The sequence below is a fragment of the Streptomyces olivochromogenes genome (genome assembly GCF_021538895.1).
GTDB lineage: Bacteria > Actinomycetota > Actinomycetes > Streptomycetales > Streptomycetaceae > Streptomyces > Streptomyces olivochromogenes_A.
Genome location: NZ_JADDRL010000025.1, coordinates 57672 through 98651, shown reverse-complemented (window position 1 = coordinate 98651; position 40980 = coordinate 57672). Strand labels below are relative to the sequence as shown.

Annotated in this window: 28 protein-coding genes and 12 pseudogenes; 23 read left to right on the top strand and 17 right to left on the bottom strand. The window is 67.8% G+C overall.

Annotated elements, in window-relative coordinates:
• Positions 1–100: 100 nt before the first annotated feature.
• From IPZ69_RS47775 to IPZ69_RS15555, 3 genes and pseudogenes are all read left to right on the top strand, one after another.
• A pseudogene (locus tag IPZ69_RS47775) lies at positions 101–313 on the top strand (FAD-dependent monooxygenase); the annotation flags it as partial.
• 56 nt (positions 314–369) lie between these two features.
• Positions 370–1239, top strand: a complete 870-nt coding sequence (locus tag IPZ69_RS15560) for an FAD-dependent monooxygenase (RefSeq protein WP_374293275.1) — start codon at positions 370–372, stop codon at positions 1237–1239.
• Between the two features lie 319 nt (positions 1240–1558).
• Positions 1559–2038 carry a hypothetical protein gene (locus IPZ69_RS15555; RefSeq protein ID WP_235454704.1) on the top strand — a complete coding sequence of 160 codons (480 nt, stop codon included), beginning with the start codon at positions 1559–1561 and terminating at the stop codon, positions 2036–2038.
• 56 nt (positions 2039–2094) lie between these two features.
• Here the strand turns inward: IPZ69_RS15555 and IPZ69_RS15550 are convergent, their stop codons facing one another.
• A complete protein-coding gene (locus tag IPZ69_RS15550; RefSeq protein ID WP_235454703.1) occupies positions 2095–2250 on the bottom strand; it encodes a hypothetical protein in 156 nt (51 codons plus the stop codon).
• A 540-nt stretch (positions 2251–2790) separates the two neighbouring features.
• Between IPZ69_RS15550 and IPZ69_RS15545 the strand changes: the two genes are divergently transcribed.
• The 3 genes from IPZ69_RS15545 to IPZ69_RS15535 all read left to right on the top strand — a co-directional run bounded on the left by IPZ69_RS15545 (position 2791) and on the right by IPZ69_RS15535 (position 5663).
• The gene (locus IPZ69_RS15545; RefSeq protein ID WP_235454702.1) at positions 2791–3333 is read left to right on the top strand and encodes an FABP family protein; all 543 of its coding nucleotides are present in this window, start codon (positions 2791–2793) and stop codon (positions 3331–3333) included.
• A 208-nt stretch (positions 3334–3541) separates the two neighbouring features.
• Entirely contained in the window at positions 3542–4495 is a 954-nt protein-coding gene (locus tag IPZ69_RS15540) for a hypothetical protein (protein ID WP_268834607.1), read from the top strand.
• A 652-nt stretch (positions 4496–5147) separates the two neighbouring features.
• Positions 5148–5663, top strand: a complete 516-nt coding sequence (locus IPZ69_RS15535; protein ID WP_235454701.1) for a hypothetical protein — start codon at positions 5148–5150, stop codon at positions 5661–5663.
• 236 nt (positions 5664–5899) lie between these two features.
• Here the strand turns inward: IPZ69_RS15535 and IPZ69_RS15530 are convergent, their stop codons facing one another.
• Complete coding sequence (locus IPZ69_RS15530) at positions 5900–6076, bottom strand: hypothetical protein (RefSeq protein ID WP_235454700.1); 177 nt, start codon at positions 6074–6076, stop codon at positions 5900–5902.
• 232 nt (positions 6077–6308) lie between these two features.
• A complete protein-coding gene (locus IPZ69_RS15525) occupies positions 6309–7775 on the bottom strand; it encodes a hypothetical protein (RefSeq protein ID WP_235454699.1) in 1467 nt (488 codons plus the stop codon).
• A gap of 743 nt (positions 7776–8518) precedes the next feature.
• Here IPZ69_RS15525 and melC1 point away from each other — a divergent pair.
• Positions 8519–9025: an apotyrosinase chaperone MelC1 gene (gene melC1, locus IPZ69_RS15520; protein ID WP_445330172.1), complete on the top strand. Its 507-nt coding sequence runs from the start codon at positions 8519–8521 to the stop codon at positions 9023–9025.
• Positions 9026–9038: 13 nt separating this feature from the next.
• A complete protein-coding gene (melC2, locus tag IPZ69_RS15515; RefSeq protein ID WP_235454697.1) occupies positions 9039–9857 on the top strand; it encodes a tyrosinase MelC2 in 819 nt (272 codons plus the stop codon).
• Positions 9858–10224: 367 nt separating this feature from the next.
• Here the strand turns inward: melC2 and IPZ69_RS15505 are convergent.
• Both IPZ69_RS15505 and IPZ69_RS15500 read right to left on the bottom strand, forming a co-directional pair.
• A pseudogene (locus tag IPZ69_RS15505) lies at positions 10225–10484 on the bottom strand (transposase); the annotation flags it as partial.
• A gap of 155 nt (positions 10485–10639) precedes the next feature.
• Positions 10640–14866 carry a glycoside hydrolase family 6 protein gene (locus IPZ69_RS15500; RefSeq protein ID WP_235454695.1) on the bottom strand — a complete coding sequence of 1409 codons (4227 nt, stop codon included), beginning with the start codon at positions 14864–14866 and terminating at the stop codon, positions 10640–10642.
• A 500-nt stretch (positions 14867–15366) separates the two neighbouring features.
• Here IPZ69_RS15500 and IPZ69_RS15495 point away from each other — a divergent pair.
• The 4 genes and pseudogenes from IPZ69_RS15495 to IPZ69_RS15480 all read left to right on the top strand — a co-directional run.
• Positions 15367–16056: pseudogene (locus IPZ69_RS15495) on the top strand (IS5 family transposase); the annotation flags it as partial.
• A 218-nt stretch (positions 16057–16274) separates the two neighbouring features.
• Positions 16275–17351 (top strand): hypothetical protein, encoded by a 1077-nt coding sequence (locus IPZ69_RS15490; protein ID WP_235454707.1) that lies wholly within the window; start codon positions 16275–16277, stop codon positions 17349–17351.
• 1187 nt (positions 17352–18538) lie between these two features.
• A complete protein-coding gene (locus tag IPZ69_RS15485; RefSeq protein ID WP_235454694.1) occupies positions 18539–18976 on the top strand; it encodes a peptidoglycan-binding domain-containing protein in 438 nt (145 codons plus the stop codon).
• Positions 18973–20529, top strand: coding sequence for a S1 family peptidase (locus tag IPZ69_RS15480; RefSeq protein WP_235454693.1), 1557 nt, complete (start codon positions 18973–18975; stop codon positions 20527–20529). The genes IPZ69_RS15485 and IPZ69_RS15480 overlap by 4 nt, the downstream gene beginning before the upstream one ends.
• Here the strand turns inward: IPZ69_RS15480 and IPZ69_RS15475 are convergent.
• Positions 20499–21554 carry a helix-turn-helix domain-containing protein gene (locus IPZ69_RS15475; RefSeq protein ID WP_235454692.1) on the bottom strand — a complete coding sequence of 352 codons (1056 nt, stop codon included), beginning with the start codon at positions 21552–21554 and terminating at the stop codon, positions 20499–20501. The genes IPZ69_RS15480 and IPZ69_RS15475 overlap by 31 nt on opposite strands.
• 541 nt (positions 21555–22095) lie before the next feature.
• Between IPZ69_RS15475 and IPZ69_RS15470 the strand changes: the two genes are divergently transcribed.
• Positions 22096–23718, top strand: coding sequence for an MDR family MFS transporter (locus IPZ69_RS15470; RefSeq protein WP_235454691.1), 1623 nt, complete (start codon positions 22096–22098; stop codon positions 23716–23718).
• 179 nt (positions 23719–23897) lie between these two features.
• Here the strand turns inward: IPZ69_RS15470 and IPZ69_RS15465 are convergent.
• Positions 23898–24181: pseudogene (locus tag IPZ69_RS15465) on the bottom strand (transposase); the annotation flags it as partial.
• A gap of 33 nt (positions 24182–24214) precedes the next feature.
• Between IPZ69_RS15465 and IPZ69_RS15460 the strand changes: the two are divergent.
• The 4 genes and pseudogenes from IPZ69_RS15460 to IPZ69_RS15445 form a co-directional block, all read left to right on the top strand.
• Positions 24215–24336: pseudogene (locus IPZ69_RS15460) on the top strand (IS21-like element helper ATPase IstB); the annotation flags it as partial.
• A gap of 664 nt (positions 24337–25000) precedes the next feature.
• A complete protein-coding gene (locus tag IPZ69_RS15455; protein ID WP_235454690.1) occupies positions 25001–26323 on the top strand; it encodes an aldehyde dehydrogenase family protein in 1323 nt (440 codons plus the stop codon).
• 106 nt (positions 26324–26429) lie between these two features.
• Positions 26430–26578, top strand: a pseudogene (locus IPZ69_RS15450) (transposase); the annotation flags it as partial.
• A gap of 560 nt (positions 26579–27138) precedes the next feature.
• Complete coding sequence (locus IPZ69_RS15445) at positions 27139–28236, top strand: NAD(P)-dependent alcohol dehydrogenase (RefSeq protein WP_235454689.1); 1098 nt, start codon at positions 27139–27141, stop codon at positions 28234–28236.
• Between the two features lie 582 nt (positions 28237–28818).
• On the opposite strand, the gene IPZ69_RS15440 is transcribed toward IPZ69_RS15445, so the two are convergent.
• Positions 28819–29670 carry a LysR family transcriptional regulator gene (locus IPZ69_RS15440; protein WP_235454688.1) on the bottom strand — a complete coding sequence of 284 codons (852 nt, stop codon included), beginning with the start codon at positions 29668–29670 and terminating at the stop codon, positions 28819–28821.
• A gap of 80 nt (positions 29671–29750) precedes the next feature.
• Between IPZ69_RS15440 and IPZ69_RS15435 the strand changes: the two genes are divergently transcribed.
• Positions 29751–30245, top strand: coding sequence for a cupin domain-containing protein (locus tag IPZ69_RS15435; protein ID WP_235454687.1), 495 nt, complete (start codon positions 29751–29753; stop codon positions 30243–30245).
• Positions 30246–30521: 276 nt separating this feature from the next.
• Here IPZ69_RS15435 and IPZ69_RS15430 read toward each other — a convergent pair.
• A pseudogene (locus IPZ69_RS15430) lies at positions 30522–30668 on the bottom strand (helix-turn-helix domain-containing protein); the annotation flags it as partial.
• A gap of 487 nt (positions 30669–31155) precedes the next feature.
• On the opposite strand from IPZ69_RS15430, the gene IPZ69_RS15425 reads away from it, so the two are divergent.
• On the top strand, positions 31156–32412 hold the full coding sequence (locus IPZ69_RS15425) for a thymidylate synthase (RefSeq protein ID WP_235454686.1): 1257 nt from the start codon (positions 31156–31158) through the stop codon (positions 32410–32412).
• Positions 32413–32440: 28 nt separating this feature from the next.
• Here the strand turns inward: IPZ69_RS15425 and IPZ69_RS15420 are convergent.
• A pseudogene (locus IPZ69_RS15420) lies at positions 32441–32785 on the bottom strand (MBL fold metallo-hydrolase); the annotation flags it as partial.
• Positions 32786–33529: 744 nt separating this feature from the next.
• On the opposite strand from IPZ69_RS15420, the gene IPZ69_RS15410 reads away from it, so the two are divergent.
• Together IPZ69_RS15410 and IPZ69_RS15405 are read left to right on the top strand one after the other, a co-directional pair.
• Positions 33530–35104, top strand: coding sequence for a COG1470 family protein (locus IPZ69_RS15410; RefSeq protein WP_235454685.1), 1575 nt, complete (start codon positions 33530–33532; stop codon positions 35102–35104).
• Positions 35105–35542: 438 nt separating this feature from the next.
• Positions 35543–35857: pseudogene (locus IPZ69_RS15405) on the top strand (GNAT family N-acetyltransferase); the annotation flags it as partial.
• Positions 35858–36065: 208 nt separating this feature from the next.
• On the opposite strand, the pseudogene IPZ69_RS47770 reads toward IPZ69_RS15405, so the two are convergent.
• The 3 genes and pseudogenes from IPZ69_RS47770 to IPZ69_RS15395 all read right to left on the bottom strand — a co-directional run.
• A pseudogene (locus IPZ69_RS47770) lies at positions 36066–36707 on the bottom strand (ROK family protein); the annotation flags it as partial.
• Positions 36708–36888: 181 nt separating this feature from the next.
• Complete coding sequence (locus IPZ69_RS15400) at positions 36889–37575, bottom strand: SDR family oxidoreductase (RefSeq protein WP_235454684.1); 687 nt, start codon at positions 37573–37575, stop codon at positions 36889–36891.
• Positions 37572–38228 (bottom strand): hemerythrin domain-containing protein, encoded by a 657-nt coding sequence (locus tag IPZ69_RS15395; RefSeq protein ID WP_235454683.1) that lies wholly within the window; start codon positions 38226–38228, stop codon positions 37572–37574. The genes IPZ69_RS15400 and IPZ69_RS15395 overlap by 4 nt, the downstream gene beginning before the upstream one ends.
• A 104-nt stretch (positions 38229–38332) precedes the next feature.
• Here IPZ69_RS15395 and IPZ69_RS47405 point away from each other — a divergent pair, with 104 nt between their 5' ends.
• Positions 38333–38944 (top strand): TetR/AcrR family transcriptional regulator, encoded by a 612-nt coding sequence (locus tag IPZ69_RS47405; RefSeq protein ID WP_235454682.1) that lies wholly within the window; start codon positions 38333–38335, stop codon positions 38942–38944.
• Here IPZ69_RS47405 and IPZ69_RS15385 read toward each other — a convergent pair.
• The 3 genes and pseudogenes from IPZ69_RS15385 to IPZ69_RS46955 all read right to left on the bottom strand — a co-directional run bounded on the left by IPZ69_RS15385 (position 38937) and on the right by IPZ69_RS46955 (position 39807).
• Complete coding sequence (locus tag IPZ69_RS15385; RefSeq protein WP_235454681.1) at positions 38937–39077, bottom strand: hypothetical protein; 141 nt, start codon at positions 39075–39077, stop codon at positions 38937–38939. The two genes, IPZ69_RS47405 and IPZ69_RS15385, sit on opposite strands and share 8 nt — an antisense overlap.
• A 55-nt stretch (positions 39078–39132) precedes the next feature.
• Positions 39133–39441: pseudogene (locus IPZ69_RS47765) on the bottom strand (MmyB family transcriptional regulator); the annotation flags it as partial.
• Between the two features lie 237 nt (positions 39442–39678).
• On the bottom strand, positions 39679–39807 hold the full coding sequence (locus tag IPZ69_RS46955; RefSeq protein WP_268834606.1) for a hypothetical protein: 129 nt from the start codon (positions 39805–39807) through the stop codon (positions 39679–39681).
• A 5-nt stretch (positions 39808–39812) separates the two neighbouring features.
• Here IPZ69_RS46955 and IPZ69_RS15380 point away from each other — a divergent pair, with 5 nt between their 5' ends.
• On the top strand, positions 39813–40397 hold the full coding sequence (locus IPZ69_RS15380; protein WP_235454680.1) for a DinB family protein: 585 nt from the start codon (positions 39813–39815) through the stop codon (positions 40395–40397).
• A gap of 9 nt (positions 40398–40406) precedes the next feature.
• Here the strand turns inward: IPZ69_RS15380 and IPZ69_RS48080 are convergent.
• Positions 40407–40894, bottom strand: a pseudogene (locus IPZ69_RS48080) (IS6 family transposase); the annotation flags it as partial.
• Positions 40895–40980 lie beyond the last annotated feature (86 nt).

Genomic DNA, 40980 nt, shown 5'->3' with positions numbered 1-40980 from the left:
GCGGCAGCCTGACCGAGCCGCAGACCCGGAATCTCCCACCAGCCTGTTCGGCGGCGGTTCACCGTGGCCTCGATACGGCATCCAGGCCGATCACCCGGGCGTGATCGGCCAGAACCCGGCAGAGGATCGGGGAGAGTCCTCCAGGGCGGCACTGGTACAGCGCGGAGCCCCGTGCCTGGGTATCCGCCACCGGGTTGTCGAACGCCGCACGCCCGTGTCGGGGCACCCGCGCGGCAGGCGCACCAACATGCGGACGGCGGAACTTTTCCGTACCGCAGGCCTGGAGCCGACGATCGGCCGGGTGGCGGGAACCCTGGCCCGCAACCGGGGCATCCTCCGGGTCGACACGCTGCACGGCGAACACCGGGAGTGGCTGCAGGAGCCGGTTGTCGGGGCACCGCCCGACACGGTCTGTGTTCGGCAGTTCGCTGCGATTGCCCCCGGAGCGACCTCGAACCGGTACTGCTGCGGGGCACCAGGGAACTCGGCGGGGGCGCACGGTTCGCGACGGAGCTGGTGTCGTTCACACAGGACGATCGTGGGACAGCAGCCCTGGTGCGCGGCACGGAATCCGGTGAGTCCCGCACGCTGCGCGCGGACTACCTGCTCGCCGCCGATGGACCACACAGCACCGTGCGCGAGCGACTCGGCATCGGACAGACGGAACCGGGAGTCCTGTTCCACCGCCTCAGCATCGCCTTCCGCAGCAGGATGCTGCGGAAGGCGATGGGGGAGGACTACTTCGTGCCGTGCTACGTCACCGACCCTGCCGGCCAGGGCGTGCTGCAGCCTGTCGACGACACGCAGCGCTGGGTCTTCCAACTGCCCTGGTTCCCCGAGAAGGGACAGACACCGGAGCGGTTCACGACTACGCCGCTCCGCGGCAAGTGCGGCCAGCCACTGCGCCGCCCCAAACACCCATACGCCGACCGCGGCTATGACCACGAGGTCTACCGGGACAATGTTCGCCGGTTCCAGATCACCCCGCACCTCGCCCGGCGCGGCGCCGGGCACGGCTCCGGCCTGGGCGTCTACCGCTGGGTCGTGGACGGAGCGGAGATGGCCTGCTCGATGCGTCAGAACGCACTCGTAGCAGTCGAGCCCGCGCAGCCTCACAGCCGGGATTTCAGCACGTCGACCTCACAGCCCGGCCCGGCACGGCAGGGGGCCTCCACATGGACCGAGCCCAGATACACAATCCTGACGCTGTGGCACTCCGCGCCGACAATGCGACGGTGAGAACCTTGGCGCTGTCCCAAGGCTTCGCGGCCCAAGGGGCGATCAGTCTGCGAGGAGTGCAGATAGCGGATCAACTGACCTTCGACGGGGCTGTCCTGAACGGTCCAGGCACTGGGCTGGATTGTACAAGGATGCGTACGGGTGCCTTCGTCTTCACCCCGACCGAGCCGCCGTCCGGTCCGGTTGATCTCCAGGGAGCCCAGGCTGCGACCGTCCGCGAAGAGCAGGCGCCTGGCCGGACATCGTGCGATTGCAAGGGTTCACCTACGGCTCCCTCCACGGAGACGACGCCCGTCGGACGAACTCTGCGGCATATCGAGTGGCATGGATATGTCGGGAGCCCGGCTACGCCGCGCAGCCGTACGAGCAACTCGCGGCCTGGTACCGCCAGATCGGTCACGATGATGACGCCCGCAGGGTTCTGCTGGCCAAGCAACGGCATCGCAGGAGAACCCTGGGCTGGCCCGCGCGGACGTGGGGACACCGGCTCGACGCCACCGTCGGTTACGGGTATCGACCCTGGCTTGCGGGCCTATGGCTTGTGGCGCTGGCCCTGATGGGGACGGTGGTCTTCAGCGCACACTCGCCGAAACCGACTCAACCCGGCCAGGTTCCCCCCTTCCACGCCTCTGTTTACACCCTCGACCTGCTGATCCCCATCGGCGGCCTCGGCCAGCGCGGTGCCTGGTACCGGACGGGAGGAGCAACCGCATGGCTGGCTTACGCCCTCATCGCGACAGGATGGCTCTTGACGACGGCTGTTCTCTCCGGAATCTCACGCACATTGAGCAAGAACTGACTATGTTGCGAGACCGTTTGGTTGAGGCGAGGCGTCCACGGCGTCAAGCAGCGTGATCAACGGCCCGTTGTCGGCCAGAGCAGCAGGGCGGCAACAAGTACGTGTCTTGCGAGTTGGAGGGTCAGGTGCCCGCCGATCAATACGTCCTCACGGGCAGCCTTGACCGCGGCCATTACCGCATCGAAGCGGCAATCATTGATCAACTCATTCATGGGGCTGCCCTTGCTCGGGGCAGCCTCCGGCCGCGGAGGAGTCGCGCGACGATCCGTGGGAGTTGTTGCGGTGATGGCGATGCGCCGTAGGTCCCTCAGCACGATCCGAAGCGTGCATCGGCGGGTGTCACCCCCACGGCTTGACGCGTATGTCGGCACGATCCGGGAGCCGATGCTTTCGGCGAGGGCTTCGGTCCCCCTCACCGGTTCCTGGGCCACGATCAGGACATCAAGATCGGACCAGTGATCGACGCCGGCGCCGTTGTCCTCGACGGATCCGTGCGGATACTAGAGCCGACTGCCAGCCCGGTGCAGGAAGCTCATCGCCTGTATCTGTCGCGATCACGTTCAACAGTACCTGTGCTGACTCCAACTCTCATACCGGCTCGGGCCCTTCGTGTATGCGTGACACTCACTTTCCGCTTCCAACCCGCCACCCGCCCCGCCACGCGCTGAATACTTGGGTAACTGCCCTGCCCGTCGCCGAGGAGTTGGGCGCCTAGGCTTTCACCCGGCACCGGCAACCCGAGGAGCGCGAACGTGTTCGACCCCGCACCGCAGCACCCGTACCCCGACGCCCACCGGCCGGACGACGCGCCCACACCGCACGCACTGCTCGAGCCCGTGCTCGGGTTCCTGGGCACATGGCACGGCCGGGGCCAAGGGGGATACCCGACGCTCGCCGGGGACTTCACCTACGCCCAGGAGGTCACCTTCAGCCACGACGGCCGCCCCTTCCTCCGCTACGAGGCCCGCGCCTGGCTACTCGACGCCGACAGTGCACCGTTGCGCCCGTCGGCTCGGGAGAGCGGATGGTGGCGGCTTCAGCCCGAAGGCCGGGTGGAGGCACTGATCACCCAGCCCACCGGCATCGCCGAGATCGCGGTCGGCCAGGCGGCACAGGACACGGTAGATCTCTCCACGCACGAGGTGGCCCTCACTCCCACGGCCAAGGAGGTGAACGCCACCCGCCGCCGCTACACCCTGACCGACGGCGACACACTTACGTTCGTCCACGACCTCGCGGCGGTCGGCCAGCCGTTGCAGCACCATCTCTCCGCAACCCTGCGACGCGCGCGGTAGGTCATACCGCCCGTCATGCAGCACAAAGATGGGTGGTGCCCAGCCGCATGGTGCGTTCGCGGCTCGTGCCGGCGTCCATGCCGCCAGGAGTTACGTGATCGTCCACACCGGCGCCAGGCGCGGCGCGCCTCGGCGGCACGGGGCGTCGGGTCGGGAACCGTGGCCGGGCCGGGTCGCGTCCCCTACCGGGACCGTGGAGGGGACGATCATGAGGATCGACGCACGCCGCCCGTCCGGGCGGTCGCCGTACGGCGGGCCGCGGCCCGGGAGCGACCCGCCGCGGCCTTGCACGCCACTGTGGCGACGGCTGCGTGAGGACGAATGGCCGCCGCTGGGCGAGGTGTTGCGGGGGCGGCGGGAGCAGGTGCGCCCCGGGGTGGTGCTGGTGCTTTTCCTCCCGTGCCTGTGGTGGCTGACCGTACCGCTGCTGGTCGGCTACCAACTGGCCCGTTCGGCCCGCCGTGTGGCGCGCTGGGTCTTCCCCGTGCGCCCGGTTGGGCACGTCGAGGATCCCGAGGTGCTCCGCGTGCAGCGGGTGCGGGCCTGGGTGGCCCTCGCCATGTCGGGGGTGCTGGTGGCCGTGTTCGGTGGCTGGCAGGACGTGGCGGAGGTACCGGAGCAGTTCCTGCAACGGCTCTTGTTCGCGCCCTGGTTGGCGCTGTTGAGTGCGGTGGTGGTGGCACTGCTCTTCTGGGCGGCCAGGCCCGGGGCGCGCCGGGCCATGCGGACGCAGCTGTGGCCGGCCAGCCGGTCGGCCCTGTGGTACTTCGGTGCCTGGACGCTGGTGCCGCTGCTGTTCACGGCGGCGGCCGAGGGGATGGGTCTGCTGCCCAGCGGCACCAACGTGCTGCTCTGGGTGTCCGTGATGTTCGTGTGCTGGGCGCCGCTCTGGTGGGTGATCTTCTTCCTCTGCTTCGCCTCCGGTCCGGCGCTGCGCCATGCCTTCAACCTGTCCGCCCTGCATGCGGCGCTGCCCGCGCTGGTCACCTCCGTCCTGGTCTGGGTGTTCGCCTTCCTCGGCCTGTCGGCGGGCGGTCTCCCGCCGGGCCCGGTGCCGCTAGCGGTCTGTGCGTTCCTCGGTGGGCCGGTGTCGGTGACGGCGGTGGCCTGGTGGGAGGTTCACGGGCTGCGGCGGCGGCACGGGGTGAGGTGGCGGGGTTAGCGCCGCGGAGCTGCGCGTTCAGTCCGGCCGGAGACAGGGAGAAGGGCCGCCCCGGTGCCCGATCGCACCGGGGCGGCCCTTCTGCCGTGTCCGGCGGATTGATATCTGCAGCAGGCGAGCCCCGAGCGGTGATCCGCGGCGCGAGGCCGGGAACGGGGCGTCAGTCCAGCGAGGTCTTTGGAGGAGATGGGTGTGTTCTTCAGTTCGAGCCGAATCGGTTCGGGCATGGGTCCGAGCACGCACACCGGCAGCCATACTGTGTTGTCTGGCGGCTTGAGACCGCGGCAGACGGCGAGCAGCGCGACGTTCGCCAGCCCCCCTGCGGGACGGTAGATGGCCCCGGTCGTCCCGGCCTTTGGCTTGCACTTCACGTGCAGCGCTACTAGTTGATGCCCGCTGACCTTCTCACGGGCGGCGCGCATACTGACCCCGGTGACCTGTTCCCGCTCTCGCCCTCGTCGACGCGCTCACCGAGCGCCGGTGGGGCGTCAGTTCCCGCGAGGGCATCGGAAACTGGTCTGGGCGCTGGTGGGTTGAGCCTTGGCGGTTGCAGAATCCGACGATTGGGCAACAGCTTCCGCGACCGCCCTGGGCGCGCACAACGCCGTCCCGTTACGATCGTGAACCGCATCGGCACACAAGGGGGATCGCAGTGCTCTATTCGAAAAGCCCCACCACACAGGTGACCGCGTTGATCGAGGTCGTCCTCGTGCCTTCCCTGGCGGTGGCCTTCTATCAAATGGGACTCGGCCTGGGCTGGGCGTTGTTCTCCGCAGTGCTCGTCCTCACCGTACTGTGGCTTGCCGTGTGGCTGCTGGCCAAAGAGCGCGCGGCTGAGGCGCCACTCAAAGTCATCACGAAATCTGCCCTGCTCAACGCGGCATTCACCGCCTTCGCGCCGTTCGTTCCGATGGCCCTCTGGCTGAACCGCGATGTGGGCCTGTCGAAACAGTGGTCCGGATTTCTCACCTTCGTGACCTTCGTGGTCACCGTCTTCGTCGTCTTCGTGGTGTCGGCCCTCATACCGCGGAAGGGCGAGAAGGAATCGGCCCAGGCGCGGGCCTCAGCGAAGAGCCGGCAAGAAGGGGCCCCGCGTCCCGCGAGCATGGAAGACATGATCAGGACGTTCCATCCTGATTGGAAACCCGGCGACGAAACCCCCAAATAGTTCCGGACCGCCTTCCCCGGTCGGACGTCAGCCGGGCCGGTCCTCGCCGGTGAAGGCGCTGGCGGAGGTGAGGTCCGGGCTTGATCAAGTTCCGTAGGGGTCCGGATCGTTGTTGGGTGAGCTGTGCGAACGGTTTGACACGCTGCACCTGATCGGGGGCGACGAGGTCACGGCGACCGTGCCGACGTACTGCGGCGAGGGCCGGACGTTCCTGTGACGGCCGGGCGGCGCCATGGTCAGGCGCTGGTGCCGCTGCCGCTGCCGCCGCCGTCGAGGCGCTCGATGCCCTCAGTGATCCACTGCATGTCCGTCACGGACGGGCCCCTGCTGTTGTCGTCGAAGCCGAAGCCGACCAGCAGATAGCGGCCCGCGCCTCCGCGGGTATCGACCTGTGGGATGCCGATCCGCAGCACGTCATCGCCGACCTCTGCAATGCGGTCGGCGACCCCATCTCCGAGCAGGACTGACCGAGTTGATCTTCAGGCTGCGCGGCGCCTGGTCATGCTCGTATTTAGTGCGTCGCTGGTCCTGTTGAGACTTTTCGTCACACCCGGGCTGGTGGTGTTGGCGTTGCCCTTGAGGGCCGTTCATCGTCCCGGTCTCGCCTTGTCCTGTCTCCGGGGCAATCCAGGCTCCGCGTCAGCCTCACTTTCCGGCGGGTGTCGTCTCTTCGCGGCGGCGGAAGAGCCTTCGGTGCCGCGCGTACAGGGCGACGGCGAGGCTGAGCAGCGGGATGACGACGGCAGCGGCGATGTAGAAGCCGGGGGTGGCCCAGGCCGGCCCCGGCCACACGGACACAGCGACGTCCGCCGCGTCATCAGTGGGCTCGGTGTCGCCGCTGGGGCGTCCAGGGTCGCTGTCCGAGACCGCGACCTGGCCGCTGCCGTCGGCGCTGTTCTTGTCGATGCGCAGAGTGAACGGGAACGTCGTCGTGGTCCCCACCGCTCCGGCGCGCGCCGTGCACACGTACCGTCTGGCACTCGGCTGCCTCGCGGAGGCTTCCGCAAGTGGCGTGCCGTCGGCGGTGACGGCCCGGCAGTCCTGGTCGATCACCTCCTCGTCGCGTTCGAAGCTGTACGGCGACGCCATGACAGTGGTGCCCCCGGGCACCGTGAAGACGACCTTCACCGGTGCCGTCAGCGAACCGGGACCGTTGTTTCGCACGCCGATCCGCACGGTGGTGAGGCTGCCGATGGGACCGCGCGCCGTGTCGGCGACCGCGGCCAGCTCGCTCTGGTTGCGGACGGTCATGTGGAGCACCTGTGGATCGTCGCCGACTGCGCTCGCCGCACCGTCGTCGGCCTTGGAGGCCGGAACGAAATGCAGTGGAGGCCCGTTGCCGGGCCGGTACCGCGATGCGATCTCGGCCGGGGGCACATAGTCGGTGCCGATGGCATCAGCACTGAAGGTGACGGTCGGATAGGTGGCATCCCGTGCGGCCCGCAAGTGCTCGCGGGCACCCAGGCCGTACGACCGGCCGGGCGGAATGACGACGTCGTCCGCGAGGAGCCGACACCACGCCGAAGTGCCGCCTCGATAGCGGCAGTTGCGGTGCCGGTCGGCCAGGGTGATGCCGTCGCGTGCTTCCATGCGCAGCGCCACTCCGCGGGCGGGCACGTCGCCGACATTGCGTACGGTCAGTCGGACCGCCAGGCTCCCGCCCGGTTCCACCGGGCCCGGATCGGGGTGAAGCGTGACCCGGAGCCTCGGTCTGCCGACCACGATGAGGGAGTGACCGCTGACGGGCGGCAGGCCGGGCGCGGTCACGCGGTAGCGCAGCACCGCGGAGTCGCCCGCCTTCGCGCCTTTCGCGGGACTCAGGTGAAAAGCCTGCATGCCCCCTCCACCTGTCGGACCCGCCTGCGTGTCGCAGTGGAAGACGGGCAAGTGGACGACACATGCATCGAGCGCCCGCTTGACGGTGACGAGGCCCTTCAGATCACCGGCGTCGAAGGTCACCCTCAGTCTGACCGTCGCTCCGCCGACGCTCTCTTCGACCCGCAGGTCAGATACGGCCTGTTGTGGATCGCGGGAAACGTAGAAGACCGAGGGAACGACCAGCTTCACGTCGACTGTCCCGCTTGAGGCGCACCCGGCGAGGACGGACGTCATGGCGGCCAGCGTGAGCAGAAGGGCGACGGCAGCCTTGCGCGCACGGATGACCGGGCTCGTGTCCCGACTCAAGCTCCTGCGGGGGCGACGGTCCCGCCGCAGAGTGTTCATGTGGGCCACCCTGCCAAGTCGAGATCACGACCACGCCTCGCTACGGTCACGGGAGTCTTGATCGTCGCCAGTCGCATCAACATTCAGGCTCTGGTCCACTTCGTGTGAGGGCGTACTCAGCGGGACCGTCAACCGTCATTTGAGGGCAGTCGAGGCCGCCTGACCATGTAGCCGTTGAGGTATGCAGACCGGCACCGCGTATAGACGCCGCCGTCGCCGGGCGCAGGACCGCGTCAAGGCGGAGGCACCCGCAGACGAAGCCTTGGCCGCCGTTGTCCTGACCACCACCGCCGCTCTGGGCAACTAGGACGGCTACCCCGCTGAGCGGATGCTGCCCCTCCGATTCCGTCGAGTTGCACCCGTACGCACCGTGAAGCTCTTGCCGATGCAACCGAAGGATTTGTTGGTGCACATGGCTGAAGCAGGGCAAGTTTCCTTTCCGAGGGGTTCCTTCGGAGGCGGGCGATGAAGATCATCCGCTGTTGAAATGCTCACTATGCGTCTGTGATTGTCTTGTTCATGACCGTGTGCAGGTATGCCTCTCGTTCCGTCTGTTCGCCACTGCCAACATGTGGGGCCATGGGACACGTTCGTCCCGCCACTCGCATAAGCGTTCCTGCCGTCAGTACTTCGTGTCCTGCGGCAGGCCGACGAGAGGAGCAGACGTGCTAAGCCTCACCCGCCGTGACATGGTGCGAGGGGCAACGCTGGCAGTCGCCGGAGCCGCGCTCGCCGCACCGGCAGCCGCCGCAGCCACCGCGTTACGGCCGCCCGGCCCCCACGGCACACGGCACCATGGCGCCCACACGACGCATATTGCCGAGGCCAACGCGACACGGGTCCGCTCGGACTCCGCACCGGAGCCGTTCGACGAGATGTACCTCGGCCGGCACATCGAGGGCTGGCCCGCCGAGGAGGACGGCGGCGGACACCATCACGGCCAGACGTCCCGGGAGCCCCAGCAGTCCACGGAGTTCGTCGTCCGAGTGGACGACGACGAACTGCATGTCATGCAGAACGCGGACGGCACCTGGATCAGCGTCGTCAACCACTACGAAACACACCGCACACCACGCGACGCGGCCCGCGCCGCCGTACGGGAACTGCACGGCGCCTCACTTGTGCCTCTCACCGTCTGACAAGGAGCGTCGCATGGCAGACCGCAGGAACCAGGCGGATCTCTCCGCCACCGAGAAGCGCGACTTCGTGGACGCCGTGCTCGAACTCAAGAGGCAGGGCCGCTACGACGAGTTCATCACCACGCACAACGCGTTCATCATGAGTGACACCGACGACGGAGAGCGGACGGGACACCGCTCCCCGTCGTTCCTCCCCTGGCACCGACGGTTCCTCTTGCAGTTCGAGCAGGCACTGCAGAGCGTCCACCCCTCGATCATGCTGCCTTACTGGGACTGGACAACGGACCGCTCATCCCGCAGCTCCCTGTGGGCCGACAACTTCCTCGGCGGCGACGGCCGCAGCGGCGACGGCAGAGTCACCACCGGCCCGTTCGCCCTCGGAAGCGGAAACTGGCCCATGAACATACGCGTCGACGGAAGGACCTACCTACGGCGCACGCTTGGCGTCGGTGTCCGCGACCTGCCCACCCGTTCCGAGGTCAACGCCGTCCTCGCCTTGCCCACCTACGACGCCTTCCCCTGGAACAGCGGATCCACCGGCTTCCGCAACTATGTCGAAGGCTGGCGGGGACCAAACCTCCACAACCGGGTCCATGTCTGGGTCGGCGGCCAGATGACCACCGGGGCCTCGCCCAACGATCCCGTCTTCTGGCTCCACCACTGCTTCATCGACAAACTCTGGGCCGACTGGCAGGGTCTGCATCCGTCGTCCGGATACGTACCTGCCTCCGCGCCGCCGGGCGTCGTCGGTCTGCAGGACACGATGAAACCATGGAACGACGTCACCCCCGAGGACATGCTCGACCACACGAAGTTCTACACGTACCGCTAGCTTCGAGGACTCCGGCCCGCGGCAGCCCGGGGCCGCCGGCTCATAGGTTTGTGGTGTCCGGCGCTGACAGGACTGCCGGGTTACGGCCCCGTGCTCGCTTCGCCAGCCGCGCGGGGCCGCTTGCTGTCGTGCCGTGCGGCGGGTTTCCTGGTAAGGCGTGTTGACGAGGGCAGCGCCTATTCAGGCGTGGGGCATACGGTCCTACTGATTGGCCTGGGAAGTACGCCGTTCGTTCTTGCTGGGTGAGGTCACGGTTGACGGCGTGGCAGATCCTCGGGATGGCCACGGAGGGTGGGAAGAGAGCGCCGTTCCACAGGCGCCCTGCCTTGTCTGCGCTGCCGGTGGCGAGGTTTGCCCGTCGGGGCTAGGGCACCAGCTGCGGTTCGAAGGACCCGTCACGGTCCCTCGGAATGGCCAGCGTGACCGCTCCAGCATCGGTCATCGGTGGTCGGTCATCTCCGCGTCCAGGTCCCGCTCCAGCACGGCCCGAGTCACCGCCGTCAGCAGCCCGCCTTCACCCAGCAGGGCAGCACCCGAGGCGTCGGCGCGGTCCAGCAGCCGCTCGATGACCTCATCCACGAGCCTGTCCTCGACCGATTCGACGGCCGGGATCTCGTTGTCATTCATGTGCGTCCGTCCCGGCTGGCCAAAGGCCCAGGTCAGAGCCCCCGGCCAGCCTGTCACAGCACGGACTTACACGATCTTTCAGACACGCTCCGAAGCGGGGCGACGGTTGGTCCGCCGCCCCGCCGAGGGCCGGTGGGTGGCCCGGTCAGGTGTTGTTACGTGCCGTACACCTGGAACTCGTAGAGGGAGATGCCGTAGGGGGTGGCGCGGACCTGGCCCAGGACGCGGACGTAGCGTCCTTGGCCGTTGACGTCGAGGGTCTGGGCGCCGCCCGTGCCGTCGGTGGTGGTGGTGTAGAGGTCGTTCCAGGTCCTGAAGTCAGGGTCGTCGGAGACCTGGACCTTGAACCCCTTGGCGTAGGCCGCTTCCCACTTCAGGACCACCTTGGTGACGGTCTTGGAGGAGCCGAGGTCGACATTGATCCACTGATTGTCCTGGAAGGCGCTGCTCCAGCGGCTGTCCTCCTTGCCGTCGACGGCGAACTCGGGGGCCCTGCCGCCGTTCTCGGTCGATGAGGCCCAGGCTCGCTTGCCCTGGGACAGGGGAATCCCGACCGGCCCGTCGTTCTCGGTGGTGACCGAGAGCGGTGCAGAGGCGGCGGAAATGTTGCCCGCCGCGTCGCGGGCCTTGACGGTGTAGACGTAGGTCTTGCCGGGGCTCAGCCCGGTGTCGGTGAACATCGTGCAGACCGGGGTCCCGACCTGCACTCCGTCGCGGAAGACCTGGTAGTCAGCCATTCCGCTGCCGCCGCTGTTGTCACGGGAGGCCGACCACGACAGGGCCACCGAGGAGGACGTCTTGCCGATCGTCATCACCCCGGCCGGCACCGAAGGGGGCGTGGTGTCCGAGCCGCCGCCGGTCTCGGTGGTCGCCGAGACGGCGTCCGACGCACCCGAGACGTTGCCCGCGGCGTCACGGGCCTTGACCGTGTAGACGTAGGTCGTGCCCGCCGAGAGACCGGTGTCGGTGAACGAGGAGGCCACGGCGGAGCCCGCCTTCACACCGTCGCGGTAGACGTCGTAGCCGGTCACACCCGTGTCGTCGGTTGAAGCCGTCCAGCTCAGGCTCACAGTGGTAGAGGTTTTCGCCGACACCTTCACATCCGACGGGACACTCGGAGGCTGAGTGTCGTCCCCCGGACCCCCGTCGCCGTAGAGATCGGTCAGGCTGATCCCGGTGGTGCTGGAGGATCCACCCAGCTTGACCTGGTGATCGAGGCTCACGAACTTTCCGCTGTCCTGCCACAGGGCCGGCTTGAGCAGGGAGTACTTGGCCTCGTCCCAGGTCTTCCAGTCGTTGTTGAGGAGGCCACCGGTGTCACCGGAGTTGGGGTTGATGCACCAGAACGTCTGGTGGATCTTGTTCTCCACGATGAGGTCCCGCAGAGCCGTCATCCACTTCTGGTTGGGGCCGTTGTCGAGCATGCCGCCCCACTCACCGATCAGCAGCGGAGCCGTGTTCGACTTGTGGAGGTAGAGCCAGTTGGGGTCCCAGACGTCCCGCTCCAGCGTCGTGCGAGTCCAGTCGCCCTTGAACCAGGGCTGCTGGTAGACGAGGGGGCCGTAGTCGTGGGGGGAGTACACGAGCTGGTCCTGCTGGTCGCCGAGGCTGACCGGGTGGTCCTTGGCGCCGCGGAGATTCCCGCCCCACCAGTCGAAGTGGTAGTCGCCTTCAATCGTTGAGGTCCAATTGGCCCCGTTCTTGGGGTAGATCTCAATGCCCTCGCACAGGACGAGGACGTTCGGGTTGATGGCGAGGATCCGTCGGCCCGCGGTCTGGCAGGCGTACTTGAAGTTGTCCTGGTCGGTGGAGTCGTCCCACTTCGCCCGGGGGTTCTCGCTCTGCTTGCCGTGCGGCTCGTTCTTGATGTCCATCGCCACGATGGTGTCGTTGCTCTTGTAGCGGTCGGTGACCCATTCCCAGGCTGCGTAGAACTGCTCGGTGGTGATGGAGCCCTTCCACCAGACGGGGTACATGTGGCCCGAGTTGTCCGCTTCGGCGCTGTGGACGTCGAGGATGACCTTGATGCCGTACTTCTCCGCCATGCCGAGGAAGGCGTCGAAGATCTGCAAGCTGGTCTTGTCCTTCAGTTCGGGGTTCTCGTAGTAGTTGACCCCGCTGGGAACGGCGGCCTGGCCGTTCTTCCATTCCAGCAGCAGCTGAGTTGAGATCGGCACGCGCAGGGTGTTGATGCCGCGCTGGGACATCTCCTTGGTGATGGTCTCCATGTTCGCTGACCACAGGCCGTGGAAGACCCGCTCGCTGGTGTTGAAACCGAACCAGTTGGCGCCGGTCATCCAGACCTTGTTGCCCTTCTCGTCGACGATCTGGTTGCCCTGGGTGTGCAGCCAGTCCTTGCCTGTGCCGGATGCGGCTTTCTTGGTCCGAGCGGTGATCTGCGAGGAGGCGTCGGAGACATTGCCCGCGGCGTCGAGTGCCTTGACCGTGTAGGTGTAGTCCTTGTCGGCCTGCAACCCGGTGTCGGTGTATTCGGTCGTCGTCACGGGTGCCGCGTTGATCTTGATGGTGCCGCGGTAGACGTCGTAGCCAGTGACACCGGTGTCGTCGGTGGAGGCCGACCAGGCCAGAGTCACCGAACTCGTGGTGGTGGAGACGGCCTTGACGCCGGTCGGTGCGGTGGGAGGCTGGGTGTCCTCGCCCCCGCCGCCGGCGTCCGTGGTGACGTCGAGGCCGGACGAGGCGGCGGAGGAGTTCCCTGCCTTGTCGCGAGCCTTGACCGTGTAGGCGTACTTCGTCGAGGCCTTCAGCCCGCTGTCGGTGTACACCGTGCCGCTGATCGAGGCCGAGTTGACCCTGACGCCGTCGCGGAAGACGTCGTATCCGGTCACGCCGACGTTGTCGGTGGCCGCGCTCCACGAGAGGGACACGCTGGTGGCCGTCTTGCCGGTGGACTTGAGACCTGCGGGCGCCGAGGGGGGCTCCTTGTCACCCTCTCCGGCCTCCGGGATTGCCGGGTAGGCATTCTTCACCAGCATCTCGAACTGTCCATGGAACCAGTGACCCGCGAGAGGGGCGTCCGGGAGCGCGCCCGTCTTGTTGTTACCGGCGTTCGGAGCCGTGTACGTGGGATCGCACATCGGGTCCTGCTTCTTGCCCTCCTCGTTCGGGATGTCCTTGCTCGCTCCGTCGGACTCACCCGGCGGCTTCACCCACAGGTAGGCGTCCAGATGCGAGTCGGGATAGCCCTCGGGACTCGACTGGGGAGGTGCGCCGATACCCGCACCGTCGACGTTGCACCACAGTCCGCGGTGGGCTCTCCTGTCGACCTTGGACTCACTCACCCAGGTGTCGAGCGTGGTGCTGGTGCTCGGCCCCGACGGGCGGCCGGATCCGCCCCATCCGTTGCGAGAGGTGTCGATGACCATGCCCGTCGAGGTGGGCCATCCCTGCGTCACCAGCTCCTTGTGAACGTTCTTGGTGAAGTCCGACTCGTCGAAGTTCGGGTTCCACTCGTAGTACTTGCTACTTTTGACCTGTTGCCCGCCGACCGTCTTGTCCGGGTCCGTGATGTACGGCTCCGCCAAGGGCGTGTAGTTCGCGACGTTGGTGATCAATCCGTCCACACTGCTCAAACCCGCCGACGTACCCTTGGCGACGTCGGTGTAGAGCTGGACGGACTGCTTGAGGTTGTTCTCCCACCCGAGCCAGCCCGAGTGGGCGAAGTCCATGTAGGTATAGACGTTCGGGATGGCGTGCAGCTTGTCCAGGGCGTACTGGACCGCCTTGACCTGGATACCGCTGGACTTCGCCTGCTGGCATTCGGGGTCGCTGGCCACATTGGTCACCAGGTTCGGCAGACCGTCGGGTTCGATCACGGTGGTGACTCGGATGCCCGCGTACTTCGGGTCCTTGAAGACGGCCGAGATCGCCTCGATGTAGTCGCTCTTGTACCGATCCAGGCCGGCCTGCGTCAGCGGCAGCTCGCCGTTGGAGGCCAGCGCGGCACAGTCACGGCCGGGTAAGTCGTAGATGACGAACGTGGCGGTGAGAGGCTGGCCGTCCTTCTTCTGCGCCAGGGCGAGGTCCAGGTGATCGCGCAGACTCTTGCGGCCAGCGTTGGCCTCGCCGCCGTGGATGGCGGCGATCCGGTCGAGCCATATCGCGGTGGGATAGGTCTCGACGGTCTCCATCTTCGCCTTGACGGATGGGTCGGCCGTCTTGCTGATCGAACCCTCGACCAATTCGGCATAGTCCGGGTTCACGTACGCCGAGGCTCCGGCGAACGGATTGTCCACATGCGTCTCGACTGCAGCGGCCGTCGGTACCGAGGGCAACGCCACTGAAGCCGCCACCAGCGCACCCGCGGCGGCTGCGGCAGCAAGTGCTGCCACAGCCGTGCGGCCATTTCTGAAGAATGTCACGAATCCTCTCCTTTTGGGTCCCGTGGGAGCGCTCCCATGAAGTGATGTGTGTGCTTGGCTATGAACTTTTCAGGGTGTGGGAGCGCTCCCATTTTGCGAGAAAGCACGACCGCGAGCGGCGACTCGACGGACTCTGCGGCGATGCTCGGCGGTGCGGAGGTCCGCGCCGGCCGTCGACGTGCTGCCGCGACCAATGAAGCGCCAACCGGCCGTCGCGTCAATGGCCATGACAAAGAAGTCTCCAAGAGGTCCTTACGCCTTGATTGCTCTGGTATCGCCTGGATTACGGGTTGCAGGCATCCGATGCCAGTGAGGCTGTCGGTGCGATGCAGTCCTGAGCGCCGGACGGGGTCACGCCTGGCGTGGGACGCGACTTGTGCCTGTCTCATTCCAAGACGCCCTGTTCCATGCCGTACTTCAACGGCCGAAGACTCACGCCTGGGCGCACTCGGCTCGGCACGGTACGCCCAGCCGGTCCTGACCGCCTGACGTTTCGAGCGCCGCACCCGGCCCTCCCGGACCGCCTCACATTCTTAAGGACCATCTACGGCTACTTCGCCAAGTGGCAGAAGGATGGCATTTTCGCCCAGCTCAACGGCCTACTGCGGGAGTTGGTGCGGCGAAAGGACGGGCGGAACGCGGAGCCATCGGCCTGCGTGATGGATGCGCAGAGCGTGAAAACCTCCACCAGCTGTTCCCGCCACCAGTCAGGGCATAGATGCGGGCAAGAAGATCGTGGGACGGAAGCGGAGTTTCGTGACCGACACGATCGGCCTCCTCCTGGCGGTGCTGGTCACCGCGGCCAGTGTCCAGGACTCCGTGGCCGGCACCCAACTGCTCGACCGGGTCGCCGCCGGCCGTCCCGGCATCCGCAAGGTGTGGGTCGACGGCGGCTACCGCCAGCACTTGTCGAGCATGCCGCCACGTTGGGCATCGACATGGAAATCGTGGCCCGCATCCCCGGTACCAGGGGATTCACCCCGATACCGAAGCGGTGGGCGGTCGAGCGGACTTACGGCCGGCTGATGCTCCACCGCCGCCTGGCCCGTGACTACGAGACCCTCCCGGCTCGCTCAGAAGCCATGATCCAGCTGGCCATGACTGACCTGATGGCCCGTCGACTCACCGGCGAGAACACCGTCTCCTGGCGCGACCCGACATCATCGGATCAAATCTGCATTACGGGTTGAAACAATGGGAGAGAACGACCTCTGAGTGCGCTCGAGTGCCGAATCCGGGTAAGCGTGGACCGTGCACTTCACTTCGTGAGCCGCAGCACGATCGTTGTCACGGAGGCAGGCTTGGTGTCACTGCGGCCGGGTTGGTGGGTGGTGCAACCCGGTTGAGGCCAGCGCCGGTTGAGGCGGGCCGGGGGACTGTGTCGGTGGCGGCTGGCAAGATCGCCGGCATGGTCTTTGTACGCACTACTCCGCCGCGGCCTGTGGATGTGACCGCGGTCTTTCCCGAGCTGGCTCCACTGGCGCGACCTGCCATTCGGCTGCATCCTCGCGCTGGGGCGCCTTCGGTTCGGGACAGCTCTGTGGGCGGCCCCTTGCTGTGGCCCAGTGAGGAGCCGTGGCCGCACTGCGACGACGCGCACCTGCACGTGGACAGTGGGTTCCGCCAGTCGCCGGCCGAAGTGTGGCTCGAGAGGCGCATGCAGGCCCGGCGGCACCGCGATCCTGGTGGTCCTGGGCTGACGCCCGAGGAGGAGGCGATCAAGAAACGGAGCGCCGCGCGGCTCGCGGAGCGACTCGACGCCGGCCCTCCGTGGCCGGCGGACTGTCCGGTCCCCATGTTGCCTGTGGTCCAGCTGTTCTTGCGCGATGCACCCCTGTTGCGCCCGCCCGGACAGGCTGATCTGCTCCAGGTTCTCTGGTGTCCCTACGAACACGATCCGGATTACAAGCCGTCGACCGCGCTGTTCTGGCGGTCCGCCGCCGCGGTCGTCGACGTCCTCGCCGCACCGCCGGAACCGTATGAGGCGGACTATCCGGGCTATGTGCCGCAGCCGTGCGTGCTGGCACCAGAGGCGATCACCGAGTACCCCAACAGTCTGGATCTGAGCCCGGAGATGCGGGCGATGGTGGGGGACTGGAGCAGATGGCAGGCAGCCGGCGTCGGCGTGGACAGCTCCTACGCAGACTATCCGCGGGAGTTCTATGACGTCCATCTGGCTGACGCGCCCGGCTGGAAGGTCGGTGGTTGGCCTCCGTGGGGCCGCACCGACCCGTACCGCCGATACTGCGCTGTCTGCGACGCTCAGATGGTCCCGCTGCTCACGATCGCTTCCTTCGAATGGGACGGTGGTGAGGGACGCAGCTGGGCCCCCTACGAAGACCAGGACGCCGCCTACGCCGACCATCGTGACCGTGGCCAGGCCCCCTCGCAGCCGACTCAGGTCGAAGTCGGCAGAACCGACAACATGCAGATCTATGTCTGCCCGACCTCCCCCGAGCATCCGCACACCGACCTGATCCAATGAGGCATCGGGCCTGGCGCGCATCCCCCGTAGCCGGTGTCAGAAGTGCCGCCGAGCCAGTGTGCGTGCCAGGCCGCTTGCCTCACCGGTGCGGCCAGTCTGCTTCGGCCGATCCCACTCACCACGTCATCCGGCTGCGCCGGTGACAACTACCCAGCCTCGGCACACTTCGGAGTGCCGCTTGGGGATCGGAGGCGTGCCCAGGCTGGGCAGCCGGGGCCGGCGGATTGGCGCGACGCCGGGGTATCGGTGATGAGGATCTCCGTACCTCGCTCGGGCGCATAGGACAAGGCGGCAACCTGGGCGGCCGATGGATCTGGACGCTGTTGTTGCGGTGGCCGCCCTTGGCCAGGGCAAGCAGGCCGTTCTCTGGGCTGACCAGGCCCGGTTCGGCGGTGGAGGGGGCCTCAGTTCGCGGAGAGAGCACCTGAACGCGGCGCTGTGCAGCAGGGACCAGCTGGTCGTTTGCCGAGGTCGTGAGGCCAGGGCAGGGGTCAGTGGGGCGGGCGAGATGCCGGGGTGTCCGTCGCGCGGGAACCAGCCCGCGAAGTGCTCGTCGCACCACAGCCCGTCCAACCGGTCTCCCACCCATATCGCCGTCGTGTCGCCGGGTTGCTCGGCCGCGTGATCTGCGCGGTCAGGGACGGGAATCGCTCACCGGAACAGGGACGGAGCGACCTCTCCGGAGCCGAGAGTGGTCGGTGTAGGCGTCTTCGCGCTGCCGCGCGGTCATGTCTACGGAAGCGTTGTGATCGACGCCGAGACCCAGCAGGTCCTGGACTTGCTGCCTCGGTGTAACGCGGCGACCCTGTCTCGGTGGCTTCAGGTTCATCCCCGGAACCGAGGTCTGCCGCGACCGTTCCGGCGCCTGTGCCGATGTGGCCGCCACCGCAGCGCACCAGGCCCTCCAGGTCGACAAGTTCCTCTGGCAGAACCTCACCACCGCGGTCGAGAAGACCGTCGCCGCCCCCCCGCTCCCGCCTGCGCCGGCTGCCGCAGCCAGCCCGCAACCCGAACCCGAACCCGAACATGCGGGCACAGTCGAATCGTCATGACCCAAGACGCCGGAATAGCCACTCACACCCTGTCACCTGGGTCTTTCGGCACTGCCCGAAGGTGGTCGCTCGGCGCCTCGACCCCCTGTCATCGTCGCTGTGCATTCCGCGCAGGCGAGGCAAGGGAGGGAGCCCATGAGACGACTACTCGCGATGGCAACGATCACCGCGGTCGCGCTGGGACTGGGGGCGACAGTCGCCGAACCGGCGTCTGCGGCCACGCCCACATGCAACGGAGTCGGGGACGCCTGGACTGGTGACGCGGGACCCATCAAGATCCCGTCGTACAACTCCGGGGGCACACAGAACCTCGACTGCAACATGGTTGAGGGCGTTGTGAGCTCCGCGGTGAAGAGCCTCCAGACTGAGCTGAACCACTGTTTCACCGACAAGATCGGCGCCCAGCTCAAGGTCGACGGGATCTTCGGCACCAACACCTACAACGCGCTCAAGAAGGCCCAGTACGCGGCCGGCACCACGGCGGACGGCGTCTACGGACCGCACACCCGGCACGCCTTCGCCACCACCCGCGGCTGGTGGTCCGGGACCACGTGTCTGTGGGTGGACGCATGAGGGCGCGCATCCTGGCCCTCGCCGCGGCCATACTGACCGTGATCCTGTGTGCCACGTGGGCGCAGGCTGCGCCCGGCACAGTGGCGGACGAAACGCGGGGGACACGGCACACGCGACTCGATCCGGACGCGGTGCGCGAATCCGTGGCGTACCTGAAGGAGACCTACCACGTCTCCGACGCCGAGGCGCTGCGCCGGCTGCAACTGCAGGCCGACGCACAGATCCTGGACAAGAAGCTCAAGAAGGAGCGGCCGGGGGCGTACGCCGGAATGTGGCTGGACCAGGACCACGGCGGCGTTTTGAGGGTCCTCACCACCAGCGACTCCGCTGTCGCGCCCTACATCCGGGTCCTGGCGGACAGGTCCCATGTGCGCACGAGGACCGTCGCTCACTCCCGGGCCGAGCTCGACGGGATCGTGTCCCGCCTCGAGCGGACGGTCGGCGGCGGTCCCGACTCGCTCTTCATCCCGGCGGTGTCGCCGATGGAGGACAAGGTCGTACTGTGGCGGCGCGACTGGGTGGCCGACGCCAAGCGGTCAGGTACATGGAACAAGCTGTCCAACCTGCGGGGGCGTCCCGCGGCGACCGCCGTGACGCGGACCGACACCGTCGCGCACGAACTGGCCCACGGTCGTGCCGCGTTGGCGAAGGAGCCGCGCGGGCTGGTGGAGGAGCGCCGGCTTGACCAGCCCCAGCAGGCCTTCACCCCCCACGTGGACTGGGGCTACTGCCACCCGCTGTACTGCTCCACCAAGTACGGACCCATGCGCGGCGGACTCCGCCTGAACATCAAGCGTGACAACGGCAGCTGGGGCGGCTGCACCTCCGGCTTCAACATCCGCTCCAAGGGCGGCACCACCTACAACAATTGGGCCTGGGTGTTGACCGCCGGTCACTGCGTGGTCGGGAAGACCAACAACACGTACATCAACCACAACGGTTACTCGATCCTGCAGCAGCACGCGCCGAACGCTGCCCTTGAGGTCAACTCGTATCCGTACGACTTCGTCATGCTGCCGTACATCAGCGGCAGTTACTCGCAGACCTGGCTGGACAACTTCTCCGGGAAAAACCGGGTGATGAAGTACTGCCGCAACGGCGGTCAGGACAGCGATTCGGACACGCCGTGCGGCACCCAGGCGACCACGGCCGACCAGTGGATCACCGGCTACCACAACTTCAGTGAGATCAACCCCGGCTGGGTCGCGTGTGCCACCGGCACCGGGTCGGACTCCTCGAACTACCCCGAGTCCTACGACAGCGGCGCCGGCGACGGCTACCTGGTCGGAACGCGCTGCGGCAAGGTCATCTCGCCGAAGGACGGCGTCGGCATCTGGACCGACATCTGCGCCCGCAAGGGTGACAGCGGTGGCCCGCTGTTCAGCCAGGTCGACAAGACCGCATACGGAATCCTGGAGGGCAGCTACCAGTCCCGGACGGGCCCGTGCTACTCGGGCGAGATCAACAACTACGTTCCGATCAGCACGATCTACCGCTACACGGACAACGTCGCGGGCGCGACCTACCGCGTGATCACGTCGTCCACCGGCTGACCACCACGCCCCACCGGCCGGACCGCCCCGCGATCCGGCCGGCGGGGGTTCTCCGACAGCAGCGCCGCCCCGAGCGGCGTGAGCGCGTGCAGCACGGTGTTGCGGTGCCGGAGCGAGCCGATCAGCCCCGCCTCCCGCAGCACGCAAGCGTGCTCACTGGCCGTCGGGGCCGAGATCCCCAACCGTCGGGCCAGCTCGCCCGTGGTGCAGCCGTCCTCCACCGCCCGCAGCGCCGCCGCCCTGGTCCGCCCCAGCAGCGCCTCAAGACCGTCCCGACGGGCGGCGCCGTCCTGCTGTCCGGCCCCCGCCCACCAGCCGGGACCGCGGCCGATCGGATACACCAGCACCGGTGGCAGCGAGGGATCGATGAGGGTGACCGGGGTGCGCCAGCAGAACACCGACGGGATCAGCAGCAGCCCGCGCCCGTCCAGGAAGATGTCACGGGTCACCGGGTAGTCGGCCTCCAGAACCGGTGACTTCCAGCGCAGCGTGGGACCGAATCCGGCCAGCAGCCCCTCTGGGCCGCCCTTCAGCAGCGAGCGCGCCCGCAGCGCCCGATCGGCCTCCACATGGGCCCGGATCCGCGGCCACACCGGGGCGATCAGACTCTGGTGACAGGCGCGCAGGGCGGCGCCGAGCGCGCTCAGCGCCTCGCCGTCGCCGGTGGCGATCTCACCCGCCCACGAGGGCAGTCGGCCGAGTACCCGCATGTCGGTGCGCAGCGTCCGCCGCGGTGTGGACAGCACCATGTCGAGGCCACTGTCGAGGTCGCTTTCAGCCATGCCTGGGGTGAGGAAGTCGGGGAAGTCGCCCCTGGGCGGGGCGAGGGAGCGCAGCAGTCGGGGCTGCCAGGCGGGCAGCCGGCGCAGGCTGCTCAGAGCCTGTTGCCGCCATGGGTCGAAGACAGCCCGGCCCTGATGGCCGCCCAGTAGAGTCGCGCCGAGGACGAGTTCCCAAAGGACGTCGGGGCCGGGTGCGACGCTCGCCCGCACCAGATCGTCCCTCGTGAAATGCAGCCTGAGCATGGCGGCCCCCGATTCCCCCGAAACGGCCGCCCCCCGGACGACGCCCCCGAAGAGTACGGTCTTCGACGACACCAGACATGCCCCTGCCCTCGGCCCAAGACAGATGGCCCGCCAGGCACCCCCGCACCGGCCTTCGGATCGTCCATCGAGCCTGCCGCCGGGCCGAGTGTTGTCGTGTCACCGCCAAGCATGCGTCGCTCGGACCATGACAGGCCGGGGGGCATGCGTTGAGTCGAGCCGGTCCTTCCTGCATTGCCGTCGCCCGCCGGGACAACAACTCCCGCCCGCTGCCACGTACTAGCTCGTCAGGTGCTCCTGACAGAGCGTGAATGGCGGGACCGGAGTGGACACGAGTGGACTTGAGTGAACGGTAGTCGTTCGTCCTTGTTCTGGAAATTGGACGGTGTTCCGTCGGAATCTCGGTCAGTCCGAACGACGCACCGTAATGGCGGTCGATCGTAGGGCCGGGCGAGCACGCCCGGCACGAAAGAAGCGCGGATTTGTGCTTCAGGTGGATCTTAGACGTTAGAGAAGGAAGACCATGGCAACGATTACATCGGCCGGTGTGCGGGCCCACGCGAAGCCGAAGGGAGCGCCCGAGCACGGAGGCGACCACGGGCGCGCGCCCATGACGCACCGGCAGATCATGAAGGCGCTCTCGGGCCTGCTGCTGGGCCTGTTCGCCGCGCTCCTCTCCTCGACGATCGTGACCAACGCGCTGCCGACGATCATCAAGGACCTCGGCGGCGGCCAGTCCGCCTACACCTGGGTCGTCACGGCCGCGCTGCTCTCCCTGACCGCCTCCGTCCCGATCTGGGGCAAGCTCGCCGACCTGGTCAGCAAGAAGGCACTGGTCCAGATATCCCTGGTCATCTACATCATCGGCTCGGTCATCGCGGGTCTGGCGCGGAGCCCGGCCATGCTGATCAGCGCCCGTGTCGTGCAGGGCCTGGGTGCGGGCGGTCTGACCGCCCTGGTCCAGGTGATCATGGCCGCGATGATCTCCCCGCGTGAGCGGGGCCGCTACTCCGGCTACAACGGCGCCACCTTCGCCGTCGCCACCGCCGGTGGCCCGCTCCTCGGCGGCGTCATCACCGACACCGACTGGCTCGGCTGGCGCTACTGCCTCTTCGTCGGCATCCCCTTCGCGCTGATCGCACTGGTCGTCCTGCAGAAGACACTCCACCTGCCCGTCGCCAAGCGGAAGGTCAAGGTCGACTGGATCGGCGCGTTCCTCATCACCGCGGCCGCCTCGCTGCTGCTGATCTGGGTGACCTTCGCCGACGACAAGTACCAGTGGCTGTCCTGGCAGACCTGCACCATGGTCGGCGGCACCGTCCTGCTCGCCCTGCTGTTCGTGTTCGCCGAGACCCGCGCCGCCGAACCGGTCATCCCGCTGCGCCTGTTCCGTAACCGCACCATCACCCTGGCCTCGCTGGCTTCGCTGTTCGTCGGCGTCGGCATGTACTGCGGCACGGTCTTCTTCTCGCAGTACTTCCAGCTCGCCCGTGACGAGTCGCCGACCATGTCCGGCGTCCTGACGATCCCGATGATCGCCGGTATGTTCGTCTCCTCCACGGTCTCGGGCCGGTTCATCACCTCCACCGGCCGCTGGAAGGGCTGGCTCGTCTCCGGCGGCGTCTTCCTCACCGCGGGCCTCGGCCTGCTCGGCCTGATGCGCTACGACACCCCTTACTGGCAGCTCGCCCTCTACATGGCCCTGCTCGGAGTCGGCGTGGGCATGATGATGCAGAACCTCGTCCTGTCCACCCAGAACCAGGTCAGCCCGGCCGACCTCGGCGCCGCCTCCTCCGTGATCAGCTTCTTCCGCTCCCTCGGCGGTGCGGTCGGCGTCGGCGTCCTCGGCTCCCTGATGTCCACCCGCATCACCCACTACGCCGCCGACACCATCGGCGACCTGCCCCCCGACGCGCAGGCCGCAGCCGCCCATGCCTCCGGCAGCGGCTCACTGCCCGACATGAACCTGCTCCCCGCTCCGGTCCGCACCTGGCTCGAAAGCGCCTACGGCCACGGCATCGCCGACGTCTTCCTCTACGCCGCCCCCTCCGCACTCCTCGCCTTCCTGCTCTGCCTCTTCATCGAGGAAGCCCCGCTGCGGACGTCCGTCGGGCTGGCCCAACCCGCCGAGAAACAGGCCGCGTGACCCGCGCTGCCCGGTCATGTTGTAGACGGGGGCGCGCCCGACTCCTCGCACGCTGAGGGGCAGGTGCCGGTGCGCTTCAGGGCCGGGGCAGGTCGGGCCGGTCGCCGGACTGTCCCGGTCGAGGGAGGCACGACAGGGCTGTCCGGCAGCCTGGTGCGGGCGAAGGGGCCCGGTCGCGGGACGAGTCGGCGGACTACCTCACCCCGCTTCGCGGCCTCGGCTGTCAGGCCCTCCAGCAGGGCCTCGAAGAGGCCGGCGTCCCCCCACTGCCTGAAGCGGTTTGGATGGTGGGCCAGACACCGAACTCGGTCGGCATCTCCCGCCACCGTGCACCCGTCCTGAACCGCCAGATCACGTCCTCGAACTGCTGCCGCAGCCGCACGGGATGCGGGCCATACGCCCCGATCGGCGGATACGGCTCGATGAACTCCCATTCTCCGTCAGTCAGTTGCTCGCGCGTCATGGAAGACTGAGGGAACAAGTGCCAGCCCCAGACGGCTGGACGAAGACGTTCATGGATCCGCGGCTCTGCGCGCCATGGTCGACTGGCTGACGTTCAACGGCACCATCATCGAGACCGGCGCTGACTCCTTCCGCCTGGCCGTCACGGTTCGATGAAGGGACGGCGCCCATAAGCCTTGTTCACGGGCTTCAACAGAGACTCAAGGAATCCGGGCAAGGTCACCAGAGACCGGTTTCGAGCCTAGCCTCATTCGGACTGTTGACAGGCCACGGCGGCACAGTCACCGCGACTACCCGCAGCTCCTCTCCCTGGACTCAAGATCCAGTGTCGAGGTGTCCGCGATCAAGGTGGAAGGCCCGGTGTCCAGGTGCTGATCGTGGTCGATGAGCACTGCGTGGACCAGGGGACCGGCGGGTCGGATGACGTTGAACTCCGCTGGTCCGAGCCTTGCTTGGTGGACGGTGACGGGTAGCTGCATTGGTCTTCGAGACACGGCGCGGCTGAAATCGGCGTCGGGCGCGAGTGGACAGGGGTGGACGGTCTTCGTTCCAGTTGGCTCTGGAAAGTGGACAGCGCCCTGTCAGAGTCTTGGTCACATCGAACGACGCACTGTAATGGCGGTCGATCGAAGGGTTACGCGAGCATGGCCGGCGCGGACGAAGAGGCACAAACGCTTCGGATGAGTGCTCAATGAACACCGTTCTCCGGGTGAGTACTGCCCTGCCGCGGTGAACACCGAGCGAACCCGTGCAACCCACCCACGTTCACCTGTCGTGCGTGGCCGCTTTGGTCGCGCCGTACTATCAGCGAGGTCTCCCCGTGAATCACTTCTGCTCCGAGTCACCGGCCGACATCGTGGCGCGGCTGCGTGCCGCCTTCCGTACCGGCCGTACCAAGCCCCTTGAGTGGCGCACGGCGCAGTTGCGCGGGCTGCGGGAGATGCTCATCGAGGGCGGCGCTGATCTGGCCGCGGCTCTTCACGCCGACCTGGGCAAGCCTTCCGGCGAGGCGTACCGCACGGAGATCGATTTCACGATCCGGGAGATCGACCACACGCTCGACCACCTTCAGACGTGGCTGGCTCCCGAGGCGGTAGAGGTCCCGCCGCTGCTGGGGCAGGATGCATCGGCCTGGACTCAGTACGACCCGCTGGGGGTCGTACTGATCATCGCCCCGTGGAACTATCCGGCCGGGCTGCTGCTCGCTCCGATGGTCGGCGCGCTGGCTTCCGGGAACGCGGTTGTGGCCAAACCGAGCGAGCTGGCCCCGGCCACTTCCGCAGCGCTGGCCAGGCTGCTGCCGGCATACCTTGACACCGAAGCGGTGGCCGTCATCGAGGGCGGAATCCCCGAGACTACGGCACTCCTGGCCGAGCACTTCGACCACATCTTCTACACCGGCAACGGCATGGTCGGCCGAATCGTCATGCGGGCCGCCGCCGCACACCTCACCTCCGTCACCCTGGAACTGGGCGGTAAGTCCCCGGTCTTCGTCGACCGCGGCACCGATCTCGACGTGGTCGCAGAACGGCTGGCCCGCGGCAAGTTCCTCAACGCCGGGCAGACCTGCGTCGCTCCGGACTACGTGCTGACCGATCCGCAGACCGCCGCCGCCCTCGAACCCGCCCTCACGCGCGCCATCGAGGGTCTCTTCGGCACCGATCCCGCGACGTCCGAGGAGTACGGACGGATCGTCAACGAGCGGCACTTCGACCGTCTTACCGGTCTGCTCGGCTCCGGCCGTGTGGTTGTGGGAGGAGGTAGTGACCGGACGAGCAAGTTCATCGCCCCGACCGTCCTGGCCGACGTCGACCCCACGTCCCCGGTCATGCAGGAGGAGATCTTCGGCCCCATTCTGCCGATAGTCACCGTGACCGGCCTCGACGAGGCGATCGACTTCGTCAACGACCGCGACAAGCCCCTCGCCCTGTACGTGTTCACCGAGTCCGACGACACTCGGCACCGCATCGCCGCCGAGACGTCCTCCGGCGGCCTCGGCTACGGCCTGCCCATCGCTCACCTCATGGTCTTGGGCCTGCCTTTCGGCGGCGTCGGGGAGAGCGGCATGGGCAGCTACCACGGCCGCCACTCCATCGAGACCTTCAGCCACCGCAAGGCCATACTCGCAAAACCGCTGGCCTGAGAGGGCGTTAAGTCCGCACTTCCCTGGTTCGTGATCGCTCGATCATGGCACTGACCGCCGCACGCGAAGACCGTATCCAAGCGATCTATCGGATGAGCATTGGGCATTGATCGAGCCGGTGATCACATCCTGGAAGCAGGACAGGTGGCACGGTCGGCGACCGGGGATTACGGGCCCTGCGATCTGAGGGAGATCGTGAACGCGATCTTCCACCAGAACCGGACGGGCTGTCAGCGGCGCTGCCTGCCCCACGACGGCTGACCACGGAGCCCGGTGGGTGATAGCTCAACTATCACCCACCGGGCGGCGATCGGGTCTGTGCCTTGGGAGCGTGTTCATACCGTGTCCGGTGACGTTGCGGTAGGGGGGCAGCGCTTTTGGTGGGGAGGACGGAGAAGGGCTATTTGGTGCGCAGCCCCTCAAGACGCATCATGCGCAGCGGCGGCGGCAGGCGCTGACGTCGCCAGGCTGCTGCTCGATCTCCTGCGCCCTGCGAGCGACGGCCCGCTGGGTCTTCAGCCAGATACCCACGTTGAATTTCTGAGGTGCGGATCGCTAATGACCGCCCTGACCACAGGCCCAGTGGACGGCAGTGCAGACACCGCTGTACGCGTGACCATGCGCCCGAGCCGGAGGTTCGCGGACTGACGGTCTGCCTGTTCACACGATTCTCCGGGCCCGCGCGCAGCCCCCGAGGCGCTCGCGCGCGGGACACACCGGAGGCGGCGAGAAGAAGGAACATGCGTGTCGTCGAGGCGGGCCGTGCACTGCCACGTTTCCCGCACCGCGCATGACATCAGATGAAGGAGACTCGAATGAAGATTCAGGCCGCGGTGCTGCGCGGGGCGAGTGACCCCTACGCGATCGAGCCGGTCGAGCTGGCGCCTCCCGGCCCCGGCCAGGTGCTCGTACGGATCGTGGGAGCGGGGTTCTGCCACACCGACATGCTGCCGAGGACGCCCGGGTTCATGGCCCAGCCGCCCATCATCACCGGACATGAAGGCGCCGGGATAGTGGAGGAGGTAGGCCCCGGTGTCACCGGAATCGCCCCTGGCGCTCACGTCGTGCTCTCCTTCGACTCCTGCGGAGCGTGCCAGAACTGCCTCGGTGGACACCCGGCGTACTGCGAGAACTTCTACCGCCTCAACCTCACCGGCTCCGGCCTCGACGGTGTCGGCCCGGCCACCGACCACCACGGGCAACCCGTGGCGGCCCGCTGGTTCGGGCAGTCGTCGTTCGCGACCTATGCGCTGGCCACCGCACGCAACATCGTCGAGGTGGACAAAGACCTGCCGCTGGAGCTGCTCGGCCCGCTGGGCTGCGGGATCCAAACGGGCGCCGGTTCAGTCCTCCTCGCCCTGCGGGCCGGGGCAGGCTCCAGCGTCGTCGTCTTCGGGGCAGGCGGGGTGGGCCTGTCCGCCATCATGGCTGCCCGGGTCGCCAGGGCCACCACGATCGTGGCAGTGGACCTGCACGAGAGCCGGCTGTCCCTGGCCCGTGAACTCGGCGCCACCGCCACGGTGCACGGTGGCGACGACAACATCGTGGCGCAGCTGCGCAAACTCACCGGGGGAGGAACCCAGTACGCCCTGGACACCACCGGGATCCCCAGCGTCATCAACACGGCCATCGAAGCCCTGAGACCCACGGGTACCGTCGGTTTGGTCGGCGTCCAATCACGGCCTCTGACGCTTCCCCCCTCCGCCCTGGCACAGGGCAAGAACGTGAGGGGAATTCTGGAGGGTGACGCCGTGCCCCAGCTCTTCATACCGCAGTTGCTGGAGCTGTGGCAGCAGGGGCGCTTCCCCTTCGACCGGCTCGTGCGGACCTATCCACTCAGCGCGATCAACGACGCCGAGCGGGACTCGGTGGCAGGCACGACCATCAAGCCCGTGTTGCTGCCGGGCAGTTGAGCTCGGCGGCGAGAGGAACACACCCTGAAGTACATCCGCGACTGGCCACTCCCCGGTGGTCAGCGCGGCGCGAGCAGAGGCTACCGCCCCGATGAACAGGTCAGTGGGACACCGAAACCCGGGCGAAGGCCATGGAACGGTTCGCCCACGCACTGAATCCCGCGCCGAGCAGACCGCGATGCTGGTGACCGACGAGAACGGCATGCCCAGCTCGGCCCGACGGGGCTGTCGAGCCACACCAGTTGCCCGTCCGGGGTCACCGTGATGCCGTATCGGTCCGCTCCGGGCTGCCCAGGCGCCGTGTAGGCCGCGTCCAGTGATCGCTCGTGACAGGTGAGAACCCCCGTCGGCTTGCGCCGGCGGGGTGTCGCTGAGGGGGAGGGCAGTTGCGGCACAGGCGGCTCGGTGAGCTGGGTTGGTGTAGGTCGTGTGAGAACAGCTATTGCGGCGTCAGTTGTGGCTTGACCTCGGGTTGTTGCAGGCTGGCTGAGGACCGTGTGGGTGTCGCGGATGGCGTCTGGGTCTGATCGTGGACGGTATGACGATTGTGCTGGCCGTGCCGACGGGCCGCGGGTGAGGTGTTCAGTCGCGGTAGGCGGCGATCGCGGTCTGGAGGAACGAGCGGATCAGGGGATTGGTGTCGCCCTCCTTCCATGCCACCACCACCCGGCTCGGCAGTATGTCGATCAGTGGCACCACAGCGAGCCCCTCTGCCGGTTCGTGGTCCAGGGGAGTCAGTCCGACCGTGCCGTTCCAGAGAACGGCCTGCCGGCATTCCTGGACGGCACGTACCACCGGACCCTCGCGAGGCTCTCCGCCATTCCAGTACGACTGCCAGAGGGGGTCGGTGCCCTCCGGGAAGCGGAACCAGCGGCGGTTGGCCAGGTCGGCCAGCTTCAGGCTGTCGCGCCGGGCCAGCGGGTCGTCGGCGCGCAGCAGCGCGCCCACCGGGTCGGCACGCAGCTCGTGCACGGTCAGGCCGGTCTCGTCGAACGGCCCGCGGGTCAGGGCGACGTCGACCAGTTCGGCGTGCAGCCCGCAGGTGGGATCGGTCAGGTCGGTCTCGCGGACGCGGACCTCAACGCGCGGGTGCTGTCGATGGTAGGCGCGGGCCAGCCGGGTTGCGCCCGGGTCGGTGCTGTTCCCCAGGATGCCGACGGTGATGGTCGCGGTGCCGGCCGCCGCGGCCACGCGTGCGCGTACCCGGTCGGCTTGATCGAGCAGGGCGCGCGCCTCATCGAGCAGCACCGCCCCCACCGCAGTGAGCCTGACACCGGAGGAGGAGCGGTCAAACAGCGCGGCGTCGACCTCGGTCTCCAACTGCTTGATCGCCCGGCTCAGCGGAGGCTGGCTCATGTGCAGCCGGGCGGCGGCCCGGCCGAAGTGGAGCTCCTCGGCGACGGCCACGAAATAGCGCAGCATGCGTAGCTCCATGGTGCGACGATACCCGTACGGTATCGAGGTCACGGAATGGGTCTTGGACAGTCGCAGCGCCCTGGCCGTGGAATCGACGCATGACTGACGAACCAAAGGCCCATGAGCCGATGGCCGACCCCGCCGTATCGGTGGTCGGTCCGGGCGACGGGGAGACGATCCTCCTGGGAACCACGTGCATGCGCGTCCTCGAAGACGGCAGCAACACGGGGCACCGCCTGGGGATCGCCGAGTCCGTCCTCGCGCCGCACACGCCCGGACCGCCGCAGCATCGTCATGCCCAGCACGACGAGGGTTTCTACATCATCTCCGGCACGGTGCGGTTCACCGTCGGAGACAACGACTACGACGCGACCGCGGGCACGCTCGTGATGGTCCCGCCCGGAGCCCCGCACACCTTCGCCAATGTGACCGACCAGCCGGCCGTCATGCTCAGCACTTTCACGCCGGACCTGTACGTGCAGTACTTCCGGGACCTACAGGACATGATGGCCGACGGCCAGGCGCCGACCCCACAGGCGAGCATCCAAACGATGAGCCGTTACGCCACTGAGCCCGCCACCGACTTCGCCTGATCGCCGGGAGGGCAACGCTGCCTGGTGCCGCATCAGGCAACGTTCGCCCCGCCGACTACGGCTCGTAGCCGTTGATCGTCGGCGTGACGGTTTCGCCAGATGACGTAGCGGCGGAGCAACGGCAAGCTCGTGTTGTTCCAGCAATCCGACAACCGACGGCACCCGAGACCTCCACGGGAGCGACGAAGCGACGATCCATCACTCCGCACAACGACGCCACCCCTACCCCTGACCAGCGGAAACGCAACCGTCAGACTCGGAAAGACAACAGCCGCTCAGACAGGCCAGGCGAATCTCGTTGAACCGGTGGATCACATCCCGCACAGTGTCCTCATCGGCCTGCACCAACTGCGCGACCACAGACACCCGGTTGCCGCCCGCCGAAGCCAGCAGCATCATCGCGCGCCAGTAGCGCACCGAACTCCGAGCTGGTCAGAGCCTGATCCAGGCTCCTTTCCTGGCGTTCATTCCTGTACTGATGCCGTGCCCATCGGTGCAGGGTGAACGATGCCGGACGGCCGCGTGCGGCCATGAATGAGACCGGAAACTGAGACGGCCGAGTTCGCGATTGGTGAGCCTTGCTGTGCCTTGCCGTCGCCCGGGGCCGTTGATGTCAGCGTTGGATGTCAGCGGGACAGCTTCGGCACCGGGCAGGCCCCCAAGGGCTCATCAGGCCGGTCGGCCCAGCCTCGCCAAATATGTTGTCCGGAGCACTTCCACGGCGATTGGCAGGTCCGCCGGCCATCGTCATCCCGTTTGGAGAGCACGAGACCGCCGGCGAGCCTGGCGACCGTGGCCACTTGGCGTCGGGCCAGGAGAAACCGCAGTCGCTGACGGCACCAGCCGTCCGTTGCACACGTACGGCGCTCAGCCACGCGCGCCCCTCGGCAGGAGCTCGTAGCCTTGGTTCATGGCGGGAGCCACATCCGACAGCGGTCCGGACAACAGCCACCAAAAGGGTGACGTCTCCGGGCGAACCCCTTCCAGCGGCTCGGCGCTCACGGTCCCCGCGGCCGAGAGCGGCGTCGGGGCGATCCAGCTCCCCGCATGGGCCAAAGCCCTGGGCTGGTGCGGTGTCGCTGGGCTGATCTACCTGCTGATCTGTGCCGTGAGCATCATCAGTCGCGGCTTTGCGGGGCTGGGCAGCGACGCAGCGCACACCATGTTCGCCTTCGCCGCGCACCCGTGGGTCGGGCTGAGCGTCGGCGTTCTCGGTACGGTCCTGATCCAGTCGTCGACCACGACGACGGCCATCGCTGTCACCGCCGTAGGGTCGGGCGCGTTGCCCATCGAGGGCGCGATCCCCATCATTCTGGGCGCGAACGTCGGCACCACGGTGACGACGAGCCTGGTCGCACTGACCTTCGTCGGCGACCGCACAGAGTTCCGCAGGGCGCTGGGCGCCTCGACCGTCCATGACTTCTACAATTGGCTCGCGCTGCTGATCTTCTTCCCGATCGAGCTGATCTGGCATCCGCTGCAACACATCAGCGGGACGTTGACCAATGCGCTGTACGGCACGGACTGGCTGCCGAACCCGGCCCACTTCAACTTCATCCGGGCGGCCACCAGGCCGGTGGAACACGGAGTGATCCACGCGACCTCGCACGTCAGCAGCACACTCGGTCCGCTGTTCACCATCGTGATCGGCGCCGTGCTGATCCTGATCGCCGTCCGCTACCTGGGAAAGCTGCTCAAACTGCTCATGGTCGGCAAGGCCCGCGACATTCTGATCAAGGCCGTCGGCGGCAACGCCTATCTCGCCATGGTGTCAGGGATGGGAGTAACCGTCGTCACCCAGTCCTCGACCATCACCACGTCCGTGCTGGTCCCCTTCGCCGGAACAGGCATCCTGACACCGGCGCAGGTGTATCCCGTCGTCGTCGGCTCCAACCTCGGCACAACGTTCACGGTGGTCTTCGCGGCGTTCGCAGGCGTCGGACAGGACGCGAAGATCGGCCTGCAGGCAGCCTTCGTGCATCTGATCTACAACCTCTTCGCGATCATCGTGATCTACGTGATACCGCTCCTGCGCCCCGTGCCGCTGTTCTGCGCCGAGAACCTCGCCCGCATCACCTCCGAGCACCGGTGGGTCCTCGCCGTCTACCTCGGCACCGTCTTCATCGCACTGCCTGCCCTGGTCATCGTGCTGGTGGGCGTGCTCTGAGAACGGCGTCCGACGACTGAACCCGGCAGGAGTACGAGCGCCCGGTCGCGCCGGGTCCGCCATGGAAGATGGCGTCGCCGGTGAAGACCGCACCCGACGCGTGGCCCGGGGCCTGCAGCCCCGTGAGGTCGATACCGGCCGCCGTGGTGAACTGGCCGTCGGCCAGATGGGCGTCAGGGCCACGGTCGGGGTGAGGCAGCTTCCACAGCGGCAGGTCGTCACGATGCAGCCAGATCGTGGCGCCCATGCGGTCGGCCAGGGCAGGCGCCGCATCGATGTGGTCGTTGTGGGCGCGGGTGTACACGATGGCCGTCAGACGGCGGTCCCCGACCGCCTCAGCAATGGCGTCGGCGTCATGGGCCGCATCGACAACATGGGTGCTGACCAGGCGAAACTCTGCGCAGCCTCCGCCAGCGCTGCCACCATCACCTACTTGCAGAACAGCGCGGCGACGCCCTTTTCCGGTAGCCCCCTGGAATGGCCCCGAAGGGCCCCACCGGCATCGTCCTCCTCGTCGAGAACGGCGAGAACGGCGAGAACCGCGAGAGCGGACGGGCGACGAGGCGGGGAGGGCGCAGATGTCGTACGCCATCCGGGCCGAGGGTCTGATCAAACGTCACGGGGACAGGGGCGCGCTGGACGGCGTTGACCTGGAGGTCCCGGCCGGCAAGGTGATCGGTGTGCTCGGGCCGAACGGGGCGGCAGGACCTCCGCCGCACGTCCAGCACGGGCCGCGCCCGGCAAACCCAAGCGGAGAACGCCTGTTCGGCGCTCCCTCGTGACCGGTATGTGGAAGGTGAAACGACCTTCCGTACCTCGCGCGGGGCACAACTGCCTGCCCTTCTGGGCTCCGGGCGCGGCTCCGGCACCGCACGGGTGTCTCCGGCTCACCGGGTACGGCCCTGCCTGGTCAGCGGCCCGATACCTGTCGGCGCCCGTCAGCACCTGTCGGCGTGAGGCTTTCCCGCTGGTCCGACGTCTGCCGGGCATCACCCGGCAACCCGCTGCGGGACAAGGGGCCGCTTCGGGCCGGGAGGGCAGGGTGAGGGGATGATCGGGCAGCGATCAGATACGGAGGCCTGTGTTCTGGCGGTGCCTCAAATCGTACGGTCGCCTTGTGAGCCTTTGGACTGACCTGGAACCCGCCTCCACCACCGTGGACCCGGGCGGCACCGCCACCGTGCGGTTGCGGCTGCGCAACACCGGCGATGTCGTCGACGAGTACCGGTTCATGCCGGTCGGTGACATCGCACCGTATGTCACGGTGTCGCCGTCGACGCTCCGTATCTATCCGGGCACCACGGACTCCGTGGAGCTCACCTTCGCGCCGCCCCGTACCCCCGACGCGGCCGCCGGGCCCCACCCCTACGCGATCCAGGTCATCCCCACGGAGCAGCCGGAGGCGACCACCGTCCCCGAGGGTAACCTCACCATCACCCCCTTCACGGAGATACGGGCGGAACTGGTCCCGCACACCGTCAAGGGCCGCTTCCGGGGCCGCCCGAAGCTCGCCATCGACAACATCGGCAACACCAAGCTGACCGCCTCGGTGAACGGCAGCGACAACGGTGACCAGCTCTCGTACGACATCCGCCCGTCCAATGTGCAGATCGAGCCGGGCCGGGCCGCCTTCGTCAAGGCCACCCTCAAGCCGCGACAGATCACCTGGTTCGGCGGCAAGGAGAACCGGCCCTTCAGCCTCGCGGTGCAGCGTTCGGGCCACGAGCCGATGGCGGTGCCCGGGACCTATGTGCAGAAGGGGGTCCTGCCCCGCTGGCCGGCGGCCTTCCTCAGCCTCCTCCTCGCGCTGCTGATCACCTTCGTGGTGCTCTGGCTGGCCTTCAAGCCGCAGGTAAGGAGCCTGGCGACCGAGCAGATGGCACCGGTCGACGTCACCGCACTGCCCAGTCCTCCCATGCCGGTCACCCTCCCGTCCCCGACGGCGTCATCGGCCGCCTCGGCGCCGCCCGCCGCGCAGTCCGGTGGCGGCGGGGGGTCCAAGTCCGGCGGAGGCGGCGGAGGAGGAGGGGACAAGTCCGGCGGAGGAGGGGACAAGTCCGACGGCCCGCACGGCCCGCTTCCCTGGCGGCCGGGTGACGGACCCAACATGTATATACAGTTCGCCCAGGTCCGGCTCTCCACCCTCTCCGGCTCCGACCCCTGCAAGCTCACCGAGCACGTCACCCTGGGGATGATGGACGGGCCCACCGTGACCGCGCTGAAGTGCTTCCAGAAGGCCAACGACAAGCGGTACGACGGCTTGACCGTGGACACCGACGGGCTGGGCAACCTCGGCCGGTCGACGATGACGGCACTGAAGTTCGCCCACTTCGGCTCGGACACCTCGGTCGTCCAGCCGGGGCAGAAGAACCCCGACGTGCTCTGGATGACAAGCGCCGTCCTGTGGGCCGACACGGAGGTGTTCGACGACGGCGCCTCCTACGGGAACGGCCTCTACAACCGCGCCGACAACATCTACCTGCTCAACACGCAGCCGCACACGGACTTCGAGGCCAATCAGCAACTGTCGGACCTGATCGGCCACTACCAGCGGGACGTGGGCCTCACGGTCACCGGAAAGGCGAACGACGAGACCTTCGCGGCGCTGCACGCCGGGCGGGTGAAGAACCAGTACGCCCCGGGAAAGGTGACGTCCAAGAACTTCGCGCTGCCGCCTGTGCCGGGGGGCTGACCGACGCCAGGGGCCCGCCCCGGCACGCAGCCAGGCCAGCCGGGTGCGCGCCGGGGCGGGGCCGCGGTCACGTGCGTTCCGCGAGGGCCTCGGGGCGGCGTCCGACGGCCCGGTTGCTGGCGATGGTCGTCAAGGCCGGGCGCGGCGTCACTCAGCAGCTCTCCGATGCGTACTCACTTGGCGACCCGGGTACGGCTCCCGGGACACGAGACCGGATCAATCCTAGTTACGACGGCTGGATGGCGCGTGCCGCGCAGCGTCGGCAGCTCGAGCTGGCTGTCTTCGCAGGACCGGAACCATCCAAGATGGACTGAGTGGCGGCCGGAGGCATTGAGTTGGGGCCTTCAGGTGACGTCAGTCCGTTGCGTCAGCCGTGAGCACGTGTTGCTTTACCTCGGCGCGGAGCCCCGCGAATCGATCGTCGAAGGCGTGCCGTGATTCGTAGCCGTCGGCGCCGACGAGCATGGAGGCCGGGTTCTCGGGTTCTACTCGCTCGTCCTCGCTCCACCGGAGCTCGACCTGCTGTTCGTCGCCGACGAAGCTCAAGGACGGGGTATTGGTCGACTGCTCGTCGCGCACATGCAGTCGGAGGCCCGTGCCGCCGGGCTCGACCGTGTCATGGTCGTGTCGCATGTTCCCGCCGAGGACTTCTACTACCGCGTTGGTGCGGTGCGGATCGGGACCGCGTTCGCGAACCCGCCCGCGGTGCCGTGGGACCGTCCCGAATTCGAGTTTCGCATTCCTTCGGAATGACGCGGTGTACCGATGCGCAGGGCACTGACTTCGCCTGCATGGTGGCCGGCATGCAGGAGCCGCTGGACGCCGCGCGCTCCGTGTGTGCCGCCGTCTCTGCCCCGGCGGGGGGATCGCCTGCGCCGGCGGCCTCTCCCGGCGACTCCCTCACCTCCGGCAATCGAAATCGCGCACACCTCGGCTCGCTCCACACACGCTCGGGCTCGGCGAGGATGTGCCCGAACCCGCCCGACCGGCCGTGAGTGCCGCGGTGCAGCACACCGCCGGTCACCAGGCCGCCGCCGACACGGTCCGACAACTCCAGGTACAGGACGTCCGTCAGGCCCTTGGCCGCGCCCCACACGGTCTCGGCCAGCGCCGCCAGCGGCAGACCGTTGCCGAGCCGCACCCGGGCGCCGAGGCCACGGCCGAGCGTGTCGGCCAACGCCCGCTCGTCGTCGGAGGCGAAGGAGGCGGTGGCAGGGTCTGCCACCGAGACTCCCACATCGCCGAGGGGGCCGAGGCGAGGGACGGCACCGGTCAGTCCTGCGGCCAGCTGTCGTGCGATGGCGATGCGCTCGGACCACGGAGCGGCGGGGGAGTGTGTCCCGCCGCTCCGTCCTGATCTCGTTGCCTGCCACAGTGATCGCGGCCAGCCGGACGTGGTGTCAGCCGAAGTCGATGCCCAGCAGGCGGCCGGCCGCCGGATGGAGAGCGAGCTTCTCCGCAGGGCTGCAGGGCGCCCCGGCCGCCGTGGTTCGGTGTCCGGGACCGTGGCGATCACCAGCCCACTGTCCACGAGCCTGCCGGCGACCTTGTACAGCGTCGTACGCGACAGCCCGCACCGTGCGCCGAGCTCACCTCGCGTCATGGGCCCCGACTCGCGCAGCAACCGGAGTACCTGGTCTGCGTGTTGTCTGCCTCTGTGCGTGGGTGCGGCTGTTGGGAGGAGGGCCTGCTGTATGTCGCGCATCCGTTCGTACGTTCGTGTCGTTGCCGTCAAGAGGTCAGCGCTGGGTCGGCGGATGTGGCACTCGGTGAGTACCGGGCCGTCAGGTGGCTAGCAGGCCGCCGTCCATGTGCAGGTCGTGGGCGTTGATGCCGGTGTTGCGGAGCAGGAAGTCGGTGGCGTCGGCGATCTCGGCCATGGTCACCAGCCGTCCGATCGGTGTCTGGGCGGAGTGCGGTGGGTTGGGGACGTCGCGCCACTTGGGGCTGTCGCCGATCAGGCCGGGGTGCAGGGCGTTGACGCGGTGCGGCGCGATCTCCACCGCGAGGGTCCTGACCAGGCCGGTGATCCCGGCGTTGAAGGTGCTGACGATCGTCGAGCCGGGGTACGGGCGCTCCTTGGCCAGCCCTCCGAAGAGCACGACCGACGCCTGTGGGGTGAACCGGTCGCGCAGCACGCGGACGGTCTCCGCGTAGCCGACGAGCTTCATGGTCACTGCCGAGACCGCGTCCGTGATGCTGAACTCCGCGAGTGTGTTGACCGCTTGGCCCACGGCGGTGATCACCAGATGGTCTACCTGGGTCACGTCCGCGAGCGAGGCGTCGATGGTCTCGGGCCGGCCGAGGTCGAGGGCCAGCCCGCGGGTGCCGCCGCCGATGCGCGCCGCTACGGCCTCGGCCCGCGCCTTGTTCCTGGCGGTGACGATGACGTCGTCGCCGCGGCTGGCGAAGTGCTCGGCGATGACGCCGCCCAGTCCGCCGCTGCCGCCGACGATGAGTGTGCTGGTCATGCTGTGAAGGTCCTTTCGGGTTCGGTGGCCTGGAGGCTGCTGAGGGTGGCTTTGGCCTGCTCGCGCATGGCCGGGACGAGGTGCAGGGCGGCTTGCGGCAGGTTGGCGGTGACGGCCGCGAGTTCGCCGGGAGTGCCGACCTGCTCGAAGAAGCCGATGTTGAGGTGGGCACCCACGGGCGGGGCCGAGGCGATGACCGTGCGGGAGAACTCCGCCCAGGTCTCGTCGGACATGTGTGTCGTCAGCGCCGGGAACAGCAGCGGCTCCTCGTGTTCCAGGTGGGCGTGCACCAGGTCGCGTACCGCCACCGCCGCGTCGACGAGTGCCGTCCGCTCGTCGGCATCCCGCACGGGAGCGGCCGCCAGCGCGTCCAGTGCCGCGTCCAGAGCGTCGTGTTCGGCCGCCAGGTCCGCCAGCCCGGCGGCCGCCGCGGGATCCGCGGCGGTCAGTTGAGGCCAGAGCACGTCGTCCTCGCTCTCGTGGTGGTGCCGCAGCGCCGCGACGAGGAAGTCACGCAACTCCGCCAGTGCCGTGGAGGGGGCGGTGTCCCGCTGCGCCGCCTCCGCCAGCAAGGACGTCGCGGCCCTGTGCATCTTGTGCAGCAGGCGGGTCTCGGCGACCGCCGCGCCGCCTTCGGGTGTCTCAACACTCACTACGGGATCCGTCTCGCTAGTTAATATCCAAGTGGATACTAACGTAGCAGTGGCGGCGGACAATGTGTCGCGCCGCCGTAGAGTGATCACATGAAGGAGGTGCCGTGAACGACGCAGATCCGGTCGCCGAGCAGCCGCGCAGGCGCCGGAGGGATCCCGAGGGACACCGGGCGGCCATCATCGAGGCGGCCCGCCAAGCCTTCGCCGAGCGCGGATACGCCCGTACGACCCTCCGTGAGATCGCCGGCCGGGCAGGCGTCACGCACGGTCTGATTACCCGTCACTTCACCTCCAAGGAAAGGCTGTTCCTCGCCGCGGTGCCGGGCAACCGCGACCTGGAGGACGTCGCGGCCGGTGACCCCGCCACGCTGCCCGACCGGATCGCCCGTGCCTTCGTACGGCGACTGGAGACCGACGCCGTCAACGATCCGCTGATCGCCCTGCTGCGGAGCGCGGCGTCCGACCAGCGTGCCGCGTCGGACCTCCTGTTCGCGATGCAGGAGCACAGCACCGCCGTCTACCGGTCCGTCCTGTCACCCGGTGAGACCGCCGCCCCCGGCGACGACCTGGACACCCGCGTCGCGCTCGTGGGGGCGCAGATGATCGGGGTGGCGTTCAGCCGGTACATCGCACGGACCGAGCCTCTCGCTTCGATGCCGTCCGACCAGCTCGCCGAACACCTCACGCGGATACTGCGGGGCGTCCTCTTCAGCTGACCTCCTCGATCAACCGCCGGAGGCGGTTCAAGCGGTCCGTGGTCGGCGTGCCCGGCACGGGCTGCAGCAGGAGCAGCCGCTGCCGGGACAGGGGGCCGGCGAGGACCACACAGTCCAGATCGAGGCGTCCCACCTGCGGGGTCGACCACGGACTTCGTCGAGCAGTGCAGCGTCGACACCCGATGCCGGTCCCACATGTCGGCGAACTCCGCACTTGTCGCGCGCAGATCGGCCACCAGCGTCGCGGCGGCGGAGTCGTGGCCGCGCTGGGCGAGGATGGCCCTGAGGTCGGCCACGTACGACAGGCTGGTCGCCTCCTCCTCCTCCTGCGGCGATGCTGAGCGCAGCACGGAACGCCAGTGCGCGGAGGTGAACCAGTGCCAGGTCAGGTTCCTCTCGTGACCGGGGCCCTGCACTCCCGACACTCCCTGCGCAGCGCGGCCTTCGACGCCTACCGCAAGAAAGAGATCCCCTGGCACCAGAACCCGAGCCGTCATCCACGAAGGGGCCTGGCTGCCCCCGCGATCGTCTTCCGCGCGCTCGGGAGGATCTCGGGCAGATCGAAGAGGATACGGCGTGCCGAAGCGGATACGGCGTGCCGGAAGACAGCATCGGTCAGAACCCGACTTTCAGCACCGCCCAGGCGCAGGCCTGTCAGGATTGCCGCCGTGGACCGCATGCCCGAATGGGCGAAAACACTCTTCGGTTTCTATGTGATCACCTTAGAGGTTGTCTCACGTGGCAAGTTTCGCGAGCTTCTTGTAGCAGGTCAGGGCGGCGGCCATGGCCTGGCCTCGGCTCTGCCAGTCGTTGCGGACCACATACGGGATCTTGAGACCACGAGCAGCCCATGGCAGGCTCATGCCACATGATCGATGCATTCGCGAAAGGCAACCTGCACGGGAGACTGCGGCGGGACCGCAAAGCGCTGCTCTGGAAACTCGACGGCTTGTCCGAATACGACGCCCGCCGACCTTTGACAGCGACCGGGACCAACCTCCTCGGCCTGGTCAAACACGTGGCCACCGTCGAGGCCAGGTACTTCGGCGAGGTCTTCGACCGCCCTTCCCCGGAACCGCTGCCCCGGTGGCAGGACTCCAACGGCAGCGATCTGTGGGCGACCGAGCACGAGACCCGCGATCAGATCATCGGGTTCTACCGGCGCACGTGGGAACACTCGGACGCGACGATCAACGAGCTTCCCCTCGACGCCCCCGGCCACGTGCCGTGGTGGCCGGAGCCTTATCCCAACACGAACCTGTTCGCCGTCATGGTCCATGTCCTCGGCGAGTCCATCCGGCATGCCGGGCACGCCGATATCCTGCGCGAGGGCCTCGACGGCCGGACCGGGGTGCGCGCCGAAAACGAGCAGCAGATCGACGAGGAAGCCCGTGCAGTCTACTGCGCGAAGATCGAGCAGGCCGCCAGGTCGGCCGCACCAATCAAGGCTTAGAGGTGCCTAGTGGCTGTTCTCGGCCCGGTTGTTCAGGCCCTTGTGGGAACGGTGCCTGACGGAGGGCATGAGGGAGCGGTGAGCGGTGCCGCAGCTCTTGAGCTTGTCGGTGACCAGCACCCTCGGCACCCTCTGCTGCTTCTTCATCACCTTGGCCATGAATCGCTTCGCGGCCTTCGCGTCCCGCTTGGACTGCAGCAGGATGTCCAGGACGGTGCCACGGCCCGCCACAGGTAGTGCCGCACCCCGTTGGTCTTCACGAACACCTCGTCCAGGTGCCATTTGTCTCCGGCCTGCGGCCGCCCGCCGCGCAACCCTGCGGCGTAGTGGGAGCCGAACCGGTCGCACCACTGCCGGATGGCCTCGTGGGAGGCGGTGATCCCGCCGGCCAGGAGCAACTCCCCGGCCTCGCGGAAGGAGAGGGGGAAGCAGTGGTGCAGCCATATCGCACTGCGCGGTTGTGCTGCCGCCTCGCGAGCCGTTTGTGGCACCAGCACATCCCAAGCGGCCAGGGCTACGAAAGGTTCCGGACCTCACCAGCTCGCCAGATTCGGACAAGCTGTGATCTTTGGATCAAATCAGC

What these genes read in the sequence shown, in the direction of transcription:
- IPZ69_RS15550 (WP_235454703.1), bottom strand. Translation starts at nt 2,250, where the DNA reads ATGAATGAGTTGATCAATGATTGCCGCTTCGATGCGGTAATGGCCGCG.
- IPZ69_RS15540 (WP_268834607.1), top strand. Translation starts at nt 3,542, where the DNA reads ATGAGGATCGACGCACGCCGCCCGTCCGGGCGGTCGCCGTACGGCGGG.
- IPZ69_RS15525 (WP_235454699.1), bottom strand. Translation starts at nt 7,775, where the DNA reads ATGACGTCCGTCCTCGCCGGGTGCGCCTCAAGCGGGACAGTCGACGTG.
- melC2 (WP_235454697.1), top strand. Translation starts at nt 9,039, where the DNA reads ATGGCAGACCGCAGGAACCAGGCGGATCTCTCCGCCACCGAGAAGCGC.
- IPZ69_RS15490 (WP_235454707.1), top strand. Translation starts at nt 16,275, where the DNA reads ATGGTCTTTGTACGCACTACTCCGCCGCGGCCTGTGGATGTGACCGCG.
- IPZ69_RS15485 (WP_235454694.1), top strand. Translation starts at nt 18,539, where the DNA reads ATGAGACGACTACTCGCGATGGCAACGATCACCGCGGTCGCGCTGGGA.
- IPZ69_RS15480 (WP_235454693.1), top strand. Translation starts at nt 18,973, where the DNA reads ATGAGGGCGCGCATCCTGGCCCTCGCCGCGGCCATACTGACCGTGATC.
- IPZ69_RS15475 (WP_235454692.1), bottom strand. Translation starts at nt 21,554, where the DNA reads ATGCTCAGGCTGCATTTCACGAGGGACGATCTGGTGCGGGCGAGCGTC.
- IPZ69_RS15470 (WP_235454691.1), top strand. Translation starts at nt 22,096, where the DNA reads ATGGCAACGATTACATCGGCCGGTGTGCGGGCCCACGCGAAGCCGAAG.
- IPZ69_RS15445 (WP_235454689.1), top strand. Translation starts at nt 27,139, where the DNA reads ATGAAGATTCAGGCCGCGGTGCTGCGCGGGGCGAGTGACCCCTACGCG.
- IPZ69_RS15440 (WP_235454688.1), bottom strand. Translation starts at nt 29,670, where the DNA reads ATGGAGCTACGCATGCTGCGCTATTTCGTGGCCGTCGCCGAGGAGCTC.
- IPZ69_RS15435 (WP_235454687.1), top strand. Translation starts at nt 29,751, where the DNA reads ATGACTGACGAACCAAAGGCCCATGAGCCGATGGCCGACCCCGCCGTA.
- IPZ69_RS15425 (WP_235454686.1), top strand. Translation starts at nt 31,156, where the DNA reads ATGGCGGGAGCCACATCCGACAGCGGTCCGGACAACAGCCACCAAAAG.
- IPZ69_RS15400 (WP_235454684.1), bottom strand. Translation starts at nt 37,575, where the DNA reads ATGACCAGCACACTCATCGTCGGCGGCAGCGGCGGACTGGGCGGCGTC.
- IPZ69_RS46955 (WP_268834606.1), bottom strand. Translation starts at nt 39,807, where the DNA reads ATGAGCCTGCCATGGGCTGCTCGTGGTCTCAAGATCCCGTATGTGGTC.
- IPZ69_RS15380 (WP_235454680.1), top strand. Translation starts at nt 39,813, where the DNA reads ATGATCGATGCATTCGCGAAAGGCAACCTGCACGGGAGACTGCGGCGG.